The 56435-nt window shown below is 67.1% G+C and carries 53 protein-coding genes and 1 pseudogene (1 of these 54 cut by a window edge); 17 read left to right on the plus strand and 37 right to left on the minus strand.

What is annotated here, in order from left to right:
* The first annotated feature begins 70 nt into the window (after positions 1–70).
* Positions 71–1078, plus strand: coding sequence for a hopanoid-associated sugar epimerase (gene hpnA, locus AC1Q7H_RS09110; protein WP_153953303.1), 1008 nt, complete (start codon positions 71–73; stop codon positions 1076–1078).
* Positions 1079–1093: 15 nt separating this feature from the next.
* On the opposite strand, the gene AC1Q7H_RS09115 is transcribed toward hpnA, so the two are convergent.
* From AC1Q7H_RS09115 to gbd, 10 genes are all read right to left on the minus strand, one after another.
* Positions 1094–2236, minus strand: a complete 1143-nt coding sequence (locus tag AC1Q7H_RS09115) for a glycosyltransferase (RefSeq protein WP_013953777.1) — start codon at positions 2234–2236, stop codon at positions 1094–1096.
* A gap of 9 nt (positions 2237–2245) precedes the next feature.
* Positions 2246–3235 (minus strand): ferritin-like domain-containing protein, encoded by a 990-nt coding sequence (locus tag AC1Q7H_RS09120; protein WP_492377951.1) that lies wholly within the window; start codon positions 3233–3235, stop codon positions 2246–2248.
* 81 nt (positions 3236–3316) lie between these two features.
* On the minus strand, positions 3317–4696 hold the full coding sequence (locus AC1Q7H_RS09125; RefSeq protein ID WP_492381132.1) for an amino acid permease: 1380 nt from the start codon (positions 4694–4696) through the stop codon (positions 3317–3319).
* 512 nt (positions 4697–5208) lie between these two features.
* Positions 5209–5817, minus strand: coding sequence for a PPC domain-containing DNA-binding protein (locus AC1Q7H_RS09130; RefSeq protein WP_492381133.1), 609 nt, complete (start codon positions 5815–5817; stop codon positions 5209–5211).
* Between the two features lie 41 nt (positions 5818–5858).
* Complete coding sequence (locus AC1Q7H_RS09135) at positions 5859–6035, minus strand: hypothetical protein (RefSeq protein WP_153953306.1); 177 nt, start codon at positions 6033–6035, stop codon at positions 5859–5861.
* Positions 6036–6075: 40 nt separating this feature from the next.
* A complete protein-coding gene (locus AC1Q7H_RS09140; RefSeq protein ID WP_153953307.1) occupies positions 6076–7353 on the minus strand; it encodes a TRAP transporter large permease in 1278 nt (425 codons plus the stop codon).
* 16 nt (positions 7354–7369) lie between these two features.
* On the minus strand, positions 7370–7870 hold the full coding sequence (locus AC1Q7H_RS09145) for a TRAP transporter small permease (RefSeq protein ID WP_013953770.1): 501 nt from the start codon (positions 7868–7870) through the stop codon (positions 7370–7372).
* Positions 7871–7897: 27 nt separating this feature from the next.
* On the minus strand, positions 7898–8830 hold the full coding sequence (locus AC1Q7H_RS09150) for an amidohydrolase family protein (RefSeq protein WP_114133179.1): 933 nt from the start codon (positions 8828–8830) through the stop codon (positions 7898–7900).
* An 11-nt stretch (positions 8831–8841) separates the two neighbouring features.
* Positions 8842–9822 (minus strand): DctP family TRAP transporter solute-binding subunit, encoded by a 981-nt coding sequence (locus AC1Q7H_RS09155; protein WP_492381134.1) that lies wholly within the window; start codon positions 9820–9822, stop codon positions 8842–8844.
* A gap of 83 nt (positions 9823–9905) precedes the next feature.
* The gene (gbd, locus tag AC1Q7H_RS09160) at positions 9906–11045 is read right to left on the minus strand and encodes a 4-hydroxybutyrate dehydrogenase (protein ID WP_153953309.1); all 1140 of its coding nucleotides are present in this window, start codon (positions 11043–11045) and stop codon (positions 9906–9908) included.
* Positions 11046–11319: 274 nt separating this feature from the next.
* Between gbd and AC1Q7H_RS09165 the strand changes: the two genes are divergently transcribed.
* From AC1Q7H_RS09165 to AC1Q7H_RS09185, 5 genes and pseudogenes are all read left to right on the plus strand, one after another.
* Positions 11320–12099: an enoyl-CoA hydratase-related protein gene (locus tag AC1Q7H_RS09165; RefSeq protein ID WP_013953766.1), complete on the plus strand. Its 780-nt coding sequence runs from the start codon at positions 11320–11322 to the stop codon at positions 12097–12099.
* 69 nt (positions 12100–12168) lie between these two features.
* Positions 12169–13401 carry a CaiB/BaiF CoA transferase family protein gene (locus AC1Q7H_RS09170; protein ID WP_013953765.1) on the plus strand — a complete coding sequence of 411 codons (1233 nt, stop codon included), beginning with the start codon at positions 12169–12171 and terminating at the stop codon, positions 13399–13401.
* 52 nt (positions 13402–13453) lie between these two features.
* A pseudogene (locus AC1Q7H_RS09175) lies at positions 13454–14439 on the plus strand (Bug family tripartite tricarboxylate transporter substrate binding protein).
* A 4-nt stretch (positions 14440–14443) separates the two neighbouring features.
* Positions 14444–15370, plus strand: coding sequence for an amidohydrolase family protein (locus AC1Q7H_RS09180; protein ID WP_013953763.1), 927 nt, complete (start codon positions 14444–14446; stop codon positions 15368–15370).
* 86 nt (positions 15371–15456) lie between these two features.
* Complete coding sequence (locus AC1Q7H_RS09185) at positions 15457–15867, plus strand: thioesterase family protein (RefSeq protein ID WP_013953762.1); 411 nt, start codon at positions 15457–15459, stop codon at positions 15865–15867.
* Between the two features lie 69 nt (positions 15868–15936).
* Here AC1Q7H_RS09185 and AC1Q7H_RS09190 read toward each other — a convergent pair whose 3' ends face one another.
* Positions 15937–16863, minus strand: a complete 927-nt coding sequence (locus AC1Q7H_RS09190; protein WP_041228714.1) for a transcriptional regulator GcvA — start codon at positions 16861–16863, stop codon at positions 15937–15939.
* Between the two features lie 205 nt (positions 16864–17068).
* Entirely contained in the window at positions 17069–17995 is a 927-nt protein-coding gene (locus AC1Q7H_RS09195) for a LysR family transcriptional regulator (protein ID WP_153953310.1), read from the minus strand.
* A 105-nt stretch (positions 17996–18100) separates the two neighbouring features.
* Between AC1Q7H_RS09195 and AC1Q7H_RS09200 the strand changes: the two genes are divergently transcribed.
* Positions 18101–19120 (plus strand): aldo/keto reductase, encoded by a 1020-nt coding sequence (locus tag AC1Q7H_RS09200; protein ID WP_153953311.1) that lies wholly within the window; start codon positions 18101–18103, stop codon positions 19118–19120.
* Between the two features lie 15 nt (positions 19121–19135).
* On the opposite strand, the gene AC1Q7H_RS09205 is transcribed toward AC1Q7H_RS09200, so the two are convergent.
* Entirely contained in the window at positions 19136–20038 is a 903-nt protein-coding gene (locus AC1Q7H_RS09205) for a LysR family transcriptional regulator (protein WP_013953758.1), read from the minus strand.
* Positions 20039–20141: 103 nt separating this feature from the next.
* Here AC1Q7H_RS09205 and dkgB point away from each other — a divergent pair, with 103 nt between their 5' ends.
* The 3 genes from dkgB to AC1Q7H_RS09220 all read left to right on the plus strand — a co-directional run bounded on the left by dkgB (position 20142) and on the right by AC1Q7H_RS09220 (position 22529).
* Positions 20142–20945 (plus strand): 2,5-didehydrogluconate reductase DkgB, encoded by an 804-nt coding sequence (gene dkgB / locus AC1Q7H_RS09210; RefSeq protein WP_013953757.1) that lies wholly within the window; start codon positions 20142–20144, stop codon positions 20943–20945.
* Between the two features lie 7 nt (positions 20946–20952).
* A complete protein-coding gene (locus AC1Q7H_RS09215; RefSeq protein ID WP_148271680.1) occupies positions 20953–22074 on the plus strand; it encodes an alkene reductase in 1122 nt (373 codons plus the stop codon).
* Between the two features lie 101 nt (positions 22075–22175).
* Positions 22176–22529: a MoaF-related domain-containing protein gene (locus tag AC1Q7H_RS09220; RefSeq protein WP_013953755.1), complete on the plus strand. Its 354-nt coding sequence runs from the start codon at positions 22176–22178 to the stop codon at positions 22527–22529.
* A gap of 118 nt (positions 22530–22647) precedes the next feature.
* On the opposite strand, the gene AC1Q7H_RS09225 is transcribed toward AC1Q7H_RS09220, so the two are convergent.
* The 12 genes from AC1Q7H_RS09225 to AC1Q7H_RS09280 form a co-directional block, all read right to left on the minus strand.
* Complete coding sequence (locus AC1Q7H_RS09225) at positions 22648–26061, minus strand: adenylate/guanylate cyclase domain-containing protein (RefSeq protein WP_492381135.1); 3414 nt, start codon at positions 26059–26061, stop codon at positions 22648–22650.
* Positions 26062–26346: 285 nt separating this feature from the next.
* Positions 26347–27348: a Bug family tripartite tricarboxylate transporter substrate binding protein gene (locus AC1Q7H_RS09230; RefSeq protein ID WP_013953753.1), complete on the minus strand. Its 1002-nt coding sequence runs from the start codon at positions 27346–27348 to the stop codon at positions 26347–26349.
* Positions 27349–27472: 124 nt separating this feature from the next.
* Positions 27473–28702: a Gfo/Idh/MocA family oxidoreductase gene (locus AC1Q7H_RS09235; protein WP_492381136.1), complete on the minus strand. Its 1230-nt coding sequence runs from the start codon at positions 28700–28702 to the stop codon at positions 27473–27475.
* Entirely contained in the window at positions 28699–29682 is a 984-nt protein-coding gene (locus AC1Q7H_RS09240) for a PDR/VanB family oxidoreductase (protein WP_211979406.1), read from the minus strand. The genes AC1Q7H_RS09235 and AC1Q7H_RS09240 overlap by 4 nt, the downstream gene beginning before the upstream one ends.
* Before the next feature lie 14 nt (positions 29683–29696).
* Entirely contained in the window at positions 29697–30557 is an 861-nt protein-coding gene (gene nadC / locus AC1Q7H_RS09245; RefSeq protein ID WP_013953750.1) for a carboxylating nicotinate-nucleotide diphosphorylase, read from the minus strand.
* 49 nt (positions 30558–30606) lie between these two features.
* Positions 30607–31596 (minus strand): ABC transporter substrate-binding protein, encoded by a 990-nt coding sequence (locus tag AC1Q7H_RS09250; protein WP_211979405.1) that lies wholly within the window; start codon positions 31594–31596, stop codon positions 30607–30609.
* A gap of 58 nt (positions 31597–31654) precedes the next feature.
* Positions 31655–32974, minus strand: coding sequence for a Rieske 2Fe-2S domain-containing protein (locus tag AC1Q7H_RS09255; protein WP_211979404.1), 1320 nt, complete (start codon positions 32972–32974; stop codon positions 31655–31657).
* Between the two features lie 369 nt (positions 32975–33343).
* Positions 33344–33856, minus strand: a complete 513-nt coding sequence (locus AC1Q7H_RS09260; RefSeq protein ID WP_013953747.1) for a MarR family winged helix-turn-helix transcriptional regulator — start codon at positions 33854–33856, stop codon at positions 33344–33346.
* 51 nt (positions 33857–33907) lie between these two features.
* Complete coding sequence (locus AC1Q7H_RS09265; protein WP_492381137.1) at positions 33908–34381, minus strand: bacteriohemerythrin; 474 nt, start codon at positions 34379–34381, stop codon at positions 33908–33910.
* Between the two features lie 207 nt (positions 34382–34588).
* Complete coding sequence (locus AC1Q7H_RS09270; protein ID WP_013953745.1) at positions 34589–35209, minus strand: hemerythrin domain-containing protein; 621 nt, start codon at positions 35207–35209, stop codon at positions 34589–34591.
* A gap of 259 nt (positions 35210–35468) precedes the next feature.
* Complete coding sequence (locus tag AC1Q7H_RS09275) at positions 35469–36233, minus strand: AraC family transcriptional regulator (protein WP_211979402.1); 765 nt, start codon at positions 36231–36233, stop codon at positions 35469–35471.
* Complete coding sequence (locus AC1Q7H_RS09280; protein ID WP_211979401.1) at positions 36217–37140, minus strand: DMT family transporter; 924 nt, start codon at positions 37138–37140, stop codon at positions 36217–36219. The genes AC1Q7H_RS09275 and AC1Q7H_RS09280 overlap by 17 nt, the downstream gene beginning before the upstream one ends.
* A 199-nt stretch (positions 37141–37339) precedes the next feature.
* Here AC1Q7H_RS09280 and AC1Q7H_RS09285 point away from each other — a divergent pair, with 199 nt between their 5' ends.
* The 4 genes from AC1Q7H_RS09285 (at position 37340) to AC1Q7H_RS09300 (ending at position 41042) form a co-directional block, all read left to right on the plus strand.
* Entirely contained in the window at positions 37340–38929 is a 1590-nt protein-coding gene (locus AC1Q7H_RS09285; RefSeq protein ID WP_211979400.1) for a DUF1800 domain-containing protein, read from the plus strand.
* 13 nt (positions 38930–38942) lie between these two features.
* Positions 38943–40265 carry a DUF1501 domain-containing protein gene (locus AC1Q7H_RS09290; RefSeq protein ID WP_211979399.1) on the plus strand — a complete coding sequence of 441 codons (1323 nt, stop codon included), beginning with the start codon at positions 38943–38945 and terminating at the stop codon, positions 40263–40265.
* Between the two features lie 133 nt (positions 40266–40398).
* Positions 40399–40641 carry an antitoxin gene (locus tag AC1Q7H_RS09295; protein WP_013953739.1) on the plus strand — a complete coding sequence of 81 codons (243 nt, stop codon included), beginning with the start codon at positions 40399–40401 and terminating at the stop codon, positions 40639–40641.
* Positions 40641–41042, plus strand: a complete 402-nt coding sequence (locus AC1Q7H_RS09300) for a type II toxin-antitoxin system VapC family toxin (protein ID WP_456802795.1) — start codon at positions 40641–40643, stop codon at positions 41040–41042. The genes AC1Q7H_RS09295 and AC1Q7H_RS09300 overlap by 1 nt, the downstream gene beginning before the upstream one ends.
* Before the next feature lie 56 nt (positions 41043–41098).
* Here AC1Q7H_RS09300 and AC1Q7H_RS09305 read toward each other — a convergent pair whose 3' ends face one another.
* The gene (locus tag AC1Q7H_RS09305; protein ID WP_211979397.1) at positions 41099–43726 is read right to left on the minus strand and encodes a penicillin-binding protein 1A; all 2628 of its coding nucleotides are present in this window, start codon (positions 43724–43726) and stop codon (positions 41099–41101) included.
* A 310-nt stretch (positions 43727–44036) separates the two neighbouring features.
* On the opposite strand from AC1Q7H_RS09305, the gene AC1Q7H_RS09310 reads away from it, so the two are divergent.
* Complete coding sequence (locus AC1Q7H_RS09310; RefSeq protein WP_211979396.1) at positions 44037–45107, plus strand: porin; 1071 nt, start codon at positions 44037–44039, stop codon at positions 45105–45107.
* Between the two features lie 173 nt (positions 45108–45280).
* Here AC1Q7H_RS09310 and AC1Q7H_RS09315 read toward each other — a convergent pair whose 3' ends face one another.
* Positions 45281–45766 (minus strand): DM13 domain-containing protein, encoded by a 486-nt coding sequence (locus AC1Q7H_RS09315; RefSeq protein WP_013953735.1) that lies wholly within the window; start codon positions 45764–45766, stop codon positions 45281–45283.
* Positions 45767–45919: 153 nt separating this feature from the next.
* Here AC1Q7H_RS09315 and AC1Q7H_RS09320 point away from each other — a divergent pair, with 153 nt between their 5' ends.
* Both AC1Q7H_RS09320 and AC1Q7H_RS09325 read left to right on the plus strand, forming a co-directional pair.
* The gene (locus tag AC1Q7H_RS09320) at positions 45920–46153 is read left to right on the plus strand and encodes a hypothetical protein (RefSeq protein WP_010810991.1); all 234 of its coding nucleotides are present in this window, start codon (positions 45920–45922) and stop codon (positions 46151–46153) included.
* Positions 46141–46950: a CDP-diacylglycerol diphosphatase gene (locus AC1Q7H_RS09325; RefSeq protein ID WP_013953734.1), complete on the plus strand. Its 810-nt coding sequence runs from the start codon at positions 46141–46143 to the stop codon at positions 46948–46950. The genes AC1Q7H_RS09320 and AC1Q7H_RS09325 overlap by 13 nt, the downstream gene beginning before the upstream one ends.
* Before the next feature lie 20 nt (positions 46951–46970).
* Here AC1Q7H_RS09325 and AC1Q7H_RS09330 read toward each other — a convergent pair whose 3' ends face one another.
* The 10 genes from AC1Q7H_RS09330 to AC1Q7H_RS09375 form a co-directional block, all read right to left on the minus strand.
* Positions 46971–48554, minus strand: a complete 1584-nt coding sequence (locus AC1Q7H_RS09330; RefSeq protein ID WP_211979395.1) for a TAXI family TRAP transporter solute-binding subunit — start codon at positions 48552–48554, stop codon at positions 46971–46973.
* 1 nt (position 48555) lies between these two features.
* Positions 48556–49746, minus strand: coding sequence for a sodium/glutamate symporter (gene gltS, locus AC1Q7H_RS09335; RefSeq protein WP_013953732.1), 1191 nt, complete (start codon positions 49744–49746; stop codon positions 48556–48558).
* A gap of 176 nt (positions 49747–49922) precedes the next feature.
* Positions 49923–51089 carry an ABC transporter permease gene (locus tag AC1Q7H_RS09340; RefSeq protein ID WP_211979394.1) on the minus strand — a complete coding sequence of 389 codons (1167 nt, stop codon included), beginning with the start codon at positions 51087–51089 and terminating at the stop codon, positions 49923–49925.
* Positions 51090–51104: 15 nt separating this feature from the next.
* Positions 51105–52259 (minus strand): ABC transporter permease, encoded by a 1155-nt coding sequence (locus tag AC1Q7H_RS09345; protein ID WP_013953730.1) that lies wholly within the window; start codon positions 52257–52259, stop codon positions 51105–51107.
* A gap of 6 nt (positions 52260–52265) precedes the next feature.
* Complete coding sequence (locus AC1Q7H_RS09350; RefSeq protein ID WP_013953729.1) at positions 52266–52958, minus strand: ABC transporter ATP-binding protein; 693 nt, start codon at positions 52956–52958, stop codon at positions 52266–52268.
* Positions 52959–52968: 10 nt separating this feature from the next.
* Positions 52969–54183 carry an efflux RND transporter periplasmic adaptor subunit gene (locus tag AC1Q7H_RS09355; protein ID WP_041228712.1) on the minus strand — a complete coding sequence of 405 codons (1215 nt, stop codon included), beginning with the start codon at positions 54181–54183 and terminating at the stop codon, positions 52969–52971.
* 248 nt (positions 54184–54431) lie between these two features.
* Complete coding sequence (locus AC1Q7H_RS09360) at positions 54432–54788, minus strand: ArsR/SmtB family transcription factor (RefSeq protein WP_013953727.1); 357 nt, start codon at positions 54786–54788, stop codon at positions 54432–54434.
* The gene (locus AC1Q7H_RS09365) at positions 54769–55233 is read right to left on the minus strand and encodes an SRPBCC family protein (protein WP_211979393.1); all 465 of its coding nucleotides are present in this window, start codon (positions 55231–55233) and stop codon (positions 54769–54771) included. The genes AC1Q7H_RS09360 and AC1Q7H_RS09365 overlap by 20 nt, the downstream gene beginning before the upstream one ends.
* Positions 55234–55336: 103 nt before the next feature.
* Positions 55337–56290 (minus strand): PDR/VanB family oxidoreductase, encoded by a 954-nt coding sequence (locus tag AC1Q7H_RS09370; protein ID WP_211979392.1) that lies wholly within the window; start codon positions 56288–56290, stop codon positions 55337–55339.
* 79 nt (positions 56291–56369) lie between these two features.
* Positions 56370–56435, minus strand: the 3' portion of a protein-coding gene (locus tag AC1Q7H_RS09375; RefSeq protein WP_492381141.1) for a trimethylamine N-oxide permease. The gene runs 1557 nt beyond the window's last position; the window shows 66 of its 1623 coding nt (coding positions 1558–1623); its start codon lies off the right edge, out of view; it ends in the stop codon at positions 56370–56372.

Here is a 56435-nt window from a genome sequence, read left to right on the forward strand (position 1 = left end):
CCTACCCCCCCCCCCCCCCCCCCCCCCCCCCCCCCCCCCCCCCCACCCCGCCTCACGGGAAAACGGGTTTATGACGAAAAACGATGACGTGCTGGTGACAGGCGCCTCGGGCTTTCTGGGCTCGGCGGTGGCGCGCAGGGCGCTGGCACGCGGCTTCCGGGTGCGCGTGCTGGTGCGCCCGCAGAGCCCGCGGACCAACCTGGCCGGGCTGCCGGTGACCGTGGCGGAAGGCGACATGCGCGACGCCGGCGCGGTGGCCGCCGCGCTGCAGGGCGTGCGCTACCTGTTCCATGTGGCCGCCGACTACCGGCTGTGGGCGCCGGACCCCGAGGACATCGTGCGCACCAACGTCGACGGCACCCTGGCCGTGATGGAGGCTGCGCAGCAGGCCGGCGTCGAGCGGGTGGTCTATACCAGCAGCGTGGCGACGCTGCGCGTGGCCGGCGCGCGGGCGCCGGTGGACGAGACCGCGGCGCTGCGCCCGCACGAGGCCATCGGCGCCTACAAGCGCAGCAAGGTGCTGGCCGAGCGCGTGGTCGAAAAGCTGGTGGCCGAGCGTGGCCTGCCGGCGGTCATCGTCAACCCGTCCACCCCGATCGGCCCGCGCGACGTGCGGCCGACGCCGACCGGGCGCATCATCGTCGAGGCCGCCACGGGCAAGATCCCCGCCTTTGTCGATACCGGCCTGAACCTGGCGCATGTGGATGACGTGGCCGAAGGGCATTTCCTGGCGCTGGAACGCGGCCAGGCCGGCGAGCGCTACATCCTGGGCGGCCAGGACGTGATGCTGCAGCAGATGCTGCGCGACATCGCGCAGATGTGCGGCCGGCGCCCGCCGACCATGCAGCTGCCGCGCTGGCCGCTGTACCCGCTGGCGTACGGGGCGGAGGCGGCGGCGCGCTTTACCGGCAAGGAGCCGTTCATCACTGTAGATGGACTCAATATGTCCCGGTACCGGATGTTCTTTACATCAGACAAGGCGCGCAAGGTGCTGGGCTATCAGCCGCGGCCATACCAGGAGGGCTTGCGGGACGCGCTGGAGTGGTTCCGGGCGCAGGGGTATCTCGACAAGCGCTAAGCTGGCACGGCACGCTCAGGACCGCACCGGCGCCTGCGCCCGGCCCTTCCACTGCCCGCCGCGCCGCAGCCAGTAGCGCCGTGCCGAGTCGATGGTCGCCCCCAGGTAGAACAGCGCCGTGACCGGCAGCAGCGGCGCCAGCCACGCCGGCTGCCGGTATTCGCGCAGCATCGGCAGGTAGGCCAGGGTCATCGCGCCCCAGGCCAGCCATGCCGGCCACAGCCGCCAGCCGAGCGCCAGCACCGGCGGCACCAGGTAGGTCAGCGCCATGCCCGCCACCGCGCCGCCCAGCAGCAGCGGCGAATAGCGCAGCTGGGTGTAGGCGCTGCGCGCGATCATGTCCCACAGGCTGCGCCAGTCGTTGTAGGGCCGCAACGACACGCTGTCGTCGGCCAGGTCCAGGCGGATCGCGCCGCCGGGCTTGATGCGCGAGGCCAGGCTGCAGTCGTCGATCAGCTCGCCGCGGATGGCGGCAAAGCCGCCAATGCGCGCCAGCGCCGCCCGGCTGGCCAGCATGCAGCCCCCGGCCGCGGCGGCCACGCGGCTGCGGCCATCGCGCACGCGGGCGAAGGGGTAGAGCTTGGCGAAGAAGAAGACAAAGGCCGGCACGATCAGCCGTTCCCAGGCGGATTCGCAGCGCAGCCGCACCATCAGCGAGACCAGGTCGCGCCGCTCGTGCTCGGCGCGCGCCACCAGCGCGGCCAGCACGCCGGGGCCGTGCCAGATATCGGCATCGGTCAGCCAGACGTAGCGGGCCTGCGCGGCGATGCGGTCGGCCGCGGCCAGCCCTTCGGATTGGGCCCAGACCTTGCCGCTCCAGCCGGCCGGCAGCTCGCGGGCGCCGATCACGGTCAGCCCCCGCGGGCGCGCGGTGGCCGCGGCGGCGGCGCGGGCGATATCGGCGGTGCCGTCCTGGCTGTGGTCGTCCACCACCACCAGCGCCAGCCGGCCCGGGTAGCGCTGGCCCAGCACGCCGGCCACGGCGCGGCCGATCACCTCGGCCTCGTTGCGGGCTGGGATGACCGCGACCACGTCTGGCCAGGCCGCGGGATCCGGTGCGGCAGCCGGCTTGCGCACGCGCCAGAAGCCGGCACGGGCAAAGATCAGCACCAGCCAGACCGCCAGCGACAGCAGTGACAACGCCAACGCAAGGTGCATGGGCCGGCCCTATTTGACGAAGCGCCGCGCCAGCCGGGCCAGCCGCGGCACGGTTTCCGGGCGCAGCAGGCGCGCGTCGTAGCCGGCCATGCGCCGGTCGTTCTCGGCCAGGCACAGGTCGATCATCGCGCCCGGCGTCAGGGCTTCGCCCAGCGCCGCGGAACCGTTCATGGTGAAGTTGGCGTCCTGGGCCACGCCGTCGGTGTCGATGCCGCGCGCAATGCCGATGCGCTCCCAGACCAGGAAGGCCCACACCCGCGCCACCTTCAGCGCAAACAGCGGGCGGCGCCACCACGGCAGGTTGCGCCGGTACCAGGCGGCCCAGTTGACGAAGAACAGGATATGGCGGCCTTCCTCCTGGATCACCGGCTCGAAGGTCTCGACCAGCTCGGCGGGGAAGAAGCCCGAGCGCCTGGCCGCGGCGAACAGGCCGAAGGCGAAAAAGCTGTCGATGCACTCGCTGTAGCCGGTGACCAGCCAGCCCCATTCCGGATCGTCAGGTGGCGGGTAGTCAGGCTCGGGCGCGAGCGCGATGCCATAGGCCTCGACCAGCTTCGACAGCACCACCTTGTGGCGCGCCTCCTCGCCGCCGTCCATTTCCAGCGCGCTGCGCAGCAGCGGATCGCCGACGGTATCGGCAAAGGTCTTGACGCGGATCGAGGCGCGGCCCTCGGTCTGCACGGCGATGTCCCAGATCGGCAGCGAGGTGACGCGGTGCAGGGCCTCCGGCGACAGCTTCGGCCAGTCGATCACGGTGGGTTTGTAGGGGTTGTGGGTCTGCAGCAGCATATTGCAGAACGTCTGCAGGTGCTGCGGGGAGCCGATGCGCACCGGCCCCGGGGTGGGGTCGGTCCAGTGGCGCATGGTATGGTCGGCCTGCTCGACGGCAGTGCGAGCGACCGTATCGGCAACCGCGATGGCGCGGGCCTCGGCATCGGCGGCGCTGTTGCGCGGCGGCGCGGCCGCCGCGTTGCCAGCAACCTCAGTGGTCTCGGACATTCGGCCCCCCTGGCGTTGGATTGCCCGGGGGTCATTGTAGCGAGGCGCGCCGGCCGGCGCACCCCGCAGGCTACGGCAAGGTCAGGCGCGGTAGCTGACCGGCCCGCGCGAGCGCATGTCCAGCGCGTAGTAGCACACCGTCAGCAGGACCAGCCAGCCCGGGCCCACGTACAGCGCCACGCGGGTCTCCGGGAAGTAGGCCATCAGCGCCACCACCAGCGCCAGGAAGGCCAGCGCGATGTAGGAGCCATACGGCCAGAACGGCATGCGGAAGGCCAGCGCCTTGCGCTCGGCCGCCGACAGGCTGCGGCGGAAGTTGATCTGCGTGACCAGGATGATGGCCCAGGTCCAGACCGCGCCGAAGGTGGAGATCGCCGTCACCCAGACAAAGACCTGCTCCGGCACCAGGTAATTGAGCAGAACGCCGCACAGCAGCGCGGCGATCGACACCAGCAGCGCGCGGCGCGGCACGCCATTGCGGTCGACCCTGGCAAAGGCCTTGGGCGCCTGGCCCTGCTGCGCCAGGTTGTACAGCATGCGTCCGGTGCTGAAGATGCCGCCGTTGCACGACGACAGCGCCGCGGTCAGCACCACGAAGTTGATGATGCCGGCGGCGGTCTTGATGCCCAGCCGCTCGAAGGTCAGCACGAAGGGGCTGCCCTGGGCGCCGATCTCGTTCCACGGGTACAGTGCCAGGATCACGAACAGCGCGCCCACGTAGAAGATCAGGATGCGCCAGAACACCGAGTTGATCGCGTCCGGGATCGACTTCTTCGGGTTGCGCGCCTCGCCGGCGGTCAGGCCGATCATCTCCACGCCCAGGTAGGCGAACATCACCATCTGCAGCGACATCAGCACGCCGGAGGCGCCGTTGGGCATAAAGCCGCCGTGCGCCCACAGGTTGGAGATGCCGGTGGCGACACCGCCGTTGCCAAAGCCGAACACGATCATCGCGCCGCCGCCGAACAGCATCAGCACGATGGTGACGATTTTGATCATGGCGAACCAGAACTCGAACTCGCCATAGGCCTTGACCGCCATCAGGTTGACCGAGCCCATCGCCGCCAGCGCGGCCAGTGCCCAGATCCAGCGCGGCACGTCGGGGAACCACATGCCCATGTAGATGGCCACGGCGGTGATTTCCGCCACGCAGGTCACCAGCCACAGGAACCAGTAGTTCCAGCCGGTCAGGTAGCCCGCCAGCGGGCCCATGTGGTCCTGCGCGTAGCGGCAGAAGGAGCCGGCCACGGGGTTGTGCACGGCCATCTCGCCCAGCGCGCGCATGACCAGGAAGATCACCGCGCCGCCGATCAGGTAGCCCAGCATGATGGCGGGGCCGGCCATCTTGATGGCATTGCCGGCGCCCAGGAACAGGCCCACGCCGATGGCCGAACCCAGCGCCATCAGCCGGATATGGCGTTCGCCCAGGCCGCGTTGCAGATGTTCTGCGCTTGCACTCATGTGTCGTTGTCTCCGTGTCATCTGAAAGGCCGCGCCGGCCTTCGTGGGGCCGGCGGGAGCAGCTATTTTCTCGTCCGCGGTGGGCCGCAAACGGAAAATAGCGGGCAGGTTAATCAGATAACGGGGGTATTTGTTGCTGAATTCGTCGTGAAAATCAGGAAAGATTGCTGGCGATGGGAGCGGCGATACCCCTGCGCGCAATTGTGTGGCTCGATGGTCCTGCCGTACTGGCACGGGAGCGGCCCCCCCTCCGGCTCAACTTGACACGTCGGTCGCCATCCCGATCCTGAAGGAGGAGATCGAGGCCGCGCGGCAGTCCTGAGCTTCCGCGATTGAGCAGTTCAGCCCAAAGCCTGGACGCCGGCTGAGCCTCGGTAGCTATGAGGTTTACCGGACCTGGATGATGGTCGAAGCCAATCCTGCGATCGAGCCCTTTACTGAACGCCCAGCTCGAATTGCCGGTCCGGGCGGCGACGTGATTGACTTCTGGGTCCGCGTGTGCGAAGTGCCCGTCAGTGGCTATCGCGCAGCCCCAGCACGTTTGCGCCGATCCTCGGGTCGATGCCGCGTTCCAGTTGCTGCGGATAGGCCGTCACCGTCACTTCCAGCGATCCGGTGCCGACCTCCATCGACAGGATGTGGCCGCCGTACGTGTCGAAACTGCTGTCGCCGGCCACGCCGTGTGCATGAATCGACGGCTTGCCTTCTTTCCAGGCCAGGCTGCCGACGATGCTGGCCATCTCCACGTTGCGGAAGGTGCGCGGGTTGAACTGCTTCTTCGCGGCATCCCAGAAGCCGAACGTGACGTTGGCGAAGCCGATCGCGGACAGGCTTGCGCTGGGCACCTTCTCGCAGATGGCAAAGGCTTCGATCTGCTCGAAGACGTTGTCGCCCATGCGCAGCACTAGCAGGTAGCCGGTGGGGGTCTTGATGTAGCGCGGCACGCTCTCGCGCGGGTAGTTCGGGTTCTGGGCACGGGCGTCCAGTGCCGTCCTGCATTCGGCGGATGGCGCCGGCTGCGCCGCGGCTGGCGCGGGCATCAGGGCGAGGCCGCCAACGGAGGTGGCCGCTGCGAGGATGGCGAGCGCCTGGCGGGCGCGCAGGGTTATGCGAAGGATCATCTGTAGTCTCCTGTCTGGTTTGTTTGCGGTTGGGTTTGTGGCTACGGCAAGAAAATTACGGAGCAGGCGGATGCGGCGGCAGCACGATGTGCCGCCGTCCATATGGACTTCGATGCGGACTCGGTCCACGAACCGGAGTCGGCGTACTCATAAAACATGCGCGGTACCCGCTGCCGGGCGAGCCGACGCAGGTCCTCGATCTCGTTGATGGATGACATCTTGTGTCCTGCAAGGAAGGGAAGCGGCGCGCGGTTGGCCTCAATGCAGCCATGCGGCCGGCACGAGAATCAGCTGCGGGAACAGCACGAACAGGAACATCAGCGCGGTCAGGCTCAGCAGGAAGGGCCAGACGCCGCTGATCACGCTGTCCAGGCTGCACCGGGAAGTGCCGGCCACCACATTGAGCACCGTACCGACCGGCGGCGTCAGCAGGCCGATGGCATTGTTGAGTACGAACATCACGCCGAAGTACACCGGGTCGATGCCCGCCTTGGTGATCACCGGCATCAGGATCGGCGTCATGATCAGCACGGTCGGCATCAGGTCGAGCGCGGTGCCGACCACGATCACCAGGACCATGATCACGAACATCAGCAGGATCTTGTTGTCGATGAACGGCTCGAGCAGGTCGGTCACCTGTGCCGGGATGTTGGCGATGGTGATCAGCCACGCCGAGACCAGCGCGCACGCCACCAGGAACAGCACCGTGCTGGAAGTCTTGGCCGCGGTGACGATCAGATCCGGCAGCGCGCGCAGCTTCAGCTCGCCGTAGACGAAGCGGCCGACCGCCATGGCGTAGACCACCGCCACCACGGCGGCTTCGGTCGGCGTGAAGGCGCCGATCTTCATGCCGCCGATGATCACCACCGGCAGCACCAGCGCCCACACGCCGTCGAGCGCGGCCTTGGCCAGGCGGCGCGCACTGAACGGTTCCACCGGCGCCAGCTTCTCCTTGCGCGCGCAGAAGTGCCAGGTGACGGCGAGCGTCAGCGCCATCATGGCGCCGGGCGCGATGCCGGCCAGGAACAGCTTGGTGATCGAGACCTGCGCGACCACGCCGAACACGACGATGGCGATCGACGGCGGGATCACCGGCGCAATGATGCCGCCCGCTGCGATCAGGCCCGCGGCGCGCGGCACGTTGTAGCCGGCGTTGCGCATCATCGGGATCAGCAGCGCGGCGACGGCGGCGGTATCGGCCACCGCCGAGCCGGAGATGCTGGCCACCACCGTGGCCGCGATGATCGCCACGTAGCCCAGCCCGCCGCGCACGTGCCCGACCGCCGCATTCGCCACGCGCACGATCCGTTGCGACAGCCCGCCGGCGTTCATCAGCTCGCCGGCCAGCATGAAGAACGGCACCGCCATCAGCGGATAGTTGTTGACGCCCTCGAGCATGTTCTGCGCGAGGATCTGCGTATCGAAGTTGCCCAGGTGCAGCATCAGCGCGACACCAGAAGCGAGCAGCGCAAAGGCGATGGGCATGCCGAGCGACATCGCGCCCAGCAGCGAGCCGACAAAGACAAAGATGGTCATGATGGGCTCCTCGCGGTCATTCGCCGGTGGCGCCGGACTGCGGCACCAGTTCATGCTGCGGCATGCGGCCGCTGACCAGCCGCCACAGCCCGTGCAGAAGAATCGCCGCCATGCCGACGCTGCATACCAGCAGGCAGGCATAGACCACGCCCAGCGGCACGCCGGTGACGGGGGCACGGTCGTCCATGCCGATCGCCACCAGCTGCCAGGCGCCGTGCGCCAGCAGCAGGCAGCAGCCCAGCGCGCCTGCATCGGCCAGCAGGCGGCAGGCGCGCTGGCCGTTTTCCCCCAGTCGCGAGACCACCGTGGACATGCCGAGGTGAGCCTTGTCGTGCATCACCAGCAGCGCGCCGGTCAGCGTCAGCCACATGAAGATGAAGCGCGAGGCTTCCTCAGAGAAGGCAATGCCGGAATTGAAGACGTAGCGCAGGACCACGTTGCCGAAGACCAGCACGATCATGGTGGCCATCATGGCGACCATGGCGCCCTGGGCCAGGCGGAGCGTAATGCGGTTCATGATTTGGAGCTCCTGGTTGGACGGGCGTCAGCGCAGGCTCGCTGCGGGCGCCTCGATCCGGTAAAAGCGCATGGCGTTGTCGTGCCACACCGCTTGGGCGGCGGCGTCGGGCAGGCATTCCAGCCCCGCGGCCACGGTGTTGACGATTTCATGCAGCGATGCGCGCAGGCCGGAAACCGGCAGATTGCTGGCGAACATGCAGCGCTGCCAGCCGAAGATTTCCAGCGCCTGCTGGATCACGCCGACATTGCCGGCGCGGTCCCACGCCGCGCCGGGCAGGCCGAACTCGGACAGCTTCAGGTGCACGCCGGGCAGGCTGGACAGCGCCGTGAGTCCGCGGCGCCAGCCGCCCAGGCCGGCTTCCGAGCGGTCCCACGGCAGGCCGGTGTGCTCGACCACCACCGCCAGTCCCGGCACGGCCGCTATCGCCTCCGCGGCTTCCTCAAGGTGCCACCAGGGCACGCGCAGGTCCCACGCCAGACCATGCTCGGCCAGCCGCTGCAGGCCGGACTGCCAGCGCGGATCCTGTAGCGTGCCCGGCTGCCCGCGCACGCTGCCATCGGCGGTGCGGCTGGTGCGCGGCTTGCACCGCACGCTCCGCACCAGCGGGAAGGCCTGGTGCGCGCGCAATTGCGCCGCCAGCGTGTCACTGTTGAAATCGGCATGCGCCACCACTGCATTGGGAAAGCCGTGTCGCGCGTGGACCTGATGCAGCCACGCGGTCTCGGCCATCGACTCGTCGGCATGCCGTTCGGCTTCGACATGCACGCTGGCGGCCAGGTGCAGCCCGTCCCACTGCCGCAGGTAGTCCGACGGATCGAAGTCCTGCCGCAGCGTGGCGTAGTCGCCAAGGAAGAAGGCGGCAGGGTCGTATCCTTCCTGCAGCCAGGGGTAGCGCGCCGTGCCGAGCCGCCACAGGTGGTGGTGGGCGTCGACGATGGCGGTGGGTAGCACCGGCATGGCTCGTCCTCCTACCGCTGGGCGTCCATGGCGCGCAGCACGGCGTCGCCGTTCTTCTGCACGAACAGCTGGCGCGTTTCCTCGCGCACTACCTTGCGGATGCCGGAGTTGTCGGGATGCTCGTTGACCTGCACGCCCTTGGCGCGCAGCGTGGCGATTGCGGCCGCTTCGTTGTCGGCGTTGAGCTTGCGCTGGTAGTTGGCGGCGGCCGCGGCTTCTTCCAGCAGCACCTTCTGGTACTCAGGCTTGAGCGAATCAAACCTGGCCTTATTCATCAGCACCACCAGCGCCGTATAGGCGTGGCGCGTCATCGAGATGTACTTCTGCACCTCGTACATCTTGGCCGACACCATCAGCGTGGGCGGGTTTTCCTGGCCGTCCACCGCACCGGATTCCAACGCGCCGAAGACCTCGGCGAACGGCATCGGCTGCGGGCTCGCACCCAGCAGCTGGAAGGCCTTGATATGCGAAGGGTTGGGCGTGGTGCGGATCTTCAGGCCGCGGATGTCCTCGGCCTTGTTGATGGGCCGTTTGTTGTTACCCAGGCTGCGGAAGCCGATTTCCCAGAAGGCCAGGCCCTTGATGCGGTGCGCGCCCAGCTCGTCGAGCAGCGAGAGGCCCACCGCGCCGTCCAGCACCTTGTAGGCCGACGGGCCATCCTCGAACTGGTAGGGCAGGTCGAGAACGTTCAGGCGCGGCACCAGACCGGTGACAAAGGGATTGCCGGTGGCACCGATGTCGATGGTGCCGCTGCGCACGCCCGTGACCAGCGTGGTGTCGTTGCCGAGCTGGCTGTTGGCAAAGACCTGGATCTCGACACCGCCCTGCGTGCGCTCCTTGACCTTCTTGCTGAAGGCCAGCGCGGCCTGATGCTGCGAATCGGTTTCCGGAACGGTATGGGCAAAGCGCAGCTTGACGGGCGTCTGCGCGGCGGCCACGCCGGCGACGGACAATAGCGCCGCCAGCACGATATGCGGGATAACGTGTTTCATGGTGTCTCCTGGTTTGTCATGCGGCCCGGTCGGGTATGCCGGGCTCTGTGCTGCCCCGTGCGGGGGCGGGTGTTTCGCGCGATCTACAGAGAGGCCTGCAGCATTGCCGTGTAGTCTTCGGCGCTGGCCACGCGCGGGTTGGTCTTGTGGCAATGGTCGGCCAGCGCGTAGTTGATCGCGCGGGGGAACAGGGCAGGGTCCACACCCATCTGCCGCAAGCCTGCCGGCAGGCCCAGGCGCTGGTTCATGTCCGTGATGGCCGCGCCGATGGCGCCGGCGTCGGGCAGGCCCATGGCCTGCGCGATGCGCTCCAGCTTGGCCTCTGCCTGCATCGACGGCGCGTCCGCATTGAAGCGGATCACCGCCGGGAGCAGCACCGCGTTCAGGGTGCCGTGGTGCAGCGTTGGCATCAGCCCGCCGAGCGCATGGCTCAGGCTGTGCACGCAACCCAGGCCTTTCTGGAACGCCAACGCGCCCTGCATCGACGCGCTCATCATCGCCAGCCGTGCGGCACGGTCCTGTGGATCGCGCCGCGCGCGTTCGATATGTAGCCAGGCGCGGCGCAGGCCATCCAGCGCGATGCCGTCGGCCGGCGGGTTGAAGGCCGGCGCCATGAAGGTCTCCAGGCAATGCGCGATGGCATCCATGCCGGTGGCCGCGGTCAGCATCGGCGGCAGGCCCAGGGTCAGCTCGGGATCGCAGATCGCCACGCGCGGCACCAGGTAAGGCGACAGCACGCCCACTTTGCGGCCGTCGTCGAGGATCAGCACCGCGCCGCGGCCGACTTCGCTGCCGGTGCCGGCAGTGGTGGGGATGGCGATCACCGGCGCGGTCGCAGGCGTGATCCGCGCCACGCCGCCTTCGATCGCGGCGAACTGGCGCAGCGGGCCGTCGTGCGTGGCGCACACTGCCACGCCCTTGGCCAGGTCGATGGGCGAGCCGCCGCCCACCGCGATGATGCCGTCGCAGCGGTAGTCGCCATAGAGGCGCACGGCTTCGCGCATGGCGGCTTCGGTCGGGTTGGACGGCGTGCCGTCGTAGATCACGGCTTCGCAGCCAGGGCGCAGCTGCTCCAGCACGCGCTGGACGATGCCCGCGGCCTTGACGCCGGCGTCGGTGACCACCAGCGGGCGCGTGATGCCGATGCGTTCGCATTCCTGGGCCAGCAGCCCGATCGCGCCGAAGTCGATCTGGATCTGGGTGATGTAGTTGATGAGGGCCATCTTGTCTCCGTGCTGTGTGTGGTGTGCCGGGCGCCGCAGGCGGGCCGGCTGCATTGGTGACGAAGTCTAGAAACAAGGCCCGCAGGTAACAACGTGGATTTACTTGAAGGGAGCCCAAGAAAAATTCACAGCAACGAATGCCTAGTTTTTCTTGAAACGGCGCTGAGATTTTCTCGTTTTGCGGCGCGCCACGCGGGCCCTAGACTGGCGCAGACCAGCCGGATTCCGGACCACCGCCCGCACATGCCGGGCCTCCTCCACACCAACGACAACCATGAGACAACCGATCCTGATCGAGCGCGACGCCCAGGTCGCCACCATCACGCTGAATAACCCGGACAAGCTCAATGCCATGGACCTATCCATGTGGCAGGGCCTGACCGAAGCCATTCAGGGCCTGTCTGCCGACGACACGCTGCGCTGCGTGGTGCTGCGCGGCGCCGGCGACAAGGCCTTCGCCGCCGGCGCGGACATCGCCGAGTTCGACACCATGCGCGCCAACGCGGCGCAGGCGCAGCAGTATGGCGAGATCACCAACGCCACCATGCGCGCCATTGCCGAATGCCGGCACCCGACCATCGCGCTGATCCAGGGCGCGTGCGTCGGCGGCGGGCTGGAGATCGCCTCGATGTGCGACCTCCGCATCTGCGGCGAGTCAAGCCGCTTCGGCGTGCCGGTCAACCGGCTCGGACTGGTGATGTCGTATGGCGAACTGGGCGGGCTGGTGGCGCTTGCGGGGCCGGCGACCGCGCTGGAGATCGTGCTGGAAGGCCGCGTGTTCGATGCTGCGGAGGCACTGGAAAAGCGCCTCGTCAACCGAGTGGTGGCGGATGAGGCGGTGCCTGACGAAGCCTACGCGACAGCACGCCGCATTGCCGCCGGCGCGCCGCTGGTGGCGCGCTGGCACAAGCAGTTCGTGCGCCGGTTGTCGGACCCCACGCCGCTGCGTCCGGAAGAGCATGCCGAGTCCTATGTCTGCTTCGATACCGAGGATTTCCGTATCGGCCACCGCGCCTTTATCGACAAGACCCGGCCGCAATTCGTGGGCCGTTGAAAGCACCTTTTTTCCAAGCACCGTGGCACCGTCATTCCCATGCGGCTGCCTCAACCTCAGGTGGTATCCATGAATTTGCCGTTATCGAAAATCAAGGTCCTGGACGTCAGCCAGATCATGGCGGGTCCGTTCTGCTGCATGCTGCTGGGCGACATGGGCGCCGATGTTATCAAGGTCGAAGCGCCGGGTGCCGGCGACCAGACCCGCAAGTCAATGGGTTTCCGGCTCAAGGGCGATGACAGCGGCGGCTTCCTGGCGCTGAACCGTAACAAGCGCAGTGTCGAGATTGACCTGAAGAACCCGGCCGGCCTGGAGGCTTTCTATGAACTGGTGCGCGGCGCCGACGTGCTGGTGGAAAACAACCGCCCGGGCGTGGCCGCTCGTTTGAAGATCGACTATGCGGTGCTGCGCGAGATTAACCCGCGCCTGGTCTACGCGAGCATCTCCGGCTTCGGCCAGACCGGACCGTGGTCGCGACGCCCGGGGCTGGACCTGATCGCGCAGGCCATGTCAGGCGTGATGAGCGTGATGGGCCATCCGGACGCGCCGCCGGTCAAGGCTAGCGTGCCGATCGCCGACCTGGGGGCCGGGCTGTTCACTGCCTATGGCGTCCTGAGCGCGCTGATGGGGCGCGAGCATACCGGACAGGGACAATATGTGGATGCGTCGCTGTTCGAGACGGCGCTGGGGTTGTCGGTATGGGAGTCGGCCGAGTTTTGGGGCACCGGCGCCGTGCCGGTACCGATCGGCAGCGCCAACCGCATGAGTGCGCCGTACCAGGCTGTGCGCGCCGCCGACCGGCACTTTGTCATCGGCGCGGCCAACCCCAAGCTGTGGGCCGCGCTGTGCGAGGTCATCGAGCGGCCCGACCTGCTTGCCGATCCGCGCTTTACCGACAACGCCGCCCGCATCCGCAACCGCGCCGCGCTGATTCCTGAAATTGAGGCAGAATTCGCGCGCAAGCCGGCGGCGGAGTGGGTGGATGCGCTGCTGGCGGCTGGTGTGCCGGCGGCACCGATCTTCACCTACGACGAAGCGCTGGCCAGCGAACAGGCGGTGGCGCGGGACATGGTGCTGGAGATCGATCACCCGGTCGAAGGGCGGGTCAAGGCGCTGGGGTTCCCGGTCAAGCTGAGCGGCACGCCGCAGCAGGTGCGCTATCCGGCGCCGTTGCTGGGCCAGCATACCGATGAGGTGCTGGGCGAGTTCGGCCTGGACGCGGCCACCGTCACGCGGCTGCGTGCGCAGGGGGCGTTCGGCGCACCGGCCCGGGCACAGGAACTGGAACGCGGTGCCGCCTGAGCGCACCGCGGTCATCATCTATACCGATAAAAGACAGGAGACAACCATGACGATGTCACGTTCGCTAATGCGGCGCTGGGCGATGCCGGCGGCCGTGGTACTGGGGCTGCTGGGCGGTACAGCCACGGCGAGTGCGGAAACATACCCTAGCCGGCGCATCGAACTGATTGTGCCGTGGCAGGCAGGCGGCGGGGCGGACGTGGTGGCGCGCGCGCTGTCCGCCGCGGCCGCCAGGCACCTGCCGCAGCCGATCGTCGTCATCAACAAGCCGGGCGCCACCGGCGCGGTAGGCTTGGGCGAAGTGGTTCACGCGAAGCCGGATGGCTACAAGCTGGTGCTGTCGTCCAGCGAGCTGACCTTCCTGAACTACCTCGGGCTGGCCAAGTTCACTTACCAGGACCTGATCCCCGTCGCTCGCCTGAACGCGGACCCGGCCGCCGTGGCGGTACGGGCCGATGCGCCGTGGACCACGATCGAGCAGTTCGTCGCCGATGCGCGCAAGCCGGACGCCAATATCCGCGTGGGTAACGCAGGGCAGGGCTCCGCGTGGCATATGGCAGCCGCCGCGCTGGCGGACAAGACCGGCGCGAAATTCAACCACATTCCCTATGCCGGCGGCGCTCCCGCTACGCTCCCGCTACGCTCGCGCTGCTGGGCGGGCATATCGATGCGGTCACGGTCAGTACGGCGGAGGTCTTCACGCATGTGGCCGCGGGCAAGCTCAAGGTGTTGGCGGTGATGGCGGACAAGCGGGTCGGCGGCTTCGAGAACGTGCCAACGCTGAAGGAGCGCAATATCGACCTGTCGATGGGGATCTGGCGCGGCATCTCGGCGCCAAAGGGCACGCCGCCCGAGGTGATTGCGGTACTGAAGACGGCGATTGCGAAATCCGTGCAGGAGCCGGTGATGCGCCAGACGCTGGAGAAGCTGCACTTCAGCACCGACACCTATGCCGATGACGTGACGCTGCAGGCCGCCATGGTGAAGGAGTCGGCGCAGTTCAAGCAGCTCGCCAGCCGCATCAGCGTCAGGGAGTAGGCCCATGCGCGACACACCTGCGGAGAGCGCGGCGCCCGTCGAGCCTTTTATCGATGCACACCAGCATTTCTGGAACCTGGCGCGCAACCCTTACCCGTGGCTGCAGGACGAAACCGTGCCGAACTTCCGCTATGGCGATTACTCGGCGCTGCGCAGGAACTATCTTCCGGAGGATCTTGCCCGTGACACGGCTGGCTGCGCGCCGGTGAAGACGGTGCACGTGGAAGCCGAATGGGCGCGCGCCAATCCTGGCGACGAGACCGCGTGGCTGACGCAGCTCGCCGCGCAGACAGGCCGGCCAACGGTGATTGTCGGCCATGCCCAGCTTGACCGAGGCGATGTCGATGGAGTGCTGGCGGGGCATGCCGCCTACGCCATGATGCGCGGCATCCGCAACAAGCCCGTGACCGCGGCGCGGCGCGAGGACGCGCGGCGCGGCGTGCCGGGCTCGATGGACGATGAGCGCTGGCGGCGAGGCTATGCCTTGCTTGCTCGCCATGGCATGTCCTTCGACCTGCAGGCGCCGTGGTGGAACATGGATCAGGCGGCAGCACTGGCACGGGATTTCCCGGGCACGCAGCTGATCCTGAACCATACCGGGTTGCCGGCTGACCGCAGTGAAGCCGGCCTGGCCGGCTGGCGCGCCGCGATGGCCGAGCTGGCCAGGCAACCCAATGTTGCCGTGAAGATCTCTGGCCTGGGATTGCCGGGCAAGCCGTGGACGCAGGCCGACAACGTGCCCGTGATCCGCGATGCCATCGCCATCTTCGGCACGGAGCGCTGCATGTTCGCCAGCAACTATCCGGTGGACAGCCTCGTGGCGAGCTACGACACCATCGTCGCAGGCTTCCGCGCCGCCATCGCCGTCTATTCACCCGAACAGCAGCGCGCGCTGTGGCACGACAACGCCGCGCGCTTCTATCGCCTGTAGCAGTGCATCACAAGGATCCGCCACCCGCCCGGCTCGCGCTGCGGCGGGCCGGGCGGCTTCGTCCATAAACCTGAAAGGAACCCCTGATGAAGAACGGATTGCAACCGGGCGCGACCTGCGCGCGCACGCTGACAGTCGACCGCCAGCGCACCATAGATTTTCTCGGCGAAAGCCTGCGCATCTACGCCACGCCCGAGCTGGTACGCGACATTGAGCAGACTTGCCTCGACTTCGTGCAAGGCTTTCTCGATGACGGTGAAAGCTCGGTCGGCGCGGAGGTCTCGGTGCAACACACCGGTGCCACGCCGCTGGGCGGCGAGGTGCGCATCCATGCCGAGATCACGGCCGTCGACGGCCGCAGTGTCACATTTAGCGTGACCGCCGACGATGCGGTGGAGCGGGTTTGCAGCGGCACGCATCGCCGCTTCATTGTCGATGTCGAGCGTTTGCGCGCACGCGTGCAGAAGAAGACGGCGTCGATGCCGGCCGTGGCCTGAAGCCGCGCTGTTTGCCTGTCCGGTGCGGCGGGCACGGGCAGCTTGCGGGACGCGCCCCGCAAGCTGCGCTCAGACGGGGGCCGGCTGCTGCTGGTCCGCCGACACTTCCGCGCGGATCCAGTCAGTGAAGCTGCGGATGCGACGATCCTCCAGCCTCTCCTTCGGGAAGACCACGAAGTAAGAGAATTCGACCGGCAGCCGGATCGCTTCGAACAATCGCACCAGCCGGCCTTCGGCCAGGTCCTGCTCGATCCAGTTCTTCTTGACCAGCGCCACGCCCAGGCCATTAAGCGCGGCGTTGATGACCAGGTGGCTTGGCCAGAACGACGGCCCGCGGCTGGCATCGACATCGGTCACGCCGGCGTGCTCAAGCCACATTGCCCAGTCGGGGTTGCTCACGTCCGTATACGTGCTGTCGTCGTGCAGCAGCGTATGGTGCTTCAGGTCGGACGGCGTTTCGAGCGGCAGAGAACCTTGCAGCAGCGCCGGGCTGCACACGGGGATGACTTCGACCGCCATGCAAAGCTCGCAGTGCAGGCCGGGGTAATCGCCGCGGCCATAGCGGATCGCCATGTCGAAATCGTCGCGCTCGAAGTCGATGCGATGGTTCGAGGTGGACACCTTCAGGTCGATATCCGGGTGCGCCTTCATGAAGCGGTCCATGCGCGGGATCAGCCATTTGACCGCGAACGTGGGCGGCATGTTGACCTTCAGCGCGGGGCGGTCCTTGCTATGCAGGCGGTGCGTGGCATCGGCGAGCTGCTTGAAGGCCAGCTGCACGCTGGGCAGGTAGGCGGTGCCGGCGGGTGTCAGGACCAGCGCCTTGGCCTCGCGGATAAACAACTGCACGCCAAGGCTTTCTTCCAGTGCCTTGATCTGGTGGCTGACTGCCGACGGCGTGACGAATAATTCCTCCGCGGCCCGCGTGAAGCTCAGATGCCGGGCAGCCACTTCGAACGCCCTGAGCGGGTTGAGTGGGGGAATCTGTCTCGACATATCGGGGGTACGCAATCCTGTAGACGCCTTGCCGGCATGCGGGGTGCTGTGGCACCGGCAAGCCGCTGCACGATAGCATTCGTGCCGGGCCATGGGAATAGGGCCTGTCCCCATGTAGGTGAATTCACGGCCGCCCCGTTTGCGGCCCGCCGGGCAGCTCGATAAGCCTAGGCCAGCATGACAATGCGCATGTTTAGAGGGAGCGTCAGCCCGCCTCCTGCGGCGTGAGATCGGGTATCTCGCCGCTTGCCGGTACCAACGTCTTGCGAAAGATCTCCACCAGGGGCCTCAGGTTGATCTTGTGCCAGGCCGCCCATAAAGGCGTCCGATAGTTGAGCCACGACAAATCGTGCAGTACCACACCCGCCGGCGCTTGGTGGCGCAGGCTTTGCTGGATCGTGGTGACGCCGAGTCCCGCGGCGACCAGGCCAAGGGCCGCCAGCGGTTCCGTGGCCTCCATCGTTATCGTCGGCGTGAAGCCGGCCTTCGCACAAGCCGCGATGAACGTGTCATGCCGTAGCGCGCTTTCCCTGTGCATGACACCGATCCACTTCTGCGCAGCGAGATCTTCCGGGGTGATCCGTTGCGCCACTGCCAGCGGATGCCCCTCGGGCAGCGCCAGCAGCATCGGATCATTGAGCACCTGGGCAGCCTCGAGGTCTGTATCGTCAGGTGGCGGCGGCTCGCAGACGAGTGCGATGTCGAGGCTGCGCTGGCGCAGCCCCTCCAGTTGAACGTCCGACTGCTGGTTGTACAGCGCGATATGCACCGCAGGCCGGCTGTCGCGCAGTTCGCGCAAGGCATTCGGCAGCACGCCCGAATGCATCGCATATTCCAGGTAGCCGATGCACAGCCCGCCTTCGTCGCCGCGGCCAAGCCGTCGCGCCAGCGATTCGAGCCGGTTGGCATGCGTCAGGAATGCGCGGGTCTCGGCCAGGAACGTGCGGCCGTCGCGGGTCAGGCGGATTCGTTGCTGCGAGCGCTCGAACAGCGTCACCCCGAGTTTCTCTTCAAGCTGGGCGATCTGCCGGCTAAGTGGCGATTGGGAGATATGCAGCCGCTCGGCGGCACGTCCGACGTGCTCATCCTCGGCGACGGCCACGAAATAATGAAGTTGGCGGATATCTAACATTTAAGACCTTTTGGGACTCAAGTTCGGCAAATTCTGTCTTGGACAGACTTAATTGGCAACCCTAGACTGCCTTCACCCCAAACATATTTTGCAATTGGAGCAGTCATGGACATCAAGGACAAACTGGCCGGCAGCGTGCTCGGGTTTGGTACGGCGCCACTGGGCAACATGTTCCGCGACATCCTGGAAGCGGAAGCGCAGGCCACCGTGGACGCGGCCTGGGCGCAAGGCGTGCGCTACTACGACACGGCGCCGTTCTATGGCGCGGGCCTGGCCGAAATCCGGCTGGGTGAGGCGCTGTCCCGACACAAGCGCGACGAATTCGTGCTCAGCACCAAGGTCGGCCGCCTGATCCTGGACGAAGTCGAGGACGCCAGTGCGCGGGCCTTGGGCGAAAAAAGCGGACTGTTTGCGGCTGGCCGCCCGAACAAGCTCGTCGTCGACTACACGGCCGACGGCACGCTGCGCTCCATCGAGGACAGCCTCAAGCGGATGAAGACCGACCGCTTCGATTTTGTGTGGGTCCACGACATTGCCCAGGACTTCTATGGCGATGAATGGCTGTCGTACTTTGAGACCGCGCGCAAGGGTGCCTTCCGCGTGCTGACCCGCCTGCGCGAGGAGGGCGTGATCGAGGCCTGGGGCCTGGGCGTGAACCGCGTCGAGCCGATCGAACTGACGCTGGATCTCGCCGAAGCGCAGCCGGACGGATTCCTGCTCGCGGGCCGATATTCGCTGCTCGACCACGAGCGCGCGTTGCAGCGCCTGATGCCGAAGGCGGCGGAACGCAAGACCGGGATTGTCGTCGGTGGTCCGTACAGTTCCGGCATCCTGGCCGGAGGCGCGCACTTCGAATACCAGAAGGCGCCGCCCGAGATCATCGCCAGGGTAGAGCGCATCAAAGCGGTCGCGCAGCGCCACGGCGTCAGCATCAAGGCGGCGGCCCTGCAGTTCGTGCTGGCGAACCCGGTGGTGGCGGCCGTGATCCCGGGCGCGAGCCGGCCGGAGCGCATCGCCGAGGACGTGGCCGCGCTGAAGGAAGTCATTCCCGCCGATTTCTGGCGCGAACTGCGTGAGCAGCACCTGGTGGCCGCGAACGCGCCGCTGCCGGTCGATCGCGTCTGATACGGACCGGTGCCACTAGCTCTCGAACGGCTTCTGGCCGAGCACCTTGACCACATATTCGACGAAGCAGGTGATGCGGGACGCCAACGCGGTGTTGCGATAGTAGACCGCGTTGATCGACTGGCGCACATCGAGGGTCTGTTTCGCAAACAGTTGCACCAGTCGCCCGTCCTGCCGATCGTCGCGCGTCATGAAGTCCGACAGGCAGACAATGCCCTGGCCGTTCAGGGCCAGGCTCCTGAGGGTCTCGCCGCTGGACGAGGCGATGGTTGGCTTGATATGCATCACGCTGCCGTCGTCGTCGCGCAGCGGCCAGTCGTTCAGCGATTCCGGCTGGGTGAAGCCCAGCAGCGCATGCTGCGCGAGCTGCGCCGGTTTGGTGGGCGTGCCGTGGCGCTTCAGGTAGTCGGGACTGGCAAGGATGCGGATTCGGCTGGTGCCGATGGGGCGCGCGTGCAGCGTGGAGTCCTTTAGCTGGCCGATGCGGAACGCCACATCGGTCCGCTTTTCGATCAGGTCGATGATGCCTTCGTTCGAGTTGAGTTCCAGTTCCACTTCCGGGTAGCTGGCGCAAAAGCCCTCCAGTAGCGGCACGATCACATGCAGCATGAACGGCGTTGCCGCATCCACCCGCAAGCGCCCAACCGGCCGCATGCGACGCGCCGCGATCTGCTCTTCCGCCTCGTCGACCATCGCCACGATTGCGCGGGCGTGTTCCAGGAATGCCGCCCCTTCCTCGGTCAACTCCAGCCGCCGCGTGGTTCGCCGCAGAAGCGTGGTCTGCAGCTTCTCCTCCAGCCGGCCCAGGGTGCGGCTGGTGGCGGAGACCGTCAGCTTGAGCTGCTCGGCGGCCGCCGTGATCGAGCCGGTGTCCACCACGGCAGCAAAGGCCAGCAGTTCGTCTATGGTCGTCTTCATTGTTGATTTAAAATCAAATGAATTTCCCTTATACACGGCTTTATCCGCAAAGGTAAGGGCGGCAAACTGCGTGCATTCGAATTTCCTTCATAGGAGTTGCACCATGAGCATTCCTTCGTTTGGCGTTGGTACTTTCCGCCTGACCGGCCAGGCCGTGATCGATTCGGTGCGCAACGCGCTGGACCTGGGCTATCGCGCCGTCGATACGGCACAGATCTATGGCAACGAGGCCGACGTCGGCCAGGCGATCGCCGAGGCCGGTGTGAAGCGCGATGAACTGTTTGTGACCACCAAGATCTGGACGGCGAACTACGCCGCCGACAAGCTTGTGCCAAGCCTGCGCGAAAGCCTGGACAAGCTGCGCACCGACTACGTCGACCTGACCCTGATCCACTGGCCGGCGCCGGGCAATGGCGTGGAACTGCCCGAGTACATGGCGGCGCTGGCCGAAGCCAAGGCGCTGGGCCTGACGCGGCAGATCGGTGTTTCCAACTTCAATATCGCGCTGACGAAGCAGGCGATCGATGCGGTTGGCAAGGGCGAAATCGCCACCAACCAGATCGAACTGAGCCCCTATCTGCAGAACCACAAGCTCACCGCGTTCCTGCAGGAGCAGGGCATCGCCGTGACGTCGTACATGACGCTGGCCTATGGCAAGGTGCTGAAGGACCCGGTGCTGGCGCAGATCGCGAACAAGCACCACGCCACCGTCGCGCAGGTTGCGCTGGCATGGGCGCAGCAACTCGGCTATGCGGTGATTCCGTCGTCGACCCAGCGCGAGAACCTGGCCAGCAACCTGCTGGCGCGCGACCTGAAGCTCGACGCCGACGACATGGCGCAGATCGCCGCGCTGGAGCGCAACGGCCGCGAGGTCAGCCCCGAGGGCCTGGCCCCGGCCTGGGACTGAGGAGGCCATGATGCCCGATACACGCAATCCGCTGTTCCAGCCGCATTCGCTGGGTGCCCTCACGCTGCCCAACCGCATCGTGATGCCGCCGATGACGCGCTCGCGCGCAGGCCAGCCTGACGACGTGCCGAACGAACTGATGGCCGAGTACTACGCGCAACGCGCCAGTGCCGGCCTGATCGTCAGCGAGGGCACCTGGATTTCGCCGCTCGGCAAGGGCTATGCGTGGACGCCCGGCATCCACACGCCGGCGCAGGTCGCCGGTTGGCGCAAGGTCACCACTGCCGTGCATGAAGCGGGCGGGCGCATCTTCGCGCAGCTCTGGCACGTGGGCCGCCTGAGCCATATCAGTCTGCTCGATGGCCACGCGCCGGTGTCGTCGTCCGCCATCCAGGCGCACGGTGTGAACGTGTTCGTTGCCGAACAGGATGGCAAGCCGGGCTTCGTGCAGGCATCCCAGCCGCGCGCGCTCAAGGTGGAAGAGATCCACGCCATCGTCGACGAATTCCGCCAGGCCGCGCGCAACGCGATGGCGGCTGGCTTCGACGGTGTGGAACTGCACGCGGCCAACGGTTATCTGGTCAACCAGTTCATCGACTCGGAAGCCAACAACCGTACCGACGTATATGGCGGCCCGCTCGAAAACCGCCTGCGTTTCCTGGGCGAGGTGACGCAGGCGCTGATCGAGGGCACGGGGAGCAAGGACCGGGTTGGTATCCGCCTGGCGCCGCTGACCACGCTCAATGGCTGCGTCGACGCCGATCCGGAAACCACCTATGCTGCCGCAGCAAAGCTGCTCGGCGAGCTGGGCGTGGGCTACATCCATATCGCCGAGGCCGACTGGGACGATGCACCGCATATGCCCGCCGCATTCAAGCAGCGGCTGCGCGAGGTGTATCGGGGCACGCTGATCTACGCCGGCAAGTACACCGCGGAACGTGCGCAAGCCGCGCTGAACGAGGGATGGGCCGATCTGATTGCCTTCGGCCGGCCGTTCGTTGCCAACCCCGACCTGCCGGAGCGCCTGCGCGCTGGCGCGACGCTCAACCCCCACGACCGCGACACGCTGTTTGGTGGTGGCGCACGCGGGCTGACCGACTATCCCGCACTGGCCGCCAAGGCGGCCTGAGTGGAAATCAGGAGATTCAGAATGAAAACACTGGCGAAAATCTCCCTGGCGGCGACCCTGCCGTTCGCCATGCAGGTCAACATCAATCCGGTAGCCATCCGATGAACACGAATTCCACTCCCCAGAAGCCGCTCTTCGCCGGGCGCAGCTTCCGCGTCGACTATGACGGCCTGTCGGCGCACAACATCTACTCCGAGGATGGCGAGTCGATCCACTACGCGATCGTCGCCGGCCCCTACGCCGGAGCGACTGGCGAGGCCCGTTGCGCGTGGCAGGAAATCTCGGAGGGCGTGTATGCGATCTCGTGGCAGGAAGCTGATGGCGCGACCGTGGTGCATGTCGACGACTTCGTGCGCGGCCGCTCCATGGCATTCTTCACCGCCGCGGACAAGGCGTTCTACCGGATGCAGGGCCCGTTGACGGCGCTGGCCGACCCGTCGGCTACCCAGCGCTGAGTATCCTGATAGATCCACGCCTGGTGCCGCATGTCATCAGAGCGTGACGGAGCGACAGCGGGACGTTGCCGGTCATGCGGCGGCGGTACCGTTGCCGCAGCAGTCGCAGTCATGGTCATCAACGGCATGCTGCCACGACGTCGCGCATGTCCGCGCTGTCCAGCCCCTCGGTAAACGCGCTGCGGATCTGGTCAAGCAGTTGCCTGGCCGGCTCGGGCCTGCCCTGGTGCAGCCAGAGCCGCACAAGGCTTAGTGAGGCCCGCAACTCCAGCGACCTGGCATGCTGCCTGCGGGCTACCGCGATCGCCTGGTGAAAACACGCTTGCGCGTCATCTTCAGGCAGAAGGCCATCGGAACGGCAGCCATGAAGGATCATCTCGCCCTTGATCCGATGCCACTCAGCTTCGCAATAGTGCTCCCCGGTCCTTTGCACCGCGTCTTCCGCTTCGGCTAGCGCGTCCAGAGCTGAATCGACCTGTCCCATGCGTGCGTAGATTTGCGCCAGCAGTTCCTGGAAGTGCGAATGTCCCAGCGCCGCACCGGTGGCGTGGTACGCCGCCAGCCCCTGGTGCATCTGCGCGATGCCTTCCTCATGCTGCCCTTGCTCGGCCAGCGCCCAACCGCGCAGGACGGTCGACCAGGCAAGCCACACGGGGAAGCCCTGCTCGCTTGAGAGCGCGATGGCCGCGTCGGCGCACTCCAGCGTGAGCCTTGGGTCGCAGCGGAACTGGTGCAGCTCGGCCGCCAGGCAGAGGGAATGCGCGAGACTGAAGGGATGGGACAGCTGCCGGGCCAGCGTGAGCGAATTCTGTGCTCGCTTGCAGGCCTGGTCCGGATAGCCGAGATTCCACAGGACCAATGCCGAAAAGGATAGCGCCCGTGACTCCGGATCGACGCCATGCATATTCACGTGGACATGATCCGGTTCGGCGCCGTAGAGGGCGAGCGCATCTCGCAGGTGGCCATCGGAGGTCCTGAATCTTCCACAGTAATACAAGGTCGTGGCGAGCGAAACATGGGCCTCGCCCAAGAGCTCCGGGTCCTGCGTCTTCCTGGCCTGCGCAAGCAGTTGCTTGCCCAGCTTGTAAGCCTTGCGATGCTCGGCGCGCAGGGAGAAATACGTGCGCAAACCGACTAGCGTGGGAAAGAGCTGTGGGGTCTCCCCGACCTCGCCGCACAGCGCCAGGGCACGGCTGTAAGTGGCTTCGACCTCGGACGAGGCAAAGCCCCTGGCGGCGATCAGCGCCGGCCCGATGGCAAGGCGCAGCGTGAGTTCCTGGCGTGCGCGTTCGGGCGAATCGGGCTGGCGCTGGAGCAATTCCAGCGCGGCATTCAGGTGGCGGATCGCTTCGTGGTACGCGGAGCGCTGTACCGACTGCTGGCCGGTACACTGCAGGTACTCGACGGCCTTCGGTTCGTTGCCGCTCAGGCTGTAGTGCCGAGCCAGCTCGCTGTAGTGATCCTTCAGCTGATGCCGGAACAGGGCTTCGATCGCCTGCGCCGTGCGTTGGTGCAGCGCGGTGCGCTCTTCGGTCAGCAGCGAGCTGCCGGCGACTTCCTGGGTCAGCGCATGCTTGAACATGTACTCCGTATCCGGGAATGCAGGCCGCTCGTAGATGAATTCGCCGGCCTCCAGCCTGGCCAGCAGCGGCTGCAATTGTTCCTCCGGCTGGGAGACCACGCGCTGGATCAGGCTCAGGGAAAACTCCTTGCCGATCACGGCAAGGCTCTGCAGCAAGTCCTTCTCGGGGCGGGGCAGCCGGTCGATGCGGGCAGCCAGCACGCCCTGGACCGTGGTGGGAATATGCAGCGCGATAGGGGTCTGCTCGATGCGGTAGTGGCCAGGTTCGCCGAGCAGGGCCTTCTCCTCGGACAAGGTCTGCACCACTTCCTCCATGAAGAAGGGATTGCCCTCGGTCTTGTCCAGGATGAGCCGCTTGAGCGGCATCAGCGCGGGATCGTCGCCAAGCAGCGCGGCGAGCAGTTCCTGGGCCTCGGCCTGGCCCAACGAATCGAGCCGGAGCTCGGTATAGGCGTCCTGCTGGTGCCGGCCATGCCGGTACTCGGGCCGATAGTTGAGCAGCAGCAGGATCCTGGCACCTGGCAGGTGGCTGGCGAGGACATCCAGGAACGCCTCGGTCTCGCTGTCCAGCCATTGCAGGTCCTCGAAGATCAACTCGAGCGGCTGGTTGTGGCTCTCGCGGACCAGCAGGCGCGTGATCGCGTCGAACGTGCGCTGGCGCCGGATGCGGGGATCCATGTTCGGTAATGCCGAACCCGGCTCGCTGATGCCGAGCAGGAAGAGCAGGTAAGGCAGCAGCTCTTCCAGTGTGCGGTCCAGCATCAGCATCCTGCCAGCGACCTTCTCGCGGCACCTGCGCTCATCATCGAGCGGCTCGATCTGAAAATAATTCTTCACCAGGTCGATCAGTGGCAGGTACGCGAACGACTTGCCGTGCGACACCGAGAAGGTCTCCAGCACCATGCAGCCTCGCTGCGACAGCACCTTGAACTCGTGGAACAGCCGTGACTTGCCGACCCCGGCCTCGCCGACCACGCCCACGATCTGCCCGTGTCCCGCCTTGGCCTGCTCCAGCGCGTCACGCAATTGCGCCAGCTCGCCCTCGCGGCCTACAAACCGCGCCAGGCCGCGGTGTTGCGCCACCTGCAGACGTGTGCGCAACACGCCCAGGCGCAGCACCTCATACACGGCAAGCGGTTCCCGAACGCCCTTCACCTGGGTCGCGCCCAGGGCCTTGAAGTCGAAATACCCCTCGGTCAGCTTGCAGGTCGCCTCGCTGACCAGAATGGAAGACGGCGTGGCGATGCTTTCCATCCGCGAGGCGATGTTGATCGTGTGTCCTACCGGATCGTAGTCGGTATGCAGGTCGTCCCGGCGGATGGACCGCACCACCACCTCACCGGTGTGGATGCCCACCCGGATCTGGAGCGGTATGCCTTGCTCCAGGCGGATGCGGTCGCTGTGGCGGCGCATCGCTTCCTGCATCCGCAGCGCCGCATACAGCGCGCGCTGCGGGTGATCTTCATGCGCGATGGGCGCACCGAACAGGGCCAGTATGCCGTCGCCCAGCGACTTGGCGACATAGCCTTCGTAGTGGTGCACGGCCTCCATCATCAGGGCGATCACGGGATCGATCAGTCGGCGTGCTTCTTCCGGGTCCAAGTCGTGGATCAGCGCCGTGGAGCCCGCCATGTCGGCGAACAGCGCCGTGATGGTCTTGCGCTCGCCGGCGGTCGCGCCCCTGGCTTCCATCGCCGCCTGCTGCGCCAGGATTCGTTCGACCAGGTGGCGTGGGGTGTAGTCGATGGGAGCGGGCGCCGTCGTCGGCTGATTTCCATCAGAAGGGCCGACAGTCGGTAAGATCAGCGATGCGCCGCATGCGGTACAAAACCTGTCGGCCGAACCCGAGTCGTGGCCACAGTGCGGGCAGCGTCGGCCCAGTCGCGATCCGCAATCCTTGCAGAACCTAGCGTCAGGAGGGTTCTCGGAACCGCAGTTTGTGCAGTGCATATAGACCTCGTCACTTCAGGTCCCTGTCTCTGGATGATTAGACGCTTTCTCCACTTTGGGATCAATGGGCGGCACATCAGATCGCCGACGTCGCGCAGCCACTCGGTCCGAAAATACGGATCGATCCAGCGACGCGATCCGCGCCATCGAAAAACGGCGCCGCTGCAGCCACAGCGCCGTCTGCTCCTGATTGCAGAGGCTGGTGTGTTGTCGAGAGCGCTCGGCAGGCGTGAATCCTGAGCCTGGTCATCAGGCTCAGGAATAGCGTCGGATGGACTTTGCTACTTACTCGGCCACGACATGCGCAACCTTGATGGTCTGCGCATAGCGAGCCGCCTCGTCGGCAATGACCTTCGCGTAGTCCGCACTGGATCCTCCCACGGGTTCGATACCGGCAACGTGGAACTGCGAGACCACCTCGGGCATTTTGACTGCCTCGGAAACCGCGTCGGCCATTTTCTTGACCACGGCGTCCGAGGTTCCCTTTGCGGCAAGCAACCCGACCGTCACAGCGAAGTCGTATCCTGGCACCACCTCGGAGATTGCCGGAATCTTAGGCGCAAGAGCGGAGCGCTGCAGGGAGTTGGTGCCGAGAATCTTGACCTGGCCCGATTTGACGAAGCCTGACAGCGACGGCAAGGCAGCAAACACCACCTGGACCTGGTCCCCGATCAAAGCCGGAACGGACTGGCCGGAGCCACGAAACGGTACGTGCTTGATATCCAGCTTGAGCGCGGTTTTCAGTGCTTCCATCGACAGGTGATGGGTGCTGCCGATGCCGGAAGATCCATAGTTGAGCGTGCCAGATTTGGATTTTGCCAGCGCGACGAAATCGTTGAGTGAGTTGGCTGGAACGCGTGCATTGACGGCGAGGAAGAGCGGGGACCTGGCGGCAAGCGAGACGGGTACGAAGTCGCGCTTGGGTTCATACGACAGGTTTTTGTAAATCGCCGGATTGATGGACATCATCGAGCCGTCGGTCACCAGGAACGTGTAGCCGTCGGCAGGGCTCGTCATGAGCGCCTGGGCGGCGACCACGCCATTGGCGCCGGGCCGGTTGTCAACGACCACCGGCTTGCCCAGGCGCTGGGTGAGTTGCTGGGACAAAACGCGCGCAACGGTGTCAGGCAAGCCTCCGGGCGCGTAGGGAACGATAAAGCGGATGGGCTTGGTGGGCCAGGCATCGGTGCTGGCCATGGCCAATGCGGGAACGAATGCTGCGGTGAGGCCGAGGCCCAGGCTGAGGCAAAGCCTGCGTCGTGCTAGGCGGATTTGGGGGCGGTTCATGTGTTGTCTCCACTTTACGATCGTAGTGCATGCGGCGACCCTTGGCGATGCCGTTCTGACGACGGCATTCGTGGGCTCGCTGCGCGGGGGTTACCCGGATGGTGGTCTTGGGCGAGCCATGGGGTCAGGCGACCGGTGATACGTCGACAGGATATGGCGAAGCCCTCGCCCGGCGCGTGAGCGTGACGTCCCGATCCTCGCGCGCCGAGGTCAGCATCGCCAGGCAGACCTCGAGCGTGGACCGCGCCCACGCGCCGTCATGGAGCGGGTCGCGGCCATGGATGACGGCGTCGACCAGTTCGTCGATGACCTCGAAGCGGGGCACCGCCGGTGCCGGCAGGGGGATGTGCTCGCGCTGCGTGTCGGCGTAGATCCAGATGCCGTCCGGCATCGGCCGGATATCGGCATGTTCGCAACTCACGATGACCGGCCCGAAGTGCTGGTTGGCGAGCGCGCGTTCCGTGCCGGCCGGGGCCTGCCACGACGGGCCGCCGTAGGTGCCATCCGTCTTCAGGCGCGCCTCCGCCTGCGCCGAGCCGATCGACGCCAGCTTGCGCCGTGCGCGGCCGTAGTCCTCCTCGCGCGTGGCGAATCCCATTTCGCTGAAGCCGCCGTTCCACGGGTCCGTGTCGAAACGGCCATAGCCGCTGTAGGTCAGCGACGCGTAGGCACCGTCCTCGAACCAGAGCATGGCGCTATAGGCGCCCTCGGTCGGCCGGGCCGGGTCCCATCTGCCCAGTGTCGCCCGCACACGTGTGGCGGGCGCGCCTGCCAGCAAGCGCACCACGTCGACCTGGTGCGCGGCCTGGCTGAACACCACGCCGCCACCGGCCTCCGTCTGCAATTCCTCGGGGCGCCGCGGGCGATACAGGAAGTCGGTGTAGTTCAGCGCGTGAATCATGCGCACTGCGCCGAAGCGCCCTGACGCGATTAGTTGCCGCGCGTGCAGGTATGGCGAATCGAAGCTGTGGCAATGCCCCACGATTATCCGTACGCCGCCGCGCTCGCAAGCCGCGATGATCCGGTCGCACTCCGCGAGCGAGATCGCCATCGGCTTCTCCACGAGCAGGTGCTTGCCGCTTTCCGCCGCCAGGCACGCGTGCGCAGCATGGTAATGATGAGGGCTCGCGATGTAGATGGCGTCAAGGTCTGGCGACGCCGCCATGGCCGCCAGGTCCTCATAGACGGGCGCATTGAAATCGCGCGCGAACTGCACGCGTGCCGCCTCGCGGGGATCGCAGGCGGCGGCGAGGCGCACGCGCTGATCCGCGAGGAACGTAGGCAGCATCAGCGAGAAGGCCCGGCCGAGCCCGACCACGCCCAGGCGCACTTGCCGGGTTGCGTTGGCGCTCATAGGTCGATCACCAGTTCGGCGCACTTTGCCCGCGAGACGCAGATCATCACCTGGTGGTCCATCTCCTCCGGCATCAGCACCATGTCGCGATGGTCCGCCTCGCCCGAGACCAGCCCGGTACGGCATGTGCCGCAAGTGCCGCTCTCGCAGGACGATGGCACATTGCAGCCATGCTGGCGCAGCACGTTCAGGATGCTCGCGCCGACCGGCACTTCGTAGCGTTGCCCGCTGCGGCTGAGCACCACGTCGAACGGCTTGTCGTCGGCACGCACGCCGCCGCCCTCGTTGAAGCTTTCGAAGTGGATCCGGGTGGCGGGCCAGTGCCCCGACATGTCGCGCACCGCCTCCATCAGGCCGCGCGGACCGCAGCAGTAGATGTGGGTGTCGCTCGGACGCTCGAGCACCGGCCACAGATCGAAGGCCTTGGCGGGATCGCCGAAATCGTGGTGGATCTTCACCTTTCCCTTGAGTTCGGGCGCCTGCAGTTCGTCCAGGAAGGCGGTGCTCTCGGGCGAGCGCGTGAAGTAATAGAGCCGCCATTTTGCGGTGGAAAGCTCGCCAAAGCTGCGGATCATCGACAGAATCGGCGTGATGCCGATGCCTCCGGCGATGAAGACGAATGCCTTGGCGTCCTCCAGCAGCGGGAAGGCATTGTCGGGCAAGCCGACCGGGATCAGGTCGCCTTCGCTGGCATCGTCGCACAGGCTCTTCGAGCCACCCTGTCCCTGTTCGTCGCGCTTCACGGTGATCATGTAGCGGTTACGCTCGGCGGGGTCGTTGCATAGCGAGTACTTGCGCAGCATGCCGTTGGGCACCTGCACCTTGATGTGAGAGCCCGGCGTGAACGGAGGCAGCTCGGTGCCGTCCGCCTGCACGAACTCAAAGCTGCGGATGCCTTGCGCGGCGTCCTGGATGCGCGCGATGCGCAGCAGCATCGGCGTATCTGCGTGGGGCTCGGGATGGAGCGGTGTGGTAGTCATGATGCGCATTCCTGTCAGTCGACGATGCGCATCGACAGGTCGATCGCGCGCACGTCCTTGGTCAGCTTGCCGCTGGAGATCCGGTCCACGCCGGTGGCGGCGATGGCCTGCAGCGATTTGAGGTCGACGCCACCGGAGACCTCCAGCTGCGCCCGCCCGGCGTTCAGCGCACAGGCGCGACGCATGTCGTCGAGGCTGAAGTCGTCCAGCAGGATGCTGGTGGCCCCGGCGGCCAGTGCCGCCGCCAGCTCCTCCAGGTCTTCCACTTCGATCTGCGCCGGCACATCGGCGCCGAGCTGCGCCGCGCGTTCGAGCGCCTCGCGCACGCCGCCGGCCGCGGCGATATGGTTCTCCTTGATCAGGATGCCGTCCCACAGCCCCAGGCGATGGTTGGCGCCGCCGCCCACGCGGACGGCGTACTTCTGGGCCAGGCGCAGGCCAGGCAGCGTCTTGCGCGTGTCGAGCATCGCGCAGCCGTTCGGATTGGGCGACACGCCGGCGATCCGCTCGATGTAGCGGCGCGTCACGGTGGCGACGCCGGACAGCGTCTGCAGGAAATTCAGCGCAGGGCGCTCCGCGGACAGCAGCGCCCGCGCGTCACCGGTGATGCGGCAGACCTCGGAGCCGGCCAGCACGGCGTCGCCCTCGGCAATCCGCCATGCGATCAGGGCGTCCGGATCGAGCCGCGCCACGCATGCGTCGAACCACGGCTGGCCCGCGATCACAGCGTTTTCCTTCGCCACCACGCGCGCCTGCACGCGCCTGGCCGCCGGCACGAGCTGCGCCGTCCAGTCGGCGCGCCCGATGTCCTCGCGCAGCGCGTCGTCGACGTTGCGTCGCAGGGCCTGCTCAAGGGTTTCGTTGTACTCGAACATCTTTGCTCCTGGAGGTGCGCGGGCGCGGCATGGCCCCGCCGCGCGTTTGTCAGATGCTGTAGGACTCGTAGGTGGCGGGGTGGAACATCTCCTCCACCGGCACCAGCCGCTCGGACAGGCCCTGGCCATGGTGATGGCGGGAGAACGTCTCCAGCGTGCGCAGGTTTGCCTGCACGCCGTACGACCAGTAGTCCTCGCCCAGCGTCTCGCGGGCGGCCTTCAGCATCTCTTCCACGAACGGCATCGTCACCTTGGTCGCGGACGTATCGGACAGCTGCGCCAGCGCGTGGGCCTTGGACTGGCTGAACGCCTTGAAGACGGCGCCCGGCAACCACGGCTGCGCCTCGGCGAGGGTCTTGCGGATGCCCACCACATGCATGATGGGAAACACGGCGGTGCGCCGGAAGTAGTCTTTCGCCTCGGCGGTCGGATCGTCGAAGAGCCAGCCCACGTTCTCGTTGCGCAGCGCCGCCGCGCCCGGGGGCCGCGGCGCGATAAAGCCGTCGATCTCACCGCTGTCCAGCAGCTCGGAGATGGTGCGGCCTTCGGGCGCGGCCTCCACGCGGACATCGGCGGGAAGCTTCAGCTTCACCTTTTCCGGACGCCCCGGCGTATCGATGCCGCCGCGTACCCAGGTCACATCGGACGGGTGGATGCCAAAGTCGTCCTGCAGGACCGCGCGCGCCCACACGATCGCGGTGAGCTGGTACTCCGGAATGCCGATGCGGCAGCCCTTCAGGTCCTGGGGACGCCCGATACGATCCTTGCGCACGTAGATGGAGGTGTGGCGGAACGCCCGCGAGAGAAAGACGGGCACCGCGATGTACGGACAGTCGCCGCGCGCATGCTTGACCAGGTAGCTCGAGAACGACAGCTCGCTGATATCGAAGTCCTGGCTGCGCATGGCGCGGAAGAACATTTCCTCCGGGTTGAGCGTCATGTAGACGGGATCGACGCCGTCGATCTGGACGCGGCCATCGAGTAGCGCGCGGGTACGGTCATAGTCGCCCATGGCGACGGAGAGGCGGAGTTTGGTCATCGGTGATGGAGTGGGGGCTCGGGGGAATGCGGGTGGCGGTCAGCGGGGGATGTGCTCCTCACGCCGTGACGGAGTACGACGGCTCCAGCTCGGGCAGTTCGGGTCCGCCGGCCCAGACGTATTGCACGTTGAACGTACGCCAGTCATCGGACTTTGGCACCACCGCCTGGAACGCGCAGACGTCGGCGGGAATCGCTTTGGCACCCGTGCCGATCGCTTCGCCGCCTTGCTGGAACGCCCGGACGGCATCCAGCATCTGCTTGCGGAACTCGACGATGGCGAGATCGCTCGCGCCCAGCCGGTCATGGCTGCGGTCGGCGATCGGGCCCATCGTCAGCCACATCGCGACGTCCTGGTTCGGGAAGCCGGCAATCCCGGTGAAGTTGCCCGCCTTCATCGCCTGGCGGTCCTGCCAGAAGCGGTTGTCGATGTTGCGCAGCGGGCGGTAGTACGCGTCCAGGTCCACGCCGACGGTCTGGCGCAGGAACTTGCGCCACGTCTCCGTTTCAGGAGTCTGCGCCGGATGGCCCCAGGCGATGAAGTAGAACGCCGTGTTGGTGTCGTCCATCGGCACATTGATGTTGGCGACGTTGTAGAGGTTGTTCGGCGGGATCAGCGCGGTTGCCGGCGCGACGAAGACCGTGGAGCGCACATAGTCATGCGTCTGCGCCTGCTGGATCGGCCTGCGGATGGCGGCGTAGCGGAACCCGTAGCCGCCGCGCTGCACCTGCAGCCGCGGCGCCTTGTCGGTCGAAGGGCGCAGCCACAGGCTGTCGGTTGCCTTGGCGCAGTCCACGCGCGCCGGCACCATGTCCGAGCTGTGCAGGCTCGAGCTGTGCGCGGAATCGATCGCACCCTCCAGCACCTGGGCCCAGTTGCAAGGCAGCAGCACCTTGGCGATGCTGACGCGGGTGTCCTCGGTCGGCGCCCAGCGTGGCGGCACGAATTCCGGCACCGCGTCCGCCGGTCCCATGTATGCCCAGACCATGCCGCCCCATTCCTTGACCGGATAGGCCTTGTGCTTGACCTTCTCTGCCATGCCGCTGGATGCGGGCTCGGAGACCATCTCCAGTACGTTGCCCTCCACATCCATCTTCCAGCCGTGATAAAGGCAGCGCAGGCCGCCGTCCTCGTTGCGGCCGAAGACCAGTGATGCCCTGCGGTGCGGGCAGTACTCGTCCATCACCCCGACGCGGCCGTCGCTGTCGCGGAACACGACCAGGTCTTCGCCGAACACGCGCGCCTTCACCGGCGCGCCATCGGGCTCCGTCACCTCCTCGAGCAGGCAGACCGGCGTCCAATGCCGGCGCATCAGCTGCCCCATCGGCGCATCGCCTTCTACACGGCACAACAGATCGTTTTCTTCCTTCGTCATCATTTGGGGGCTCCTGGCCAGCGCATCTCCGGCGCTGGCCGGTCTGGCGTTCTGGCTTTGCTTGAAAAATACTTAGTGGCCTAAGAATAATCAGAGCAAACATCGGTGGCAAGGCGGGATTGGGAAAACCAAGGGAAAATACTTAGGAGGCTAATGAAAAGAGGGCGTGCGCTGTCACAGTCACGTGCGCAATGCGCGGACGGACGGGAAGCAAGGCATCGGCTTGCCAGATGCTCGGCGGAAAGGCGAATACGTGCCGGCTGCGAAGCAGGTCGCAGCCTGGAAGATTGAGAGCGGGAGGGAGGAGGGGGGCGGCTGGAGATGTGTTGGGGAAAACAGGACTGCCAGCCGCAGTCCTCCCCGTGCAGTCGCTTACGCTTGCTCGATACCTTGCTGGTCGCGGGTCAGGTTGTCGATCATCACCAGCAGGGCGCGGCGCGTGGTGGCGACTTCTTCCGTGGCGAGATGCTGGACCGCCACCGCATTGACCTCTTCGGCCAACGGTACCAGCGTCTTGCGCAGCCGCTTGCCCAATGGCGTGAGGAACACATAGATGTTCTTGCGATTGGTCGGCCGGCGCTCCAGCGTGACATAGCCGAGCGCCTCCATGGCTTGCAAGGCCGCGAATGTGGTCGGCTCCATCACGCCTGCTTCAATGCTGAGCTCACGCTTGGTGATGCCGTCGCGTTCCCAGAGAATGCGCAGGAAGGTCCAGTGGCCAAGCTGCACGTCATGCTGGGAGAGCCGGTGCTGCAGCGCGCGCAGGAAGACCCGCGTCGCGTCTTTCACAAGATGCGCAAGGCGATCATTGGGCACGTCGTCGTGCCAGCGGCGCAGGACGCGCTGGGCGATTTCCTGTTCTCTGACTGCAGAGGCTTTCGACATAAGGGCGGGAAGCAAGGGCAAAGGCGTATTCTGCCACGGCTTGTCTGTGCTTTACGCAGGCTCCGCGGCGGGACGGGCTTCCAGGTTCCTGCGCAGGACGACCGGCTTGGCGCCGGCGTGCTGCTTGCAGATCCAGTGCGCCAGCGCCGAATCCAGATGCTGGACATGTGCGGGGAACCAGTGCTCCAGTTCTTCAGCCAGCCGGCGCGCAACCGCCACCTCCCCGCGTACGAGCCTTGCCTGCACGCCGGATATCGAGGCCAGCACGGCTGCATGTTCGCCAATGTGGCACTTGCGCGGCGGAAAGGCCGTTGCCTCCATAAGGCTGTCCTCGTGCAGGAAATGCGCTCGTGCCAGTTGCAGCAGTTCCTCCAGCATCTGCGCCAGGCGCTCAACAGGCGCTACGCGCAACGACTGGATGAGTGCCGCAAACCGTCGATGTTCGTCGTCAATAGCGGAATGACCGATCAGTAGACCGTCATGCCAGTACATTGGATTGTGCGCTGCCATCATGCCTCCAGTCATATTATTAGGAGCCTAAGTATTGTAGGATAGACCGGTTCCGTAGGCAACGACAATGAGCATGGCGCGGAGTGCTGTTGGCTGCACGGCTTGGCGAAGACGCCCGGATCCCGTTCGCCGATCGCTTGCTGACGGCGGCCGGCATGTGCCCTCGCGCCGCAGGCATAAGTTCTGAGCCGAGGCCCGGCAGTGCCGCGCAGCCACCGACGTTCAGCGCATGGACGCGTTCGCTTCGCTGTCGATCTGTTTGCGCAAGGTCGCGAAGCGCTTCTCCACATTGGCGCCGAATAGCGGATCGGCACTGGCCGGATCGATGGCGGCGACCTCCGCCCAGTCCGCTTCGGTCAGGAACCGGGCGGCGCGCGGCATGACCTGTTTCTCCTCGGTGGAGAGATGGTTGCGGTAGTACACCAGGTACATGGCGGCGGCCGCTTCGAGTGCCGCTCGCGAGGTGACCACTTCGCTCTGGGCTTCACGCAGGCGGTCGAGCAATTCCGCGCCGACCGTGGCGATCACGCGATGTTCCTGCAGTAACCGGCTGATGATGATCCGCGTGCCGGGATCCCGGTCCACGAGCAGCGCGTAGGCAACATCCTCACGGGGGTGGTGCACACAATCGCCATAGTTGCGCATGTAGTGGATGATCGTGGCCATCAGGCCGTAGTCGGGCTGCTCTCCCTGATGGAAGGTGCTGACCTGCTTTTCCAGCAGGTCGAGCATTGAGGCGAAATGGATATGGTCGGTATGCCAGGCGGCAAGCGGTGTCGGGCTCGGGGTGGAAAGCGCGGCGGAAGGTGAAGTCGGAAGCGAGGTGACGAGTGGGGTGGCCATGGCGCCCTCCTGGGAAACTGGGCAAGCAGACCGTTGAGTCCGATACGATATCGGGACTCGCGGGGCCCTCATTGACACAATAGCTTCCCTGCATGATCTAAGTCTGACGCAGATCAATGCGGCGCTAAGCGCTCGGATCTCGCAAGGGGCGGAAGCCTTATACGCCGCACGTTCAACCTGCGCCGCCCTCTAACTCGCCTCGACGCGAGAGGGTCACCACGGTTAGTCCGGTGCCGGAATCGCCTACGGCGCAGGCAGGCTAGCCGCGTGCGACCGCCCGCCACGCCCCGGGCGGCTGTCCGAAGCGCCGCGTGAAGCTGCGCGTGAAGGTGGTCTGGTCCGGGTAGCCTGACGCCAGCGCGATCTCGGCCAGCGGCAGCGTGGATTGCGTCAGCAGCTGCAGCGCGCGGTCCAGCCGCAGCCGGGTCTGGTAGCGGTGCGGGGTGTCGCCGAAGGCCTCGGCAAACAGGGTCTGGAAGCGCCGCACGCTCCAGCCGAAATGCCCGGCGACTTCCGCCACGCGCAGGGGCGAGTCCAGGTTGGCGCGCAGGTAGGCATCCACGGCCATCAGCGGGAACACCTGCTCGTCGCCGGGCATGCCGAGGCAGTCCGCCAGTGCCGCGGCCAGCGTGGCCGCCAGCTGCCAGTCGGTCTGCGGCCCGCGCGCTGCCGCGGCGGCGCGCCACGCCGCCAGCGCGCGCACGCGGCTGCCGAAGGCGCCGTCCAGCGGGAATGTGCGCGGGCGCGCCATCAGCCGCGCGGGCAGCGCCACCGAACGCGCCGGGAAGTCCGCCACCAGTTGCAGGTTACCGTCGAAGCCGAGGAATTCATGATGGCTGCCGGCTGGCACGATCAGGCCGGTGCGGTCATCCACGCGATAGACGTGGCCGTCGATCTCCAGTTCGGTGGAGCCGGCCAGGCCGAACAGCAACTGGTGGTAGCCGTGCTGGTGGCCGTCCGGCTGCGGGCGGTAGCGCCGGTGCTCGACCAGCGGCGAGGCGTGGGGTTCAGCGGGCTTGGGCATGCCGCAACCTGCCAGGGGTCTGGCACAGCCAGACGCCCGCCCCGGCCACCGCCATGCCCAGTGCCTGCACCGCATCCAGCCGTTCGCCGAACAGCAGCCAGGCCTGCAGCGCGGCCAGCGGCGGCGCCAGGAACATCAGCGCCGCGGCATTGGCGGCCTGGCCGCGCCGCACCAGGCTGACCAGCAGCCAGGTGCCGGCGCCCGACAGGCCGATCGCCGCCCACGCCAGTGTGGCCCACAGCGCCACGCCGCCATGCCAGTGTACCGGCGTGTCGGCGGACTGGATCGCCACCATCGCGGCGGCTACCAGCATGGCGCCCAAGTTCTGCCACGCGGAGCTGGCGCGCAGGTCACAGGCGGCGATGGCGGACTTCTGCAAGAGGGTTCCCATGGTGATGGAGACAATGGCCAGCACGCCCAGCAGCACGATCCAGGGCGACAGGGCCGGCGCGGCCGTGTGCATGCCGGCCTGCATCGCCGGGGCGACCACCAGCGCGACGCCGAGCGCACCCAGCGCCAGGCCCTGCCACGTCCGCCTGGAAGGTAGCTCTTTCAGCAGGGGGATGGCAAGCAGCGCGGTCAGCAGCGGCTGCAGCGCACCCAGCAGGGCCATGATCGCCGGCGGCAAGCCCCTGGCCACGGCGCCGTAGCCGGCGCACAGGTAGATGCCCTGCATCAGCGCGCCGGCCAGCAGGTGGCGCGGCGCCTCGCGCAGCGGCGGCCAGGCCGCGCGCGCGGCCAGCGACCACGCCACGAACATCAGCCCCGCCACGGCAAAGCGGCCCAGCAGGAACAGGCTGGTATCGGCCAGCGGCACGATGGCCTTGCCGACGATAAAGCCGGTGGACCAGATCAGGACGAAGGCAACAGTGGGCAGCCAGACGGCAGCGGACAGGGGGCGCGACATGCAAGCAGGCGTTTCCGCCGGGGCGGGATCGGATGGGCAAAGCGCTAGGCTAGCCAGGCAGCGCGCCTCTGTCTTGGCAAATCCGGCAATCGGCATGCTGAAAGCATTGGTAACACTCCCGCAGCGCCTCCGGGTCAACGGATGTGCGCTTGCCACGTAACATACTGATGGTCTGATCGAAAAAGGCGAGGAGGCGAGCATGAATCCGGCGCAGCATTCGAGACAACCCCGCCGTGGCGGGCTCGCCTCCTGGCGGGCCGCCGCGGCACTGGCACTGGCCGCATGCCTGGCCGCCTGCGCACAGGTGCCGGCCGAGGCCGGCGGCAGCACCGCCGCCACCGACCTGCGCTGGCTCAACACCGTCACCTACGGCGCTGACCAGGCCACCCTTGACGACCTGCGCAGGCTGGGCCGCAAGGGCTTCCTCGACCAGCAACTGACGCTGCCGCTGGCCGATCCACCCGAACTGGCAGCCGCCATCACAGCCTTGCCCAACCTGCAGGCCGACGCCGCCGCGCAGATCCAGGCCGCGCGCGACGCCCGCCAGCGCATCGACGCGCTGCCCGACGACGACAGCAAGCAGCAGGCCCGCCAGGTGCTGAACGCGCAGGGCCGCGAGATCGTGGCCGATGCCACGCGGCGCCACCTGCTGCGCGCGCTGTACTCGCCGGCGCAGCTGCGCGAGCAGATGACGTGGTTCTGGATGAACCATTTCAACGTCTACTCGGGCAAGGGCCAGGTCCGGCTGCTGCTGGCCGACTACGAGGAACGCGCCATCCGCCCGCACGCGCTCGGTCGCTTCCGCGACCTGCTGATGGCCAACGTGACCGCGCCGGCCATGCTGGTCTACCTCGACAATGCCCAGAGCAGCGCCAACCGCATCAACGAGAACTACGCGCGCGAGCTGATGGAGCTGCATACCATGGGCGTCTCCGGCGGCCCCAGCGGCTCCCGCTACACCCAGCAGGACGTGCAGGAGCTGGCGCGCGTGCTGACCGGCGTGGGCGTCAACCTGCGCGGCACGCCGCCGCCGCGGCTGCCGCCGGCGCGCGCGGGGCTGTATCGCAGTGAGGGCCTGTTCGAATTCAACCCCGCGCGCCACGACTTCGGCGCGAAGACGCTGCTGGGCCAGCGCATCGAGCCGGCCGGTTTCGACGAAGTGGCGCGAGCGGTGTCGATCCTGGCGCGCGAGCCGGCCACCGCGCGCTATATCAGCGCCAAGCTGGCGGCCTATTTCATCGCCGACAACCCGCCGCCGGCGCTGGTCGAGCGCATGGCGCAGACCTTCACGCGCACCGATGGCGATATCACCGCGGTGCTGCGCACCTTGTTCCTGGCGCCGGAACTGGACCGGCAACTGGCCGCGCCCACGCGCAAGTTCAAGGATCCGATGGTCTATGTGGTGTCGTCGATGCGGCTCGCCTATGAAGGCCGTCCCGTGGCCAACCTGCGCCCGGTGATGAACTGGCTGAACCAGCTTGGCGAGCCGCTCTACGGCCACGTGGCGCCGGACGGCTATCCGTCGTCGGAAAGCGCGTGGGCCAGCTCGGGCCAGATGGTGCGGCGCTTCGAGATCGCCCGCGCGATCGGCTCGGGGCCGGCGGGACTGTTTGCCGGCGATAGCGCGAGGCCGCGCGGCGCGCGCTTCCCGATGATCGGCAACAAGCTGTACTACGACACCATCGAAGCCACCCTTGGCCCCGCCACGCGCGCCGCGCTGGCCCAGGCCGAATCGCAGGCCGAATGGAATACCGTGCTGCTCGGTTCGCCCGAGTGGATGCAGCGCTGACAGGGAGCGGACCATGGAACGCCGACAATGGCTGAAAACGATGGGCGGCGCCACGCTGGGGCTGGCGCTGCCCGCCATCGCCTCGCGCGTCTATGCGCTGCCGGCGCAGGCCGATGCGCGCTTCCTGCTGGTGTTCCTGCGCGGCGGCTATGACGCCGCCAGCGTGCTGGTGCCGGCGGGCAGCGATTTCTACTATGCCGCGCGGCCCAATATCGCCATCCGGCGCCCGCCCGTGGCCGGTGCGGACGCTGACCCCAACGCGGCGGTGGCGTTGGCGCCGGCTTTTGCGGCCGACAGCACCGCGCGTGGCATCGGCGACTGGGCGCTGCACCCGGCATTGGCCGCGACGATGCTGCCGTTGTGGCAGCGCGGCCAGCTGGCCTTCGTGCCGTTCGCCGGCACGCACGACCTGTCGCGCAGCCACTTCGAGACCCAGGACGGGATCGAGGCCGGCTTGCCCGGCGAGGGCGAGGACCGCAAGGCCGTGGCCTCGCTGCGCGGCAGCGGCTTCCTGAACCGCCTGGCGCAGGCCATGGGCGGGCAGGCTGCGCCAGTGGCCTTCACCGACGGCCTGCCGATGGTGCTGTCCGGCCCGCGCGATGTGCCCAATGTCTCGCTCAAGGGCAGCGGCCGCACCCCGTTCGATGCGCGCCAGGCGAAGCTGCTGGCGCAGATGTACAGCGGAACCCGCTTTGAGTCGCTGATCGATGAAGGCTTCGAGTTACGCGAAACGGTGGCGCGCCAGGCGCAGCCGCAGCCCGGAATGTCGGGCAACGACGCCGGCACCATGGTCACGCGCATGCAGGAAATGCAGGCCGCCAACCGCCGCTCGCTCAGCGCGCGCGGTTTCGAGGTCGAGGCCCGGCGCATGGCCGGGCTGATGCGCGAGCGCTTCAACCTCGGCTTTATCGACGTGGGCGGCTGGGACACCCACGTCAACCAGGGCGGCGCGCAGGGGCAGCTGGCCGGCCTGCTCGACAACCTCGGCCGCGGCCTGTCTGCTTTCGCCGCCGAGATGGGTCCTGTATGGGACAAGACCACCGTGGTGGTGCTGTCCGAGTTCGGCCGCACCTTCCGCGAGAACGGCACGCGCGGCACCGACCACGGCCACGGCACGGTCTACTGGGCTGCGGGCGGCGCGGTGCGCGGCGGCCGCATTGCTGGCGAGCAGGTGGCGGTGGAACAGGCCACGCTCAACCAGAACCGCGACTGGCCGGTGCGCAATGAGTACCGGGCGGTGCTGGGCGGGGTCTTCCGCAAGTTGTACGGGCTGGATGACGCGCGGTTGGCGCAGGTGTTTCCGGGGGTCCGGGGGCGGGATATCGGGTTGGTGTAAATGGCGTGGCAACTGGATCCGATGTCAGTACAAGGGCCAGGTTTAAGGGAAAAGTGATGATCTAACGACGAGTTGGCTGATTGCACTTGCCTCCAATTTGGCATATGCTTTGGCATATGCTGAGGAGTTCCCGATGACCACGACAGATGAAATCCGCCATGTCAGGCTGTTTCGCAATGGCCGCAATCAGGCGATCCGGATTCCGCGCGAGTTCGAACTGCCGGGGGAGGAAGCCATTCTGCGCCGCGAAGGGAATCACCTCATCATCGAGCCGGTTGCTGCAATGCCATTGCGTTCCTTGCTGGCGCAATGGGAGCCTATCGACGTCGATTGGCCGACGATCGATAACCTGCCTGCCGAGGATGTCGACCTCTGATGTCCTTGTTCCTGCTCGATACGAACATCATTTCCGACGCGATTCGCAATACCCGCGGACCCTGTGCCGCTCGTATTGCCGCGCTCGAGCCTGACAGTCTGTGCACTTCCATCATTGTGGCGGCCGAACTCCGATTCGGAGCTGCCAAGAAAGGCTCTCCGGCGCTGAGCCAACGTGTCGGCCAGGCTTTGGCTGGCTTGCGTGTCTTGCCGCTGGGCGGCGATGCTGACGCTTGCTACGGCGAGTTGCGCGCAGGACTGGAACGCAGCGGACGGGTGATTGGCGCCAATGACATGCTGATCGCGGCGCACGCTCTATCGCTGGGTGCCGTGCTAGTGACCGACAATATCGGGGAGTTTTCTCGCGTGGACGGATTGCGCTGCGAAAACTGGCTGAAGTAGGCCTTCAGGCCAGCGCATAGGCGCCAATCTCACGCTAGGCGGGAATAGCGAAATCGTCAGCCCGGCGCAGAATTGTTCGGGGTGCCGTTTGCCGGCGCAGGGGCATCGACTGGCGGCGAGGCGGGCGCAGGCGCCACTGGCGCATTGGCAGGCGCGGCCGGAACCGTGGGCGCGCTCGGATAAGCAGGCCGCACGGATGTGCCAGGCGGCGCCGTGGCTGCTGATGCTGCCGGCGTTTCCACTCCGCTTGCCGAAGTGGTGCCCATAGCAGAATCTGGCGGCACCGCAATCACCGTCTCCCCCCGGTCCAACGCCAGGCTGGAATCATCCGGGCCGACATCCCCCGCGGCAGACGACGCCGTGCCGGCCGGCGGCGCGACCTCGGCCTCCGGCGCGGGCAGCGCCGGACGGCGCGGTGCCGGGCGCGGCGCCGGGGTCTCGCTGGCCTTGTCGCGCGTGAACAGCTGGTTGAACCAGCCGCGCAGCTGCGTGCCCAGCGATGCGAACAGGCTGGTCTCTTCGTGCTCGGCAAAGCGCGCGCGGCCGTCGACGATGCGTGAGCGCAGCGCGCGCTGGTAGAAGTCGCCCACCATCGGCAGCGCGCTGTGCGCACCCTGGCCCCAGTAGTCGCTGCGCAGCGTGACGCGGCTGTCGTTGAAGCCGACCCAGGCGCCCGCCACCAGTTCCGGATGCATCAGAATGAACCAGCCGTCGGCGTTGTCCTGGGTGGTGCCGGTCTTGCCGGCCACGTCGGCGCGGATGCCGAAGCGCGAGCGGATGCTGGCGCCGGTGCCGCGGTCGATCACGTCGCGCATGACGTCGAGCAGGGTTTGCGTGGTGGCGGCGGGCAGCGCGTGCTCGGCGCGGGCCGGCCGGAATACCTGCAGCACATTGCCCTGTCGGTCTTCGATGCGCGTCACCATGGTGGGCGCGATGTAGTCGCCGGCGTTGGCGATGGTGCCGTAGGCGGCCACCATCTCCTTGAGCGTGACCGGGCTGGTGCCCAGCGCCAGCGACGGCACCAGGTCGAGCTGGCTGTCGCGCACGCCCATGTCGCGGGCCAGCCGCGCGACGCGGGACGGCCCCACTTCGTGCATGAGCTGGGCGGTGATGGTGTTGCGCGAATAGACCAGGCCGTCGCGCAGTGACATGGCGCGGCCGGTGGGGCGGCCTTCATCGGTGGGGCGCCAGACCTCGCCGCCGGCCAGTTCGATTTCCACCGGCTGGTCCATCAGCGTGTCGTCGGGGGTCTTGCCTTCTTCAAAGGCCGCGCCGTAGACAAAGGGCTTGAAGGTCGAGCCCGGCTGGCGGCGCGCCTGCTGCACGTGGTCGAACGCGTCCTGGGTGTAGTCGCGGCTGCCGACCCAGGCGCGGATCTCGCCGTTGCGCGGGTCGATGGCCAGGAAGCCGGCCTGGATGCGCGTCTTCTGCTGGTGCAGCGCGCGCATGAAGGCATTGTCGGACATCAGATGGCGCAGCGCCTCTTCCGGCGCGGTGCCGGCGGCGATGGCGGCACGGTACTCCGGGGTCTCGCGCACGAAGGCCTGCACCAGCGGCATGTTGGCGGCCCAGCCCGCGCGCGGCGCCCAGGCCGCGTTGGCGATAGCCTGCAGCCGGTTGCCCTGCTGCACCACGGCCTGCGTGGCCATGGCCTGCAGGCGGGCGTCGATGGTGGTATGCACCACCAGCCCATCGGCGTAGATGTCGTAGCCATTGCGGTCGGCCCAGCCGATCAGCCACTTGCGCAGTTGCTGCGCGAAGTGCGGCGCGGGGCCGGGCGGCTCGGTCTGGCGTTCGAAGTCGATGCGCAGCGGGCGCTTCTTCAGCTGCTCGTAGCGCGCCGCATCCAGCTTGCCGCGCTTGACCATCTGGCCCAGCACGATATTGCGCCGGTCCAGCGCGCGCTCGGGGTTGAGTACCGGGTTGTAGTAGCTGTTGCCCTTGAGCATGCCGATCAGCGTGGCGCTCTGCAGCACGTCCAGCGAGCGGGCCGGGCGGTCGAAGTACGTGCGCGCCGCCATCTCGATGCCGAACGCGTTGTACAGGAACGGCACGGTATTGAGATAGGTCTCGAGGATCTCGTCCTTGGTATAGAGCGCCTCGATCTTCAGCGCGGTGATGGCTTCCTTGAGCTTGCGCGTCAGCGTGGGCGCGCGGCCGATTTCATCGGGATACAGGTTGCGTGCCAGCTGCTGGGTGATGGTGGACCCGCCCTGGCGGTCGCCGGAAAAGGTATGCACCGCGGCCGAGGCCAGCCGGCGCCAGTCCAGCCCGTGGTGCTGGTAGAAGCGATGGTCTTCGGTGGCGATCAGCGCAGCCACCACATTGGGCGAGATTTGCGACAGCGGCACCCAGTCGCGGTTGGCCCACTTGAACACCGCCAGCTCCTTGCCGTCGGCGGACAGCACCTGCGCCGGCTGCTCGGACTTGGCCTTGCGGATATCGCTGATGCCCGGCGTGAACGGGATCAGGACCAGCACATAGAGCAGGAAGGCGGCCGGGATGGCGGCCAGGCCCACCAGCACGCCGCACCGCGTGGGGCGCAGTGACCCGGGCCGGGTCAGGCCGGCGCGTGCAAGGCGCGCGGCCATGCCTGACAGGCGTTGCTGGAGGGGGGCAGGCAATGAAGCCTGCAGCGAGGCGAGCAGCGGGGCAAGCCGGGTCTTGATCTCAGCCAGCCTCATGAGGCGAAGCGGTCGAGGCACAGGCACATGGCGGCACGGGGCACTGGCATTACCGTCGTCGGAAAAGCATGCATCGTACCAAAACGTTCCCCTTGGTTACAGGGAAAACCCCCATTTGCGGCTATCCGCCACTTCCTGCTGCAAAGCATGGGTCACAAAGGTTTCATATTGCGCCGCGACAATGCCGAGTCCGCAACTTGTGCGGACGATGCGCCGTTGCCGGGTTGCCCGGCTGGACCGGGTTGGCCTTGCCGACCCGGCCTGGGTCCGGCGCGGTGTCGTGCCTCAAACAGAACACAGAGAAATTACAGTGAAGAAAGCTTTCCTTGCAATGACGGCAGCAGCGGCTGCGTCGGCCGTATCCGGGGTGGCGTCGGCCCAGTCCGCGTCGAACGTTACGCTTTACGGCATCGTCGATGCCGGCGTCGAAGTGATCAGCCACGTGCCGGGCAGCAACGGCGCCCAGGGTACGGCAACGCGCCTGAACTCTGGCAACTTGTCCGGCTCGCGCTGGGGCCTGCGCGGCACCGAAGACCTGGGCGGCGACCTGAAGGGTATCTTCGTGCTGGAGAGCGGGTTCGACATCGATACCGGCACCTCGGGCCAGGGCAACCGCCTGTTCGGCCGCCAGGCCTACGTCGGCCTGCAGGGCGGCTGGGGCGCGGTCACGCTGGGCCGCCAGCAGAATTCGCTGTACGACCTGTTCGGCGCCTTCGACCCGATGGGCGTGGGCCCGCGCTACTCGCTGAACAGCGTTGACTCGGCCTTCAACGGCCGCGCCGACAACGCCATCAAGTACACCGGCAAGTTCGGCGGCCTGACCGCCACCGGCTTCTACAGCTTCGGCCGCGACAACAACGGCGAAGTCCCGGGCGAGCCCAAGGTCGCGCGCAACTTCGGCGGCGGCCTGTCGTACGCCGCAGGCGGCTTCTCGGTCGGCGCGGCTTACGACCAGTACCAGGGCGCCACCGTGGCGCTGCAGGACCGTGCCGCCAAGCGCGCCGCGGTGGGTACCGCCTATGCCTTCGGCGACGCCAAGGTGTTTGCCGGCTACCGCTGGCTGAAGGACGACGGCGTGTCGAGCGCCAGCGCCGCTTCGACCCGCAGCAACGTGTACTGGGCTGGCGCGCAGTACCGCTTCACGCCTGCCTTCCAGCTTACCGGCGCGGCCTACTACAACGACACCCGCAATAGCGATGCGGATCCGTGGATGTTCGTGCTGTCGGCGGACTACTCGCTGTCCAAGCGTACGGATGTGTACCTGAATGTTGGCTACTCGAAGAACAAGTCGGGTTCGGCGCTGGGCTTGAATGGGGTTGGTACGGTGGTGGCTGGTGAGAACCAGACTGGTGCTACCGTTGGCCTGCGTCATCGCTTCTGAGCGTAATCGCCTGATGCCCGCCTGGCAGGGGGTGATGCCTGCATGGGTGGGCGATTAACTGTCATATCGACACCTGCGGATTGCATTGCGGGGTTCGTTGGGCCGGTTGGTTTGATCGGCTCTTTTTTCTCTGGTCCTCGCCCTTGGTTGCGGGGTGTCTTTGTTGGCGATGACTACTGATACCCCGCCGCCCCAATAAACTGCCCAAACCTCTCACACCAGATCACCACCGCCCCATACCGCGCCGGATCCACGCCAGCCGGCAACGCCACGGTGAAGTTGCCAAAGGTCTTCAGCTCACCAACCTGCAGCGACCGGTCCTTGATCCGAAGGAAGGCCTCCTTGTTGTCGACAAACTCCGGCGCCAGGTAGATCCGATAATCCGGCCCCGGCGCAACGCTGCCTTCAAAGGCAAGCGCGTGCGGCGAAACATGGAGCTGGCCGCTGGCCCAGTGCAACGCGTCGCTCCCCGCCAGGTCTTTGCGGAAGGTGCCGGTGTAGCGCGACTGTTGTGCCACAATCTGCACTTGCTCGGCACTGGCCCCGGCCTGTTCCGTCAGGATCGGCAAGACATAGATGCCCGCACCAAAGCCCACGGCCAGCGCGGCAAGATGGGTCAGCACAAGGATGGCGGGCTTGCGGAGCGGGTTGGCCGGCATGTTTTTCTCCCGAAGGCATGAGGATGCGGGTAAGTCGATGCCGGGGCCGGATCCTGACAGATCTGTGGTGCCTTAGCACATTCGCAACGGTTTCACCAATCCAACACACGGAAGTGGTTATGATTTGGTAGTCGCCTTGTCGAGAAGCTGCCTATGACCCTCCACGTCACGATCCGCACCATCCGTACCGGCACGCTGCAATCCGCCCGCTATCAGGCGCGCGTCTATCTCACCACCGATGCCGAGGCTCTGCCGTTGCTTGCAACGGACTGGAGCGAGCGCGAGGCCGAAGCCTTCCGTACCGCGCAGTTCTGGGCGCAGCGCCACGCCTATGTGGTGTCTAATCCACGCGCCGGGACTTTCTACGGAGTTTCGTGCCGGCGCTGAAGCCGGCACGCGGTTGGCGCGGTGCCCCCGCATTGTGGCTGGCGGCCATCCTGGCCCTGGCCGGCTGCACCGCCGAAAACGTCGTCGGCTTCCTGTCGGGCGGTCGCGATGGCTTGTGGCGCAACGTGCAGCAGCGCTGCCTTGGCAATACTGCGGCGGCGCATCCCGATTGCGCGCAAGTGGACCGGTCCCAGGGACTGGTGCTCTACAAGGACGCGATCGGCAAGTCGCACTACCTGGTGATCCCGGCACGGACGGTGACCGGCATCGACGATGCCAAAGCCTGGGACGGCGCAGGCGCCAACCCCTGGGCCTTCGGCTGGGCCGCGCGCGGCATCGTTGGCCGCTCGCTTGGCAAGGCCGTGCCTGACGACATGCTGGGCCTGGCGATCAATTCCCGCGCCTCGCGCAGCCAGGACCAGCTGCATATCCATCTCGATTGCATCAGCGCGGCCGCGCGCGCCGTGGTCAATGGCGCGGCCGGGCCGATCGGCACCGGCTGGACTGCGCTGCGGCTCGAGGGCAAGCCGGTGCGCGCGATCTTTGTGCCGGCCGGCGCGCCGCGGCTGGCGGTCGACCCTTTCCAGCTTGTGCGTGACGGCACCAGGGGGAGCGCCGCCGCAGCGCCACCGGACCGTGGCATCTTTGTCACCTATGTGCAGGAACGGCAGGGCGGGGCAGGCTTTGTCGTGATCGACCAGCCCGTCGACACGGCGGCTGGCAGCAACGGCCACGCCAGCGATTTCCTGGACCGGCGCTGCAGGCTGGCCGAAGGCTTGTCGAGCGCGCCGGGCTGATCGGCGGCCAGCGCCGGGCCTCACTGCGCCCGGGTGCCCGAAGCCGCAGGCGTTTCAACGGGCTTCGCAGGCGTTTCAATGGGCTTCGCGGGCGTTCCGCTGGGCTTGGCGGGCGTCCCGCCGGGTGTCGCCAGCGCGTCCAGCGCCTTGGCCGCCGCCAGGTGCTGCGGGATCATCAGCCCTTCACGCGCCGTTGCCACGGCGATCTGTGCGCCCTGGGCGCTGCCGCGGGCGACAAAGTCGCGCCCGTGGCGGTAGACCAGCCGCGTCAGCTCGGCCACTTCGGTATCGGACAGGTCCGGCCCGGTCACCAGGATCGCCGCCGTGGCGATGGTGCGTACCGGCGTGTGCAGGCCGGGATAGGTGCCCGGCGCGATGGTGGCGCTGAAATAGCCCGCTTTCTGCCCAACCATCGCGGTGATGACCCGTTCATCCAGCGGCAGCAGCCGCAGCGGCATTTCGCCCAGCGCGTCGCGGATGCTGTCGGCCGGCACGCCGATCACCTGGATCACCGCGTCGACCTGGTTCTGGCGCAGCGCCACCAGCCCGGTGCTCAGCCCGACTTCCTCGGCCTTGAAGTCCTTGTCGGTCAGGCCGTGCGCTGCCAGCACGCGCAGCGCGGTCACGCGCGAGGCTGAGCCGCGCTCGCCCACGGCGATGCGCTTGCCGCGCAGCTCGGATACCGAGCGGGCGGGATCGGCGTCGCGCACCAGCACGTGCACGGGCTCGGGGTAGAGGCTGCCGATGGCGCGCAGCGAGGCTTGCGGGCCGTCGGCGGCAAACGCGCCCTTGCCCTCGTAGGCTTCCAGCGCCGCGTCGCCCTGCGCCAGCGCCACCGAGACCTTGCCGGCGCGCAGCAGCCGCAGGTTCTCTTCTCCGCCGTGCGTGACCAGTGGGATCGCGCGCACGCGCGCCCCGTCCACCAGCGCCTTCGCAAAGCGCAGGTACTGGCCGTGTTCGGCGCCGGCGGCAATGGCATAGCCCTCGTTGACCCGTGCCAGCCGCGCGCGGATGTTGGCGTGCGCGGTGGTCAGTTCCTGCTCGATCACGGCGCGCTGTGCCGGCGAGGCATCCTTCTGCACGGACTCGATCACCTTGCGCATCGCGTCCAGGATCGCCGCCGGGCCCCTTTGCGCATCGGCGGCGACGGCCGGGGCTTCCGCGGGGCGGTAGCCGGCCGGCAGCACGCCGACCCAGCGCTCGCCGTCGCGCCGGTACAGCGCCGTGCCATGCGCGCGGATGATGTCGCCGGCCTTGTTGCCGCCGCTGGTGATGCCGGTGATGCCGCGCGGGCCCGCGCCCAGTGCCGACACCAGCCCGGCCACGCCGGGCGAGTCCCACGCGCCGAAGTCGTAGTCGCGCAGCAGTTTCAGTTCCGCATCGAAATACACCACGCGGCGGGTCTCGCCGGCCGGGGCCTTGGTGTCGGCCTGCGAGCCGCGCCGGTCCAGGCCGGCCAGTTCCACCGTGCCCGGCGGCAGCGCCTGCGCCAGCCGCTCGTTGATGCCGGTGCGGATGCCGTCCGCGGGCGGGCCGCCGCCGCAGCCTGCCAGCCAGGCGCTGGCCAGCAAGGCAAAGAGAAGGGTGAGGAGGGCGCGGCGCATGTCAGCCTCCGATCAGCGGCAATGCCAGCAGCATGGTCAGCACGAAGGCGTTCATCAGGTCGACGAAGAACGCGCCGGCCAGCGGCGTGATCAGGTAGCTGGTGGGTGCCGGCCCGTAGCGGGACGTGATGGCGCGCATATTGGCCATGGCGGTGGCGGTCGATCCCATGTTGAAGCCGATAAAGGCGGCCGAGGTGACCGCGGCCTCGTAGTCGCGCCCCATGAAGCGGAAGCACACCAGCACCACATAGAGAATGATGAAGACCACCTGCATGGCGATGATCAGCAGGAAGGGGCCTGCCGACAGCGCCACCTCGGCCAGGTCCAGTGCCATCATGGTCATTACCAGGAACAGCGACAGGCAGACATTGGTGATCAGGTCGGTGGCGCGGTCGTCAAAGCGCAGCCCGATAAAGGGCAGCAGGTTGCGGATGGCGATGCCGAGCATCATGCACCACAGAAAGCCGGGGATGGTGATGGGGCCGGCGGGCATCTGCGCGGCGATCCAGCGCCCGCCGATCACCGCGGCCAGCATGCCGGCCAGCGCCGCCAGCGCACCGACGGTAGTGATGGGCGAGATGGCGGCGGCTTCTTCCTCGGTGTCGCCGGCCTCGCGCGCGGTCGAGCGCAGCTTGTAGTGCGAGATCAGGTATTGCGCCACCGGGCCGCCGATGATGCCGCCCACGATCAGGCCGATGGTGGCCACCGTCATCGACAGGTCCATCACCGCCTGCAGGTTGTTGACCTCGGCAAAGCGCTCGGCATAGGCGGCACCGGTGCCGTGGCCGCCCACCAGCGTGATCGATCCGCTCACCAGCCCGAAGATGGGATGCAGGTCCAGCGTCCGGGCCATGGCCACGCCTACCACGTTCTGCACCAAGATATAGGGCAGCAGGATGATCAGGAAGATCACCAGCGCCTTGCCGCCGCGCTTGAGCATGCGCAGGTCGGCGCAGAGCCCGACGCCGCCGAAGAACATCAGCAGCAGCACCGGCTTCATGCCGGGATCGATTACCACGCGGAAGTCCGCTGCCGCCAGCGCCACGGAGGCGAGGATCGCGAACAGCAGCCCGCCGGTGACAGGGTCGGGAATGTTGTAGCGCGCCAGCACGCCGACGCTGCGGTTGACCAGCGTGCCGATCAGCAGCACCACGACGGCAGTCAGCAGCGAACTCAGCAGGTCGAGGTTCATCGGGCCGTCCTGGCGGAGAGGGTTGCGGGGTAATGCCATCGGGCGCCGCTGGCCGTGCCGGGGGTGCACTGGCCGCCGGCAGTGCCTGACGGGGAGCATGCATCACTACGGGTTGTAGACGCGCGGGTGGAATAAGGCAAGGAAAGGATGGGACGGGGGCCGCCCCGGGCGTCGGCTCAGCGCGCCCGCAACGCGTCCACGATATTCATCCGCGCCGCGCGCACCGCCGGCAGGAAGCCGCCTGCCAGCCCCATCACCATCGAGAACGCCAGCGTCTGCAGCGCGATGGCCGGGGTCAGGATGAAGCGGAACGAAAGATCCGCGAAGGTCTGAAAGTTGGTGGTCGAGAACGAGGCGAACTGCATCAGCGCGGCGCATGCCAGCCCCGCGATACCGCCCACCAGCCCGAGCAGCGCGGCTTCGATCAGGAAGGCGGCCAGCACGTTGACGCGCTTGAAGCCCAGCGCGCGCAGCGTGCCGATCTCCGCAACGCGGTTGGCCACCGAGGCGTACATGGTGATCATGGCGCCGATCATCGCCGCGACCGAGAAGATGGTGGACAGCGTGAAGCCCAGGATATTGATAAAGCTGGACAGCGCCTTGGACTGGTCGCTGTAGAAGGCCTGCTCGCGCTTGGCCTCGTCCGCCAGCCGCGGGTCGACGTCGATATCGGCGCGAAAGCGGTCGAACAGCGCCGTATCCGCCAGCCGCACCACCATCGACGAATACGCATTGCGCCGGAACGACTGCATCAGCTGGTCCACGTCGCCCCAGATCTCGGAGTCGAAGCCGCTGCCGCCGGCGTCGAAGTGGCCGACCACGGTCCAGTCGCGCTGGGCAAAGCGCAGGTGCTCGCCGATCTGCACCCCGGCAAAGCCGCTGGCGATGCTGCTACCGACGATGATTTCGGACGAGCCCGGCCGGAACATGCGCCCGGCCACCAGCCGCACCTGCGGGCGCAGGTCCATGCCCGGCGGCGAGATGCCGCGGATCACCACGTTGGACGGCTGCCCGGTGCTGGTCTTGGTGAGCGAGATCAGCACCACCGCCTCGCGCGAGGCCAGCGGCCGGCCCGCGCCGCTCATGGCCACGGCCGGGTGCATCTCCATGATGCTGGCCTGGTCGCGGGCGACCGCGCTCTGGATCTCGGTCTCGGCACCCTTGCGGATCACTACCACGTTGTTCTGCTCGCCGGTGGTGACCAGGGTCTTCTTCAGGCCGGCGTCCAGCATCAGCATGGTGGCAAAAACAAAGACCACCAGCGCCAGCCCGCCCGCGGTCAGGGCGGTGGTCAGGCGCCTGGCCCACAGGTTGCGCGCGATATAGGTCAGCGGGATCGCCACGTCAGCCTCCGTGCGCTAGCCGATGGCCCGCAGGCCCTCGACGATGCGCACGCGCGCAGCCTGCACCGCCGGCACGATGCCGGCAAACACGCCCACCGCCAGCGCGCAGGCCGCCTGCAGCTGCATGGTCTGGGGCGACACGGTGAAGACCGGGAACACGCCGCCCACGGCCTGCTTGAAGGCGCTTGCCACCGGCGGCGTCGCCAGCATGCCGAGCGCGCCGCCGGCCACGCAGATCGCCAGCGACTCGCCGAACACCAGCAGCGCCAGGAAGCCGGGGCCGAAGCCCAGCGCCTTGAGCGTGGCGTATTCCACGGTGCGCTCGCGTGCGCTCATCGCCATGGCGTTGGCCATCACCGCCATGATGATCACGATCACCACGTAGGACACCACGCGGATCGCCGCGATGATCTGGTTGGACATGGCGACAAAGCCCAGCTGGAAGGCCTGCTCGGTCTCAGTCAGCGTTTCTGCCAGCGAATTGCGGAACACCGCATCGACATTGCGCGAGATCGCGGCGGTGTTGTCGGGGTTGTCCACGCCCAGCACAAAGACGCCGACCTGGTCGGCCTGGCGCGGGGTGCGCTTGCGCACGGTCTCGTTCAGGTATTCCCAGTGGAACACCATCTGGCGCGTGATAGTGCTCTCGTCGCGCCCCTCCATGATGCCGCGCACCACGAACTCCCAGGTGCCGGGGTAGATGGTACCCTTGATCGGGACCACGTCGCCGAGCTTGAAGCCGAACTGGTCGGCCAGCTGGCGCCCGACCAGCGCGCCCTTGCGGTCGCGCTGGTAGTCGGCGCGCTGCTGGTCGGGCACGATGAATTCCGGGTAGAGGTCGAGGTAGTTGTCAGATACCGCGAACTGCGCGAAGAAGTTCTTGGGATCACGATAGACGCCACCGAACCAGTTGGAGCGCGCCACCGAGGCCACGCCGTCGACGCCCTTGATGCGGCTTTCATAGCTCAGCGGCAGCGGAAACACCAGCGAGATCGCATTGCGCGTCACCAGACGCGCGCTGGACGCCGCAGACGCGCCCGCATACCAGGCGTCGATCACCGTCTGCAGCAGCCCGAACGCCAGCACCGCGATCACCAGCCCGAACACCGTCAGCGCGGTGCGCAACTTGTGCCGCAGTGCATTGCGGGTGATCAGCTTGAGTGCGTACATGACGATCTAGGCAATCTCGCCACGGATCAGCTCCCCCTTCTCCAGGTGCACCAGCGACCCCGCCGCTGCGGCGGCGTGCGCATCGTGCGTGACCATGATGATGGTCTTGCCGGCATCGGCATTGAGCCGCTGCATCATCGCCAGGATCTCGGCGGCGGAGGTGCGGTCGAGGTCGCCGGTGGGCTCGTCGGCGACGATCAGCGCGGGGTCGGTGATCAGCGCGCGCGCGATCGCCACGCGCTGCTGCTGGCCGCCCGACAGCTCCGACGGGTAGTGGCTCATGCGGTCGGCCAGATTGACCATGCCCAGCACCAGTTCCACGCGCGCGCGCCGCTCCGCGCGCGGCAGGCTGGTCAGCATCAGCGGCAGCTCCACGTTCTCGAACGCGGTCAGCACCGGCATCAGGTTGTAGAACTGGAAGATAAAGCCGACGTTGGCGGCGCGCCAGTCGGCCAGCTCGGCTTCCGGCAGCCGCGTGATGTCCAGCCCCGCCACGTGCAGCGTGCCGCTGTCGGGCCGGTCGATGCCGGCGATCAGGTTCAGCAGCGTGCTCTTGCCCGAGCCGGACGGCCCCATCAGCGCAACAAATTCGCCTTCGCCGATATCGAGCGAGATATCGGTCAGCACCGGCACGGTCTGCACGCCGCGCCGGTAGGATTTGGCGACGTGGCTGATCTGCACCAGCGGTGCTGCGCTCATGCGGTCCTCTCTACGGCTTGGCCACGGTGATGCGGTCGCCGTCGCCGAGATTGTCGGCCGGCGAAAGCACCAGCACGTCGCCGGGCTTGACGCCCTGCACGGCCACCAGTTCGCCCAGCTTGGCGCCGGTCTTGACCTGCACCTCATGCGCACGGCCGTCCTTCACAACATAGGCCAGCTCCCGGCCCTGGCGCGTGACCACGGCGGCGGGCTGCACCGCCACCACCGGCTGGCGGTCCTGCGCCGAGGCTGCGCGCGACAGGAAGGCGATCTTGGCGCTCATGTCCGGCAGCACGCGCGCATCGCGGTCGACAAAGCGCACCTTGACCAGCACGGTGGCCTTGGAGCGGTCCACCGTCGGCACGATGCGCGACACCTGCCCCGCCAGCCGCAATCCCGGCAGCGCATCCAGCAGCAGCTCGCACGGCTGGGCGGCGCGGATCTTGCCGATATTGGATTCGGCGACATCGGCTTCCACCTCCAGCGTCTCCATGTCGGCGATGGTCACGATCGCGCCCTTGGTGTCGGCGGCGGCGGAGAAGGGGGTGATGTTGTCGCCCACGTTGGCATGCTTGACCAGCACCACGCCATCGAAGGGCGCGCGCACCACGGTCTGCTCCACCGCGACCTCGGCCGCGCGGGCATTGGCCTGGGCCGAGGCGATCGACGCACGCGAACTGTTTACCGAGGCCCGCGCCTTGTCAAAGCGCGCCACGTCGGCGTCATACTGGGTGCGAGAGATGGCGTTCGGCACGATCAGGATCTTCGAGCGGCGCAGGTTCACCTCGGCGTCCTTCAGTTCGGCCTGCTGCAGTGCCAGGTTGGCCTGCGCCACCTGGACCTGTGCCTGCGCCTGCGCGAACGAGGCGGCGACGTCCTTGCTCTCCAGCCGTGCGATGATCTCGTCCTTCTTCACATGCGAGCCCTCCAGCACGCCCAGCCATTCCAGCCGGCCCTGCGCCTTGGACGCGACCGCCGCCTTGCGCTGCGGCACGACATAGCCGGTGGCATTGAGCACGGTGAAATTCTGCGTGGGATAGGCGGAGGTGACGGTGACGGTCTGCACCGCCCGCGGCCCGGCCAGCTTCATGGCGATGCCGGCCAGGGCCAGCACGGCCAGCGTGATCACTGCGTAGCGCAGCCACCTGCGCCGGGGGCGGATGCTGGCGCCGGCCGCGGCGGCGCCGCGGTCGATTTTCAGCCTGGACAGATCATGGTCAGCCACTGCGCGCTTCCTCTCGCTGTGATGGGCGGGGCTCCCAGTATAGCGGCGAGTGAAAGGGTGTCCATGGTCAGCGAGCGGGAGTAGAACCACTTGTTTGCTCCCTCTCCCGCTTGCGGGAGAGGGCTAGGGTGAGGGCCGGAGCATCCACGGAGTACAGCCGGTGGTTTGCCAGCGCCTTCCCCCACCCTCTGCCCCTCTCCCGCAGGCGGGAGAGGGGAGCAAACCGGCTGCGCAATCAACGTTGTCAGCTAGTGACTGGTCTCCACCGCCAGCTTCAGCTTCGCCAGCGCGAAATCCCATTGCCGCCCGATCGCTTCCAGCGACCGGCGCGCGGCTTCGACCTGGCCGGGCTCGAACTGCCACAGGCGCTCGCGGCCGGCGCGGCTGTCGCGCACCAGCCCGGCCTGCGCCAGCACCTGCAGGTGCTTGGTGACCGCCTGGCGCGTCATGGCGCTGCCCGCGGTCAGCTGCGCGATCGACATCGTGCCGCCCGCGCACAGCGCTGCCACCAGCCGCAGCCGGGTTTCGTCGCCAAGCGCGGCGAAGACGGTCGCGGCATCGCGCAGTTCCAGCGCGGGGGAGGTTTCAGGCTGCGCCGCTGACATGCTTCCGGACATTTTCCATTTGCCCGTCCCAGCCGCCGCTGTTCATGCGGAAGGCCTCCATGCGGCGTTCGGGCGGGATCTGGTCGAAGCCGGATTCGACCACGGTCAGCAGCGTGCCGCCTTCGGCTTCCTTCAGCTCGAACACCACCATCGTGGGCGGTTCGGCCGAATAGTCGCGGCCGCGCTCCATTGGCGCCGGATGCCAGCGCCAGGACAACAGCCGGGGCGGCTCCATGCGTTCGACCTCTACGTCGAACTTCAGGTATTCATAGCCGGGATAGGTGATGCTGCCCACGGCCCGCTGACCGGGTGCGAAGGTCACGCCGTCGAATTTCACGCCAAACCAGCTGCCGAAGGTGTCGGCGTCGGCCAGCGCGTGCCAGACGCGTTCGATGGGGGCGGCCAGCAGGACGCTGCGCTCGATGCGGTCGGTGGATGAAGCCATGTCCGGTCTCCTTGTTCACGCATGAATAGGCAACTTCGTGGTGGCATGTTAGGAGACCGGACGGGGAAATGCAACCAAAAGGTTGCGAATGACCGCGGTATGCTCAGAGGTCCAGCACCAGCCGCTGGCCCTTGCAGCGCGACACGCACAGCATCATCGTCTTCTGCGCGGCCTTTTCGGCATCCGACAGGTACTGGTCGCGGTGATCGGCCTGCCCTTCGACGATGGCGGTCTCGCAGGAGCCGCAGATGCCTTCGCGGCACATGCAGTCCACCTTGATACCCGCCTTCTCGATGGCGCGCAGCAGCGGTTCGTCGGCGCCGACCTGCAGCGTCAGCCCGCTCTTCTGCAGCACGGCCTCGAAGGCGCCGCCGGTGGCGTCGACCTCGTTGCGGAACTGCTCGAAGTGGATGCGCCCCGCGTCCCAGCCCGCGGCGCGCGCGGCGTTGACCACGGCGTCGTTCAGCGGCACCGGGCCGCAGACATAGACGTGCGTGTCGGCAGGCTGCGCGGCGATCAGCGCGGCGAGGTCGAGCATGGTGCCGCTGTCGCTCTCGTACAGGTGAAGCTGGCCGAGCTGCAGCGTGGCGGGCAGCACGTCCAGGAAGGCGGCGGACTGGGCGTTGCGGAAGCAGTAGTGCAGTTCGAACGCCGCGCCGCGCGCGGCCAGCGCCTGGATATGCGTCATGAAGGGCGTGATGCCGATGCCGCCGGCGATCAGCAGGTGGCGGCGGGCGCCGTGGTCCAGGCTGAACAGGTTGCCGGGAGCGCCGATATGCAGTTCGTCGCCTTCGCTGACCTGCTCGTGCATATAGCGCGAGCCGCCGCGCGAAGCCTCTTCCAGCCGCACCGCGATCTGGTAGTGGCCGGGCTCGCCCAGCGTGCTGGTCAGCGAATAGGCGTTGCGCAGCCGGCCGCCGTCCATATGGACGACCACGTGGCTGCCGCTGTCGAAGGCGGGCAGCGCGCCGCCTTCGCAGGGTTGCAGGGTGAAGCGCTTGATGCCGGCGGCCAGCGGCTCGACGCGGCCGACGCGCACGCGGAGCGTGTCAGTCATGGCGGTACCTCGGAATTCAGGAAAAGCAGGGAAATCGGGAAGGGGGTCAGGCCGCCACCGGGCCGGCCTGCCGGAGCCGTCAGGTGATCACCGTCAGCTTGGCAGCGATCCACACCACCAGCCCGCCGACGATCAGCGCCACGTA

This window comes from Cupriavidus sp. GW823-FHT06D04 (assembly GCF_058795055.1).

Coding starts and splice junctions, on each gene's coding strand:
- hpnA (WP_153953303.1), top strand. CDS start 71: ATGACGAAAAACGATGACGTGCTGGTGACAGGCGCCTCGGGCTTTCTG.
- AC1Q7H_RS09115 (WP_013953777.1), bottom strand. CDS start 2,236: ATGCACCTTGCGTTGGCGTTGTCACTGCTGTCGCTGGCGGTCTGGCTG.
- AC1Q7H_RS09120 (WP_492377951.1), bottom strand. CDS start 3,235: ATGTCCGAGACCACTGAGGTTGCTGGCAACGCGGCGGCCGCGCCGCCG.
- AC1Q7H_RS09125 (WP_492381132.1), bottom strand. CDS start 4,696: ATGAGTGCAAGCGCAGAACATCTGCAACGCGGCCTGGGCGAACGCCAT.
- AC1Q7H_RS09130 (WP_492381133.1), bottom strand. CDS start 5,817: ATGATCCTTCGCATAACCCTGCGCGCCCGCCAGGCGCTCGCCATCCTC.
- AC1Q7H_RS09135 (WP_153953306.1), bottom strand. CDS start 6,035: ATGTCATCCATCAACGAGATCGAGGACCTGCGTCGGCTCGCCCGGCAG.
- AC1Q7H_RS09140 (WP_153953307.1), bottom strand. CDS start 7,353: ATGACCATCTTTGTCTTTGTCGGCTCGCTGCTGGGCGCGATGTCGCTC.
- AC1Q7H_RS09145 (WP_013953770.1), bottom strand. CDS start 7,870: ATGAACCGCATTACGCTCCGCCTGGCCCAGGGCGCCATGGTCGCCATG.
- AC1Q7H_RS09150 (WP_114133179.1), bottom strand. CDS start 8,830: ATGCCGGTGCTACCCACCGCCATCGTCGACGCCCACCACCACCTGTGG.
- AC1Q7H_RS09155 (WP_492381134.1), bottom strand. CDS start 9,822: ATGAAACACGTTATCCCGCATATCGTGCTGGCGGCGCTATTGTCCGTC.
- gbd (WP_153953309.1), bottom strand. CDS start 11,045: ATGGCCCTCATCAACTACATCACCCAGATCCAGATCGACTTCGGCGCG.
- AC1Q7H_RS09165 (WP_013953766.1), top strand. CDS start 11,320: ATGAGACAACCGATCCTGATCGAGCGCGACGCCCAGGTCGCCACCATC.
- AC1Q7H_RS09170 (WP_013953765.1), top strand. CDS start 12,169: ATGAATTTGCCGTTATCGAAAATCAAGGTCCTGGACGTCAGCCAGATC.
- AC1Q7H_RS09180 (WP_013953763.1), top strand. CDS start 14,444: ATGCGCGACACACCTGCGGAGAGCGCGGCGCCCGTCGAGCCTTTTATC.
- AC1Q7H_RS09185 (WP_013953762.1), top strand. CDS start 15,457: ATGAAGAACGGATTGCAACCGGGCGCGACCTGCGCGCGCACGCTGACA.
- AC1Q7H_RS09190 (WP_041228714.1), bottom strand. CDS start 16,863: ATGTCGAGACAGATTCCCCCACTCAACCCGCTCAGGGCGTTCGAAGTG.
- AC1Q7H_RS09195 (WP_153953310.1), bottom strand. CDS start 17,995: ATGTTAGATATCCGCCAACTTCATTATTTCGTGGCCGTCGCCGAGGAT.
- AC1Q7H_RS09200 (WP_153953311.1), top strand. CDS start 18,101: ATGGACATCAAGGACAAACTGGCCGGCAGCGTGCTCGGGTTTGGTACG.
- AC1Q7H_RS09205 (WP_013953758.1), bottom strand. CDS start 20,038: ATGAAGACGACCATAGACGAACTGCTGGCCTTTGCTGCCGTGGTGGAC.
- dkgB (WP_013953757.1), top strand. CDS start 20,142: ATGAGCATTCCTTCGTTTGGCGTTGGTACTTTCCGCCTGACCGGCCAG.
- AC1Q7H_RS09215 (WP_148271680.1), top strand. CDS start 20,953: ATGATGCCCGATACACGCAATCCGCTGTTCCAGCCGCATTCGCTGGGT.
- AC1Q7H_RS09220 (WP_013953755.1), top strand. CDS start 22,176: ATGAACACGAATTCCACTCCCCAGAAGCCGCTCTTCGCCGGGCGCAGC.
- AC1Q7H_RS09225 (WP_492381135.1), bottom strand. CDS start 26,061: ATGCACTGCACAAACTGCGGTTCCGAGAACCCTCCTGACGCTAGGTTC.
- AC1Q7H_RS09230 (WP_013953753.1), bottom strand. CDS start 27,348: ATGAACCGCCCCCAAATCCGCCTAGCACGACGCAGGCTTTGCCTCAGC.
- AC1Q7H_RS09235 (WP_492381136.1), bottom strand. CDS start 28,702: ATGAGCGCCAACGCAACCCGGCAAGTGCGCCTGGGCGTGGTCGGGCTC.
- AC1Q7H_RS09240 (WP_211979406.1), bottom strand. CDS start 29,682: ATGACTACCACACCGCTCCATCCCGAGCCCCACGCAGATACGCCGATG.
- nadC (WP_013953750.1), bottom strand. CDS start 30,557: ATGTTCGAGTACAACGAAACCCTTGAGCAGGCCCTGCGACGCAACGTC.
- AC1Q7H_RS09250 (WP_211979405.1), bottom strand. CDS start 31,596: ATGACCAAACTCCGCCTCTCCGTCGCCATGGGCGACTATGACCGTACC.
- AC1Q7H_RS09255 (WP_211979404.1), bottom strand. CDS start 32,974: ATGATGACGAAGGAAGAAAACGATCTGTTGTGCCGTGTAGAAGGCGAT.
- AC1Q7H_RS09260 (WP_013953747.1), bottom strand. CDS start 33,856: ATGTCGAAAGCCTCTGCAGTCAGAGAACAGGAAATCGCCCAGCGCGTC.
- AC1Q7H_RS09265 (WP_492381137.1), bottom strand. CDS start 34,381: ATGACTGGAGGCATGATGGCAGCGCACAATCCAATGTACTGGCATGAC.
- AC1Q7H_RS09270 (WP_013953745.1), bottom strand. CDS start 35,209: ATGGCCACCCCACTCGTCACCTCGCTTCCGACTTCACCTTCCGCCGCG.
- AC1Q7H_RS09275 (WP_211979402.1), bottom strand. CDS start 36,233: ATGCCCAAGCCCGCTGAACCCCACGCCTCGCCGCTGGTCGAGCACCGG.
- AC1Q7H_RS09280 (WP_211979401.1), bottom strand. CDS start 37,140: ATGTCGCGCCCCCTGTCCGCTGCCGTCTGGCTGCCCACTGTTGCCTTC.
- AC1Q7H_RS09285 (WP_211979400.1), top strand. CDS start 37,340: ATGAATCCGGCGCAGCATTCGAGACAACCCCGCCGTGGCGGGCTCGCC.
- AC1Q7H_RS09290 (WP_211979399.1), top strand. CDS start 38,943: ATGGAACGCCGACAATGGCTGAAAACGATGGGCGGCGCCACGCTGGGG.
- AC1Q7H_RS09295 (WP_013953739.1), top strand. CDS start 40,399: ATGACCACGACAGATGAAATCCGCCATGTCAGGCTGTTTCGCAATGGC.
- AC1Q7H_RS09300 (WP_456802795.1), top strand. CDS start 40,641: ATGTCCTTGTTCCTGCTCGATACGAACATCATTTCCGACGCGATTCGC.
- AC1Q7H_RS09305 (WP_211979397.1), bottom strand. CDS start 43,726: ATGAGGCTGGCTGAGATCAAGACCCGGCTTGCCCCGCTGCTCGCCTCG.
- AC1Q7H_RS09315 (WP_013953735.1), bottom strand. CDS start 45,766: ATGCCGGCCAACCCGCTCCGCAAGCCCGCCATCCTTGTGCTGACCCAT.
- AC1Q7H_RS09320 (WP_010810991.1), top strand. CDS start 45,920: ATGACCCTCCACGTCACGATCCGCACCATCCGTACCGGCACGCTGCAA.
- AC1Q7H_RS09330 (WP_211979395.1), bottom strand. CDS start 48,554: ATGCGCCGCGCCCTCCTCACCCTTCTCTTTGCCTTGCTGGCCAGCGCC.
- gltS (WP_013953732.1), bottom strand. CDS start 49,746: ATGAACCTCGACCTGCTGAGTTCGCTGCTGACTGCCGTCGTGGTGCTG.
- AC1Q7H_RS09345 (WP_013953730.1), bottom strand. CDS start 52,259: ATGTACGCACTCAAGCTGATCACCCGCAATGCACTGCGGCACAAGTTG.
- AC1Q7H_RS09350 (WP_013953729.1), bottom strand. CDS start 52,958: ATGAGCGCAGCACCGCTGGTGCAGATCAGCCACGTCGCCAAATCCTAC.
- AC1Q7H_RS09360 (WP_013953727.1), bottom strand. CDS start 54,788: ATGTCAGCGGCGCAGCCTGAAACCTCCCCCGCGCTGGAACTGCGCGAT.
- AC1Q7H_RS09365 (WP_211979393.1), bottom strand. CDS start 55,233: ATGGCTTCATCCACCGACCGCATCGAGCGCAGCGTCCTGCTGGCCGCC.
- AC1Q7H_RS09370 (WP_211979392.1), bottom strand. CDS start 56,290: ATGACTGACACGCTCCGCGTGCGCGTCGGCCGCGTCGAGCCGCTGGCC.